General features: G+C 72.4%; 53 protein-coding genes and 2 pseudogenes (2 of these 55 cut by a window edge). 28 read left to right on the top strand and 27 right to left on the bottom strand.

Translation table 11 applies throughout. The features are described from left to right. The 3 genes in view from AB0924_RS12230 to AB0924_RS12220 are tightly spaced (each overlapping or abutting the next) and all read left to right on the top strand, a layout consistent with a single transcriptional unit that may run on beyond the window. On the top strand, positions 1-589 hold the 3' portion of the coding sequence (locus AB0924_RS12230; RefSeq protein WP_366911320.1) for a GvpL/GvpF family gas vesicle protein. Its footprint begins 170 nt before the window's first position; 589 of the gene's 759 nt are visible here — the last part of the coding sequence; the start codon falls outside the window, past its left edge; it ends in the stop codon at positions 587-589. Then, positions 586-774, top strand: a complete 189-nt coding sequence (locus AB0924_RS12225; protein ID WP_143638825.1) for a gas vesicle protein — start codon at positions 586-588, stop codon at positions 772-774. Before AB0924_RS12230 ends, AB0924_RS12225 begins: the two co-directional genes overlap by 4 nt. Beyond that, entirely contained in the window at positions 771-1,052 is a 282-nt protein-coding gene (locus tag AB0924_RS12220; RefSeq protein ID WP_358927828.1) for a gas vesicle protein K, read from the top strand. The genes AB0924_RS12225 and AB0924_RS12220 overlap by 4 nt, the downstream gene beginning before the upstream one ends. Before the next feature lie 47 nt (positions 1,053-1,099). Here AB0924_RS12220 and AB0924_RS12215 read toward each other — a convergent pair whose 3' ends face one another. Continuing rightward, a complete protein-coding gene (locus tag AB0924_RS12215) occupies positions 1,100-1,921 on the bottom strand; it encodes a class I SAM-dependent methyltransferase (protein WP_366911319.1) in 822 nt (273 codons plus the stop codon). Between the two features lie 174 nt (positions 1,922-2,095). Further along, on the bottom strand, positions 2,096-3,580 hold the full coding sequence (locus AB0924_RS12210; RefSeq protein ID WP_366911318.1) for a phosphatase PAP2 family protein: 1,485 nt from the start codon (positions 3,578-3,580) through the stop codon (positions 2,096-2,098). A gap of 104 nt (positions 3,581-3,684) precedes the next feature. Here AB0924_RS12210 and AB0924_RS12205 point away from each other — a divergent pair, with 104 nt between their 5' ends. The 3 genes from AB0924_RS12205 to AB0924_RS12195 all read left to right on the top strand — a co-directional run bounded on the left by AB0924_RS12205 (position 3,685) and on the right by AB0924_RS12195 (position 6,407). Beyond that, positions 3,685-4,338 (top strand): histidine phosphatase family protein, encoded by a 654-nt coding sequence (locus tag AB0924_RS12205; RefSeq protein ID WP_366911317.1) that lies wholly within the window; start codon positions 3,685-3,687, stop codon positions 4,336-4,338. A gap of 42 nt (positions 4,339-4,380) precedes the next feature. Then, the gene (locus tag AB0924_RS12200) at positions 4,381-6,000 is read left to right on the top strand and encodes an ATP-binding cassette domain-containing protein (protein WP_358927839.1); all 1,620 of its coding nucleotides are present in this window, start codon (positions 4,381-4,383) and stop codon (positions 5,998-6,000) included. Positions 6,001-6,149: 149 nt separating this feature from the next. After that, positions 6,150-6,407 (top strand): DUF6158 family protein, encoded by a 258-nt coding sequence (locus AB0924_RS12195; RefSeq protein ID WP_358927841.1) that lies wholly within the window; start codon positions 6,150-6,152, stop codon positions 6,405-6,407. Positions 6,408-6,471: 64 nt separating this feature from the next. Here AB0924_RS12195 and AB0924_RS12190 read toward each other — a convergent pair whose 3' ends face one another. From AB0924_RS12190 to AB0924_RS12180, 3 genes are all read right to left on the bottom strand, one after another. Further along, on the bottom strand, positions 6,472-7,014 hold the full coding sequence (locus AB0924_RS12190; protein ID WP_358927844.1) for a type 1 glutamine amidotransferase domain-containing protein: 543 nt from the start codon (positions 7,012-7,014) through the stop codon (positions 6,472-6,474). An 85-nt stretch (positions 7,015-7,099) separates the two neighbouring features. Next, positions 7,100-7,477, bottom strand: a complete 378-nt coding sequence (locus AB0924_RS12185) for a DUF2795 domain-containing protein (protein WP_358927846.1) — start codon at positions 7,475-7,477, stop codon at positions 7,100-7,102. Between the two features lie 93 nt (positions 7,478-7,570). Next, positions 7,571-9,364 carry a thiamine pyrophosphate-requiring protein gene (locus AB0924_RS12180; protein ID WP_366911316.1) on the bottom strand — a complete coding sequence of 598 codons (1,794 nt, stop codon included), beginning with the start codon at positions 9,362-9,364 and terminating at the stop codon, positions 7,571-7,573. Between the two features lie 254 nt (positions 9,365-9,618). Between AB0924_RS12180 and AB0924_RS12175 the strand changes: the two genes are divergently transcribed. From AB0924_RS12175 to AB0924_RS12165, 3 genes are all read left to right on the top strand, one after another. After that, a complete protein-coding gene (locus AB0924_RS12175) occupies positions 9,619-10,299 on the top strand; it encodes a hypothetical protein (RefSeq protein ID WP_358927850.1) in 681 nt (226 codons plus the stop codon). A 232-nt stretch (positions 10,300-10,531) separates the two neighbouring features. Next, complete coding sequence (locus AB0924_RS12170) at positions 10,532-11,788, top strand: aminotransferase class I/II-fold pyridoxal phosphate-dependent enzyme (protein WP_358928086.1); 1,257 nt, start codon at positions 10,532-10,534, stop codon at positions 11,786-11,788. Beyond that, positions 11,785-12,954 carry an MBL fold metallo-hydrolase gene (locus AB0924_RS12165; protein ID WP_366911315.1) on the top strand — a complete coding sequence of 390 codons (1,170 nt, stop codon included), beginning with the start codon at positions 11,785-11,787 and terminating at the stop codon, positions 12,952-12,954. The genes AB0924_RS12170 and AB0924_RS12165 overlap by 4 nt, the downstream gene beginning before the upstream one ends. Positions 12,955-12,993: 39 nt before the next feature. Here AB0924_RS12165 and AB0924_RS12160 read toward each other — a convergent pair whose 3' ends face one another. Together AB0924_RS12160 and AB0924_RS12155 are read right to left on the bottom strand one after the other, a co-directional pair. Further along, complete coding sequence (locus tag AB0924_RS12160; RefSeq protein WP_358927854.1) at positions 12,994-13,638, bottom strand: VTT domain-containing protein; 645 nt, start codon at positions 13,636-13,638, stop codon at positions 12,994-12,996. Next, on the bottom strand, positions 13,635-14,408 hold the full coding sequence (locus tag AB0924_RS12155; protein ID WP_366911377.1) for an MBL fold metallo-hydrolase: 774 nt from the start codon (positions 14,406-14,408) through the stop codon (positions 13,635-13,637). The genes AB0924_RS12160 and AB0924_RS12155 overlap by 4 nt, the downstream gene beginning before the upstream one ends. Before the next feature lie 84 nt (positions 14,409-14,492). On the opposite strand from AB0924_RS12155, the gene AB0924_RS12150 reads away from it, so the two are divergent. The 4 genes from AB0924_RS12150 (at position 14,493) to dnaK (ending at position 19,722) form a co-directional block, all read left to right on the top strand. Then, positions 14,493-14,924 (top strand): hypothetical protein, encoded by a 432-nt coding sequence (locus tag AB0924_RS12150; RefSeq protein ID WP_358927856.1) that lies wholly within the window; start codon positions 14,493-14,495, stop codon positions 14,922-14,924. Positions 14,925-15,043: 119 nt separating this feature from the next. Next, on the top strand, positions 15,044-17,167 hold the full coding sequence (locus AB0924_RS12145) for a phage holin family protein (RefSeq protein WP_358927858.1): 2,124 nt from the start codon (positions 15,044-15,046) through the stop codon (positions 17,165-17,167). Positions 17,168-17,256: 89 nt separating this feature from the next. Then, complete coding sequence (locus AB0924_RS12140; RefSeq protein ID WP_358927860.1) at positions 17,257-17,682, top strand: OsmC family protein; 426 nt, start codon at positions 17,257-17,259, stop codon at positions 17,680-17,682. A gap of 177 nt (positions 17,683-17,859) precedes the next feature. Further along, entirely contained in the window at positions 17,860-19,722 is a 1,863-nt protein-coding gene (gene dnaK / locus AB0924_RS12135) for a molecular chaperone DnaK (protein ID WP_366911314.1), read from the top strand. A 15-nt stretch (positions 19,723-19,737) separates the two neighbouring features. Here dnaK and AB0924_RS12130 read toward each other — a convergent pair whose 3' ends face one another. Both AB0924_RS12130 and AB0924_RS12125 read right to left on the bottom strand, forming a co-directional pair. Further along, positions 19,738-20,601, bottom strand: coding sequence for a helix-turn-helix transcriptional regulator (locus AB0924_RS12130; RefSeq protein ID WP_366911313.1), 864 nt, complete (start codon positions 20,599-20,601; stop codon positions 19,738-19,740). 97 nt (positions 20,602-20,698) lie between these two features. Next, entirely contained in the window at positions 20,699-21,532 is an 834-nt protein-coding gene (locus AB0924_RS12125; RefSeq protein WP_366911312.1) for a helix-turn-helix transcriptional regulator, read from the bottom strand. A 308-nt stretch (positions 21,533-21,840) separates the two neighbouring features. Here AB0924_RS12125 and AB0924_RS12120 point away from each other — a divergent pair, with 308 nt between their 5' ends. Together AB0924_RS12120 and AB0924_RS12115 are read left to right on the top strand one after the other, a co-directional pair. Then, positions 21,841-22,146: a 4a-hydroxytetrahydrobiopterin dehydratase gene (locus AB0924_RS12120; protein WP_366911311.1), complete on the top strand. Its 306-nt coding sequence runs from the start codon at positions 21,841-21,843 to the stop codon at positions 22,144-22,146. 4 nt (positions 22,147-22,150) lie between these two features. Beyond that, positions 22,151-22,900 carry a class I SAM-dependent methyltransferase gene (locus tag AB0924_RS12115; protein ID WP_366911310.1) on the top strand — a complete coding sequence of 250 codons (750 nt, stop codon included), beginning with the start codon at positions 22,151-22,153 and terminating at the stop codon, positions 22,898-22,900. A 103-nt stretch (positions 22,901-23,003) separates the two neighbouring features. Here the strand turns inward: AB0924_RS12115 and AB0924_RS12110 are convergent, their stop codons facing one another. From AB0924_RS12110 to AB0924_RS12085, 6 genes and pseudogenes are all read right to left on the bottom strand, one after another. Continuing rightward, the gene (locus AB0924_RS12110) at positions 23,004-23,666 is read right to left on the bottom strand and encodes a hypothetical protein (protein ID WP_366911309.1); all 663 of its coding nucleotides are present in this window, start codon (positions 23,664-23,666) and stop codon (positions 23,004-23,006) included. Next, positions 23,656-23,871, bottom strand: coding sequence for a hypothetical protein (locus AB0924_RS12105; protein WP_366911308.1), 216 nt, complete (start codon positions 23,869-23,871; stop codon positions 23,656-23,658). The genes AB0924_RS12110 and AB0924_RS12105 overlap by 11 nt, the downstream gene beginning before the upstream one ends. A gap of 212 nt (positions 23,872-24,083) precedes the next feature. Beyond that, entirely contained in the window at positions 24,084-24,818 is a 735-nt protein-coding gene (locus AB0924_RS12100) for a ferritin-like domain-containing protein (protein WP_366911307.1), read from the bottom strand. Positions 24,819-24,923: 105 nt separating this feature from the next. After that, the gene (locus AB0924_RS12095) at positions 24,924-25,151 is read right to left on the bottom strand and encodes a cellulose binding domain-containing protein (RefSeq protein ID WP_366911376.1); all 228 of its coding nucleotides are present in this window, start codon (positions 25,149-25,151) and stop codon (positions 24,924-24,926) included. Then, positions 25,149-25,418, bottom strand: a pseudogene (locus AB0924_RS12090) (xyloglucanase); the annotation flags it as partial. The gene AB0924_RS12095 and the pseudogene AB0924_RS12090, both read right to left, overlap by 3 nt. Positions 25,419-25,547: 129 nt before the next feature. Then, positions 25,548-28,463, bottom strand: coding sequence for a glycoside hydrolase family 48 protein (locus AB0924_RS12085; protein WP_366911306.1), 2,916 nt, complete (start codon positions 28,461-28,463; stop codon positions 25,548-25,550). 263 nt (positions 28,464-28,726) lie between these two features. Between AB0924_RS12085 and AB0924_RS12080 the strand changes: the two genes are divergently transcribed. The 4 genes from AB0924_RS12080 (at position 28,727) to AB0924_RS12065 (ending at position 33,864) form a co-directional block, all read left to right on the top strand. Continuing rightward, on the top strand, positions 28,727-30,217 hold the full coding sequence (locus AB0924_RS12080) for a cellulase family glycosylhydrolase (RefSeq protein ID WP_366911305.1): 1,491 nt from the start codon (positions 28,727-28,729) through the stop codon (positions 30,215-30,217). A gap of 29 nt (positions 30,218-30,246) precedes the next feature. Continuing rightward, complete coding sequence (locus AB0924_RS12075) at positions 30,247-32,028, top strand: glycoside hydrolase family 6 protein (protein WP_366911304.1); 1,782 nt, start codon at positions 30,247-30,249, stop codon at positions 32,026-32,028. Positions 32,029-32,175: 147 nt separating this feature from the next. Further along, positions 32,176-33,072 (top strand): class I SAM-dependent methyltransferase, encoded by an 897-nt coding sequence (locus tag AB0924_RS12070; RefSeq protein WP_366911303.1) that lies wholly within the window; start codon positions 32,176-32,178, stop codon positions 33,070-33,072. 90 nt (positions 33,073-33,162) lie between these two features. Further along, the gene (locus AB0924_RS12065) at positions 33,163-33,864 is read left to right on the top strand and encodes an SDR family oxidoreductase (protein WP_358927886.1); all 702 of its coding nucleotides are present in this window, start codon (positions 33,163-33,165) and stop codon (positions 33,862-33,864) included. A 27-nt stretch (positions 33,865-33,891) separates the two neighbouring features. Here AB0924_RS12065 and AB0924_RS12060 read toward each other — a convergent pair whose 3' ends face one another. Beyond that, positions 33,892-34,620, bottom strand: coding sequence for a glycoside hydrolase family 75 protein (locus tag AB0924_RS12060; RefSeq protein ID WP_366911302.1), 729 nt, complete (start codon positions 34,618-34,620; stop codon positions 33,892-33,894). A gap of 187 nt (positions 34,621-34,807) precedes the next feature. On the opposite strand from AB0924_RS12060, the gene AB0924_RS12055 reads away from it, so the two are divergent. Further along, positions 34,808-35,419: a hypothetical protein gene (locus tag AB0924_RS12055; protein WP_366911301.1), complete on the top strand. Its 612-nt coding sequence runs from the start codon at positions 34,808-34,810 to the stop codon at positions 35,417-35,419. A gap of 72 nt (positions 35,420-35,491) precedes the next feature. On the opposite strand, the gene AB0924_RS12050 is transcribed toward AB0924_RS12055, so the two are convergent. Together AB0924_RS12050 and AB0924_RS12045 are read right to left on the bottom strand one after the other, a co-directional pair. Continuing rightward, positions 35,492-36,328, bottom strand: a complete 837-nt coding sequence (locus AB0924_RS12050) for an aldo/keto reductase (RefSeq protein ID WP_358927892.1) — start codon at positions 36,326-36,328, stop codon at positions 35,492-35,494. A 129-nt stretch (positions 36,329-36,457) separates the two neighbouring features. Beyond that, positions 36,458-38,284: an AMP-binding protein gene (locus AB0924_RS12045; protein WP_366911300.1), complete on the bottom strand. Its 1,827-nt coding sequence runs from the start codon at positions 38,282-38,284 to the stop codon at positions 36,458-36,460. Positions 38,285-38,580: 296 nt separating this feature from the next. On the opposite strand from AB0924_RS12045, the pseudogene AB0924_RS12040 reads away from it, so the two are divergent. Next, positions 38,581-38,844 (top strand): annotated as a pseudogene (locus AB0924_RS12040) (hypothetical protein); the annotation flags it as partial. Here AB0924_RS12040 and AB0924_RS12035 read toward each other — a convergent pair. Beyond that, entirely contained in the window at positions 38,826-39,704 is an 879-nt protein-coding gene (locus AB0924_RS12035; RefSeq protein WP_366911299.1) for a LysR substrate-binding domain-containing protein, read from the bottom strand. The pseudogene AB0924_RS12040 and the gene AB0924_RS12035 sit on opposite strands and share 19 nt — an antisense overlap. Before the next feature lie 142 nt (positions 39,705-39,846). Here AB0924_RS12035 and AB0924_RS12030 point away from each other — a divergent pair, with 142 nt between their 5' ends. Beyond that, positions 39,847-40,881 carry a bile acid:sodium symporter family protein gene (locus tag AB0924_RS12030; protein WP_366911374.1) on the top strand — a complete coding sequence of 345 codons (1,035 nt, stop codon included), beginning with the start codon at positions 39,847-39,849 and terminating at the stop codon, positions 40,879-40,881. A gap of 91 nt (positions 40,882-40,972) precedes the next feature. On the opposite strand, the gene AB0924_RS12025 is transcribed toward AB0924_RS12030, so the two are convergent. Continuing rightward, positions 40,973-42,871: a sialidase family protein gene (locus tag AB0924_RS12025; RefSeq protein WP_366911298.1), complete on the bottom strand. Its 1,899-nt coding sequence runs from the start codon at positions 42,869-42,871 to the stop codon at positions 40,973-40,975. A gap of 141 nt (positions 42,872-43,012) precedes the next feature. Further along, complete coding sequence (locus tag AB0924_RS12020) at positions 43,013-43,930, bottom strand: zinc-binding dehydrogenase (RefSeq protein WP_366911373.1); 918 nt, start codon at positions 43,928-43,930, stop codon at positions 43,013-43,015. Positions 43,931-44,054: 124 nt separating this feature from the next. On the opposite strand from AB0924_RS12020, the gene AB0924_RS12015 reads away from it, so the two are divergent. Together AB0924_RS12015 and AB0924_RS12010 are read left to right on the top strand one after the other, a co-directional pair. Further along, on the top strand, positions 44,055-44,492 hold the full coding sequence (locus tag AB0924_RS12015; protein ID WP_358927900.1) for a MarR family transcriptional regulator: 438 nt from the start codon (positions 44,055-44,057) through the stop codon (positions 44,490-44,492). A gap of 19 nt (positions 44,493-44,511) precedes the next feature. Next, the gene (locus AB0924_RS12010) at positions 44,512-45,039 is read left to right on the top strand and encodes an isochorismatase family protein (protein WP_358927902.1); all 528 of its coding nucleotides are present in this window, start codon (positions 44,512-44,514) and stop codon (positions 45,037-45,039) included. A 184-nt stretch (positions 45,040-45,223) separates the two neighbouring features. Here the strand turns inward: AB0924_RS12010 and fdhD are convergent, their stop codons facing one another. From fdhD to AB0924_RS11985, 5 genes are read right to left on the bottom strand one after another with little or no spacing between them, the layout of a single operon-like run. Then, a complete protein-coding gene (gene fdhD / locus AB0924_RS12005; protein WP_366911297.1) occupies positions 45,224-46,072 on the bottom strand; it encodes a formate dehydrogenase accessory sulfurtransferase FdhD in 849 nt (282 codons plus the stop codon). A gap of 7 nt (positions 46,073-46,079) precedes the next feature. Further along, positions 46,080-46,940, bottom strand: a complete 861-nt coding sequence (locus AB0924_RS12000; RefSeq protein ID WP_358927906.1) for a 2Fe-2S iron-sulfur cluster-binding protein — start codon at positions 46,938-46,940, stop codon at positions 46,080-46,082. Beyond that, positions 46,937-48,760, bottom strand: coding sequence for an NADH-ubiquinone oxidoreductase-F iron-sulfur binding region domain-containing protein (locus AB0924_RS11995; protein ID WP_358927908.1), 1,824 nt, complete (start codon positions 48,758-48,760; stop codon positions 46,937-46,939). The genes AB0924_RS12000 and AB0924_RS11995 overlap by 4 nt, the downstream gene beginning before the upstream one ends. A 4-nt stretch (positions 48,761-48,764) precedes the next feature. Beyond that, positions 48,765-50,684, bottom strand: a complete 1,920-nt coding sequence (locus tag AB0924_RS11990; protein ID WP_358927910.1) for a molybdopterin-dependent oxidoreductase — start codon at positions 50,682-50,684, stop codon at positions 48,765-48,767. Beyond that, positions 50,681-51,652 (bottom strand): 2-dehydropantoate 2-reductase, encoded by a 972-nt coding sequence (locus AB0924_RS11985; RefSeq protein ID WP_366911296.1) that lies wholly within the window; start codon positions 51,650-51,652, stop codon positions 50,681-50,683. Before AB0924_RS11985 ends, AB0924_RS11990 begins: the two co-directional genes overlap by 4 nt. A 230-nt stretch (positions 51,653-51,882) precedes the next feature. Here AB0924_RS11985 and AB0924_RS11980 point away from each other — a divergent pair, with 230 nt between their 5' ends. The 4 genes from AB0924_RS11980 (at position 51,883) to AB0924_RS11965 (ending at position 55,221) form a co-directional block, all read left to right on the top strand. Next, positions 51,883-53,211, top strand: a complete 1,329-nt coding sequence (locus tag AB0924_RS11980) for an OFA family MFS transporter (RefSeq protein WP_358927915.1) — start codon at positions 51,883-51,885, stop codon at positions 53,209-53,211. Further along, entirely contained in the window at positions 53,186-53,314 is a 129-nt protein-coding gene (locus AB0924_RS11975) for a hypothetical protein (RefSeq protein WP_358927917.1), read from the top strand. Before AB0924_RS11980 ends, AB0924_RS11975 begins: the two co-directional genes overlap by 26 nt. A gap of 139 nt (positions 53,315-53,453) precedes the next feature. Then, positions 53,454-54,401, top strand: coding sequence for a beta-ketoacyl-ACP synthase III (locus AB0924_RS11970; RefSeq protein ID WP_358927919.1), 948 nt, complete (start codon positions 53,454-53,456; stop codon positions 54,399-54,401). A 142-nt stretch (positions 54,402-54,543) separates the two neighbouring features. Continuing rightward, positions 54,544-55,221, top strand: a complete 678-nt coding sequence (locus AB0924_RS11965) for a GntR family transcriptional regulator (protein ID WP_358928096.1) — start codon at positions 54,544-54,546, stop codon at positions 55,219-55,221. A 143-nt stretch (positions 55,222-55,364) separates the two neighbouring features. Here AB0924_RS11965 and AB0924_RS11960 read toward each other — a convergent pair whose 3' ends face one another. Next, positions 55,365-55,856: the 3' portion of an OFA family MFS transporter gene (locus AB0924_RS11960; protein ID WP_358927921.1), read on the bottom strand. It continues 927 nt past the right edge of the window; 492 of the gene's 1,419 nt are visible here — the last part of the coding sequence; the start codon falls outside the window, past its right edge; its stop codon occupies positions 55,365-55,367.

Below are 55,856 nucleotides of genomic sequence, written 5' to 3'. Positions count from 1 at the left end.
CCGTCTCGAGGATCTCGACTGGCTCAGTGCGACGGCCCGCGCCCACCAGGGCGTGATCGCCGCGCTCAGCACGGTCACCACCCCGCTGCCGCTGCGCCTCGCGACCGTCTTCCGGGACGACAGCGGCATCCGGGCGATGATCGAGGCCCGCGAGGACGACTTCCGGCGCGCCCTGGACCGGCTCGAGGGCCGGGTGGAGTGGGGCGTGAAGGTGTTCGTGGAGTCCGAGCCCGCCGAGCCCGCCGTCGCGCCGGCGGCGAAACCGGCCAGCGGCCGTGACTATCTGCGCAGCCGCCGGCGGCACAGCGAGGCGCACGAGGAGAGGTGGCAGCGGGCGGAGTCGTTCGCGCGCTCCCTGCACGAGCGGCTCAGCGAGCACGCCGAGGACTTCCGGATGCATCCCGCGCAGAACTCGGCGCTGTCCGGGGCGTCGGGGCAGAACGTGCTCAACGCGGCCTATCTGGTGCCGCGTGCGAGCTGCGAGGAGTTCGTGGAACTGGTGGACCGCACGAAGGACGAGACACCCGGCATCCGGGTGGAACTCACCGGGCCGTGGGCCGCGTACTCGTTCAGCGGGGAGGAAGCGTGACCGTCGTCGAGCGACGTGAGATCGCACTCGTGGACCTGCTGGACCGGCTGCTGGCCGGCGGGGTCGTCATCACCGGGGACCTGACGCTGCGGATCGCGGACGTCGACCTCGTCCGCATCGATCTCAACGCGCTGATCAGCTCCGTGAACGAGACGGTGCCCTCACCCTTCGAGGAGTTGCTGTGAGCACCCGCAACCGGCTCGACCTGGAGCCCGACACGGTCGAACGCGACCTGGTCAAACTGGTGCTGACCGTGGTGGAACTGCTGCGCCAGCTCATGGAGCGGCAGGCGGTGCGCCGCTTCGACACCGGTGAGCTGACCGAGGACCAGGAGGAGCGGATCGGGCTCACCCTGATGCTCCTGGAGGAGCGGATGGCCGAACTCCGGGACCGCTACGGGCTGCGGCCCGAGGACCTGAACCTGGACCTCGGGCCGCTGGGGCCGCTGCTGCCCCGCCAGTGAGCCGGGCGGCCCCGGGATTCTCCCGGGGCCTCCTCCCGGGGCCGCGGTCAGGCCGCCTTACGGCACAGGATCTCGCCGTGCAGGACACCGAACCAGGCGTCCTCCCGCCGGCCCCAGTCCCGCCAGGCCGCCGCCGCGGCCCGCAGCCGCTCCGGTGTGGCGTGCCCGCCCCGTACGGCCCGGTCGGCGTAGTCCGAATCCACCGTGCGGTCGGCCCACAGCCCGCTCCACCAGGCGCGCTCCTCGGGGGTGGCGAACGTCCAGGTGCTGGAGGTCGCCGTGACCTCCGTCAGGCCCGCGGCCAGCGCCCAGGCCCGCAGTCGTCGGCCCGCGTCCGGCTCACCGCCGTTGGCCCGGGCGACCGCCTCGTACAGGTCGAGCCAGTCGTCCAGGCCCGGCAGCACCGGGTACCAGGTCATCGCCGCGTAGTCGGCGTCGCGCACCGCGATGTACCCGCCGGGCTTCGTCACCCGGTGCATCTCGCGCAGCGCCGCCACCGGGTCGCCGACGTGCTGGAGCACCTGGTGGGCGTGGACCACGCAGAACGTGTCGTCGGGGAAGTCCAGGGCGTGGACGTCGGCGACCGTGAAGTCCACGTTCGTCAGGCCACGCGCCCCGGCGGTCGCCCGGGCCCGCTCAAGGATCGCGGGAGCCCGGTCGGCGCCGGTGACATGACCCTCGGGGACCAGCGCGGCCAGGTCGGCGGTGATGGTGCCGGGGCCGCAGCCGATGTCCAGGATCCGCATGTGGGGTTTCAGCACGCCGAGCAGATAGGCCGCGGAGTTGGCGGCGGTGCGCCAGGTGTGCGACCGCAGCACCGACTCGTGGTGCCCGTGCGTGTAGACGGCGGTGTCCCGCGTTTTCGGCATGGCTGTGCCCCTTCGCCCCTCGTCGACGTCGCTCGCGGCGGGGCCTTGCGACCCCGTCGCGCGGTACGCCGAACGGTACGCGCCCGTGCCGAATGATGAGACCCACGTTTCATCATGTGGACGAGCGCCACGGCCGCGAGGCGCGGGAGAGCGGCCGGGGGAAGCCGGCCGGGGTCAGGACAGCGGCCGGTACACCGTCAGCGCCTCGGGCAGCTTCTCCACCAGCACGTCCCCGCCCACCTCGACGACCTCGCCGTCGTACGCCAGGGGCGTCCCGGAGGCCAGACCGGTCAGCCGCAGCCGGTTCACCTGGACCGCCGCGTGGGCCGGGGACCGGGTGAGGGGGCCGGCCGCGGCGGCCGCCAGCAGCCGCAGCGCGGGCCTGCGGGTCCCGTGCACCACCCGCACGTCCAGCAGCCCGTCCGCCAGGTCGGTACGGCGTCCGGGCGCGAGACCCATGCGGTGGTAGGTGCCGTTGCCCACGAACAGCAGCCACAGGGGGTGGCGCTTGCCGCGCAGTTCCACCGTCAGCGGGTGCCGGTCGGCGCGCAGCACCTTCATCGCGCCGAGCATCCCCGCCGGCCAGCCGCCGATCCGGGACGACCAGCGCTCTCGCTCGCGCACCAGCTCCGGGTAGACACCCAGGCTGAAGGTGTTCAGGAACAGGCCCTCGTGACCGCCCGCCACGAACCGGCCGGCGTCCACCCGGACCGCCTCGCCCGCCCGGACGGCGTCGGCCAGGGTCCGCTCGTCCTCCACGCCCAGGTCGTAGGCGAAGTGGTTGAGCGTGCCCCCGGGCAGCACCGCCAGCGGCAGACCGCGCCGCAGGGCCACCCCGGCCGCCGTGTTCACCGTCCCGTCGCCCCCGCACACCCCGAGCACCCGCGCCCGCGCGGCGGCCTTCTCCAGCTCCGCCTTCACGTCCTCCGGGGCACACTCCACGATCTCCGCCCCGGGCAGTGCCTCGTGCAGCACCCGCACCCGCTCGGAGGTGCCGGAGGCGCGGTTGGCGACGAGCACCAGGCCCTCGCCGTCGGCCAGCGCGGGCGCCTCGGTCCGCGGCCGCGGGGGCGGCGCGACCTGGGTGCGGGTCGGGACCAGGCCCCGTACGGCGAACGCGGCGCCCACGCCCAGCGCCGCCCCCGCCAGCACGTCACTCGGATAGTGCACGCCCGTGTAGACACGCGACATGGCCACGGAGAACGCCACCGGTGCCACCGCCGCACCCCACCGCGGCGACTCCAGGGCGACCCCGGTGGCGAAGGCGGCGGCCGAGGCGGCGTGACCGGACGGGAACGAGGTGGTGATCGGCTGGCGCTTGAGCTGCCGCGACAGCGGCACCGAGTCCAGCACCGGCCGAGCGCGGCGCACCGACCGCTTGCCCAGGGTGTTGATGGCCAGCGACGCCACGCTCAGCGAGGCCACACCCCGGGTGGCGGCCCGCCGGGCACGCGGCGAACGGCTCGCCGCGATCGCGGCGGCCGTCGCGAACCACAGCACCCCGTGGTTGGCACTCCGGCTGAGCCGGGGCAGCACCCGCTCGCCGCCGGGCCAGTGCCGGCCGGCCGCCAGCTCGAACAGCCGGCAGTCGTACTCGAGCAGCTTGGACAGGACGCGGAGGCGGGGCCTCGGGACAGTGAGGTCGACGTCTGGGCTCATAGGGGTCCGGTTACCCTGAAGTGCCCGCTTCTTGTGCCCGGACACGCCGGTCACCGGCCCGCTCTCACCGGTCCGCCCGACGGGCGTGTGAGGAGACACCCCTGATGCGCCTGCTCCTGGTCCGCCACGGCCAGACCCCGTCCAACGTGGACCGGCTGCTGGACACCGCCGTACCCGGCCCGGGGCTCACCCCGCTCGGCGAGCGGCAGGCCGCCGAACTGCCCCGGGCGCTCGCGGACGAGGACATCGAGGCCGTCTACGTCTCCACCCTGCTGCGCACCCGGCTCACCGCCGCCCCGCTGGCCGCCGCCCGGGGCCTGGAGCCGATCGTCAGGGACGGCATCCGCGAGGTGACCGCGGGCGACCTGGAGATGCTGCCGGGGGACTCCCCGCGGGGCACCGTCTACCTGCGCACGGTGTTCGCCTGGGCCGCCGGTGACACCGCACCGCGCATCCCCGGCGGGGAGAACGGCGAGGAGACCCTCGCCCGGTACGACGCGGTGGTCGCCGAGGCCGCCGCGAGCGGCGCCGCGACCGTCGCCATGGTCAGCCACGGCGCCGCGATCCGCCTGTGGACCGCGGCCCGGGCCGGCAACGTCGACGTCGCGTTCGCCGCGGCCCGCCCGCTGCGCAACACCGGCGTCGTCGTCCTGGAGGGTTCGCCGTCCGACGGGTGGAAGGCCCTGGCCTGGGAGGGCGCGGCGGTGGAACCGGCGGGGGAGAGCGGCCCGGCGGGGGAACCGGTGGACGCCGGATAACGGTTTGCCCCTGCGCCGGGGCGGCCCACAGAATGCCTCCTCATGGGACATCTGGAAGCCGCGCACCTCGAGTACCACCTCCCCGACGGGAGGACGCTGCTCGGCGATGTCTCCTTCCGGGTCGGCGAGGGCGCGGCCGTCGCCCTGGTCGGCCCCAACGGCGCCGGCAAGACGACCCTGCTCCGGCTGATCTCCGGCGAGCTGAAACCGCACGGCGGCACGGTGACCGTCAGCGGCGGCCTCGGCGTGATGCGCCAGTTCGTCGGCTCCGTCCGGGACGAGACGACCGTCCGCGACCTGCTCGTGTCCGTCGCGCCGCCCCGTATCCGCGAGGCGGCGCGGGCCGTGGACCGGGCCGAGCACGCCATCATGACCGTCGACGACGAGGCCGCCCAGCTCGGCTACGCGCAGGCCCTCGCCGACTGGGCCGAGGTGCGCGGCTACGAGGCCGAGACCCTGTGGGACATGTGCACCACCGCCGCCCTCGGCATGCCGTACGAGCGGGCCCAGTGGCGGCAGGTGCGCACCCTCTCCGGCGGCGAGCAGAAACGCCTCGTCCTGGAGGCGCTGCTGCGCGGCACCGACGAGGTGCTGCTGCTCGACGAGCCGGACAACTACCTCGACGTGCCCGGCAAGCGCTGGCTGGAGGAGCAGCTCCGGGAGACCCGCAAGACGGTGCTGTTCGTCTCGCACGACCGCGAACTCCTCGCCCGCGCCGCCGAGCGGATCGTCTCCGTGGAGCCGGGCCCGGCCGGCGCCGACGCCTGGGTGCACGGCGGCGGCTTCGCCACCTACCACGAGGCGCGCCGCGAGCGCTTCGCCCGCTTCGAGGAGCTGCGCCGCCGCTGGGACGAGAAGCACGCCCAGCTCAAGAAGCTCGTGATCAACCTCCGCCAGGCCGCCTCCGTCAGCCACGAGCTGGCCTCGCGCTACCAGGCCGCCCAGACCAGGCTGCGCAAGTTCGAGGAGGCCGGACCGCCGCCCGAGCCGCCGCGCGAGCAGGACATCAGGATGCGGCTGAAGGGCGGCCGTACCGGGGTGCGCGCCGTCACCTGCGCGGGTCTCGAACTGACCGGCCTGATGAAGCCGTTCGACCTGGAGGTCTTCTACGGCGAACGGGTCGCCGTGCTCGGCTCCAACGGCTCGGGCAAGTCGCACTTCCTGCGGCTGCTGGCCGGTCAGGAGGTGGCGCACACGGGCGGGTGGAAGCTCGGCGCGCGGGTCGTGCCCGGCCACTTCGCGCAGACCCACGCCCACCCCGAACTCACGGGCCGTACCCTGCTGGACATCTTGTGGAAGGAGCACGCCCAGGACCGGGGCGCGGCCATGTCCCGGCTGCGCCGCTACGAGCTGACCGGCCAGGCCGAGCAGTCCTTCGACCGGCTCTCCGGCGGCCAGCAGGCGCGCTTCCAGATCCTGCTGCTGGAACTGGAGGGTGTCACCGCCCTGCTGCTGGACGAGCCCACCGACAACCTCGACCTGGAGTCCGCCGAGGCCCTCCAGGAGGGCCTGGAGGCCTTCGAGGGCACCGTCCTCGCGGTCACCCACGACCGCTGGTTCGCCCGCTCCTTCGACCGGTTCCTGGTCTTCGGCAGCGACGGCCGCGTCCGTGAGACGCCCGAGCCGGTCTGGGACGAGCGCCGGGTGGAACGCGCCCGCTGAGGACGTATGCGGAGGCCCGGAGACCGGGATGTTCGTACAGTGGAGACAGGAACGCGAGCTCCACGGCTTCCGTCCCGGGATCCCCGGGTGCGGTCCATCCGGGCGGGTACCCGGACCACGGACACGACCACGACGAGCGGGGCACCACCATGACCGGAGTCGAGCCCAGCCGACTGGACGACCAGCAGCTCATGAAGGAGCTGGAGACGATCCACCGCACGCGCCACGACACCCTGCTGTACGGCTCCAACGACGCGCTGCGGGCCCACAACGAGCGGATGGCGCAGCTGGAGGGCGAGTACCTGCGCCGCAACCCGCGCCGCCTGGTGAGCGCGGGCCGCACCCGTGAGGGCGCCCGAGAGCGCGGGTGCGGCGACGCGGTGACTCCGGGCACGTCCGGCACCTGATCCGGACGCCCACGCGGAAGGGCCGGCCCGTACGGGCCGGCCCTTCCGCGCGCACTGGACGGGATCAGCCCGCCTCGCCGGCGAACACGTGCAGGAACGCGTCGCAGAACGCCTTCAGATCGTCCGGCTTGCGGCTGGTCACCAGCTTGTTGGAACCGTGGTCGCAGATCTTGACCTGCTCGTCCACCCAGGTGCCGCCCGCGTTGCGGATGTCGGTCCGCAGGCTGGGCCACGACGTCAGCACCCGGCCCCGCACGACGTCCGCCTCGACCAGCGTCCACGGCGCGTGACAGATCGCGGCGACCGGCCGGCCCTGCTCGAAGAACTCCTTGACGAAAGCGACGGCCTTCTCGTCCATCCGCAGGAAGTCGGGATTGGCGACCCCGCCGGGCAGCACGAGCGCGCCGAACCCGGCGGCCGACGTCTCACCCACCACCTCGTCCACGGGGAAGGTGTCCGCCTTGTCCAGATGGTTGAACGCCTGGATCTTGCCGGACGCGGTCGACACCAGCACCGGTTCGTGCCCGCCGTCGGAGGCGGCCTTCCACGGCTCGGTCAGTTCGACCTGCTCGACACCCTCGGGGGCCACCAGAAACGCGATACGCATGCTTGCTCACTTTCCTTCCACAGCACGGACGACGGCCTTGCCGGCCCGGGCGCGCCGTTTCCCGCTCCGGCCGCCCGGGCCCGGCTCATGCCCGGCCCACCAGCGCCTCGGCCAGTTCGTGCACGGTCTCGTAGCGGCTCGAGCGGGTCAGTCCCGCCACCGCGTCGATCAGCGCGCCGGGGGCGTTGCCGCGGCGCAGTGCCCGGGCCAGCTCGCCCGCGTTGGCCGGGAAGGCGTGCCGCCCCAGGTGCCGGGCCAGCTCCAGCCGCACTGTCTCCAGCGACGCGCCCGCCTGCCCCGGTGCCACGGGTCCGGCCCACACCTCCGGGTCGTCGTCCGCAGTGGGCTCCGGGTCGTGCCACTCCTCGGTGCGCGTCGGGTGCCCGGACCTGAGCAGGCCCTGCAGCTCGTGTTTCATCTCGTCGTCCCGGTGGACGTTCAGCCGGTCACTGCCTCGCTGCATGTTCTCCCTCCAGAGGGTCGAAGGTCCGCACCGCGTACCCGCCGGCCGCCGGCCGACACGGGCTTCCCGGCATTCGCTTTCCGCTGCTCCCGGCTATTTCCTCTCGCCCGGCAGGAACTCCAGCACCTTTGCCTTCAGCCCCCGCTTGATCATCGATCCCCGGTCGGCGTCGCCCTTGAGGATCGACTTGGCCGTCGCCTCCATCTGCTCCCAGGAGGCGTGCGGAGGGATGGGCGGTACGGCGGGGTCGGTGACGAACTCGATCACGGCCGGGCCGTCGGCCTCCAGGGCCGCACGCCAGCCCGCCTCGACCTCCTCGGGCTTCTCCACCCGGACCCCGGTCAGGCCGAGGGTGCGGGCGAACGCCGCGTACTGCACGTCCGGGATCTCCTGCGACGGCAGGAACGACGGGGAGCCCTCCATCGCGCGCATCTCCCAGGTGACCTGGTTCAGATCGCGGTTGTTCCACACGCCCACCACCAGCCGGGGATCGGACCAGCGGTCCCGGTACTTGGCCGCGGTGATCATCTCCGTCAGCCCGTTCATCTGCATCGCGCCGTCGCCGACCAGGGCGACCACCGGCCGGTCCGGGTGCGCGAACTTCGCGCCGATCGCGTACGGCACGCCCGGGCCCATCGTCGCGAGCGTCCCGGACAGCGAGCCGCGCATGCCCGGCCGCATCGTGATGTGCCGCGCGTACCAGTTCGCCACCGAACCGGAGTCCGAGGTGAGGATCACGTCGTCCGGCAGCAGCGGGTCGAGCGCCCGGGCCACGTACTCGGGGTTGATCGGGTCGGCCGACAGACCGGCCCGCCGCTCCATGGTGTCGTGCCAGCGCTTGACGTTGGCGCACACGGTGTCGTGCCACTCGCGCCCGCCCCGGTCGGTGTCCAGCAGCGGGATCAGCCGCCGCAGCGTGGCCGCGGCGTCGCCGATCAGGTTCACCTCGTACGGGTAGCGCATGCCGACCATGTGCGGATCGATGTCGATCTGCACCCCGCGCGCCTTGCCGAACTCCGGCATGAACTGCGTGTACGGGAAGGAGGAGCCGATGGTCAGCAGTGTGTCGCAGTCCCGCATCAGCTCGTACGACGGCCTGCTGCCCAGCAGCCCGATCGGCCCGGTGACGTACGGCAGCTCGTCGCTGAGGACGTCCTTGCCGAGCAGCGCCTTGGCCACGCCCGCACCCAGCAGCTCGGCGATCTCCCGCACCTCGGCCACCGCACCGGCGGCGCCCTGCCCGATCAGGATCGCGGGCTTGTCACCCGCGTTCAGTACGTCCGCCGCCCGGCGCAGCGCCTCGTCCGTCGGGGTCGCGGTGTAGTCGCTCATCCCCAGGCTGGACGGCACCATCTTGAACTCGTGCGTCGGCGGTGAGTAGTCCAGCTCCTGCACGTCGCCCGGGATGATGACCGCGGTGGGGCAGCGCCGGGCGCAGGCGGTGCGGATCGCGCGGTCCGGCACGTTCGGAAGCTGCTCGGGCACCATCACCGTCTCGACGAACTCCGAGGCGACGTCCTTGTACAGCGTGTGCAGATCGACTTCCTGCTGGTAGGAGCCGCCGATCGCGGTCCGGTCGGTCTGGCCGACGATCGCCAGCACCGGGACGTGGTCCAGCTTGGCGTCGTACAGGCCGTTCAGCAGGTGGATCGCGCCGGGCCCCGAGGTGGCCGCGCACACCCCGATCCGGCCGCTGAACTTGGCGTATCCGACCGCTTCGAAGGCGGACATCTCCTCGTGCCGGGACTGGATGAAGCGCGGCTGGTCCTCCGCCCGGCCCCAGGCGGCGAGCAGCCCGTTGATGCCGTCTCCGGGGTAGCCGAAGACCTGTTCCACGCCCCAGGCTCGCAGCCGCTCGAGGATGTGGTCGGAGACCTTGCTGCTCATGGAGGGGTCCTCCCGGTGCGGTGGGTCGCGGACATCCGGTCAGTACCTGCCGAGTGACCTGCAGCGGGTGCGGAAAACCTGCCGGGCCGGGGGATCGGGGTGCGTCGGGGCGGTGTCACCCGCCCGGCGGTCCGTGTCCCGCGAATGGGGTCCGGCCGCGCGCGGTACGGCGCCTGGCGGGCTCTCATGGCAGTCGAGGGCACCAGCCGTGCCCCGCCGACCGTCGACCGCCGTTTCGCCGAGGAGCCTTTCTCATGCGACGCACCGCCCGTGCCCTGTCCGTCGCCGTCCTGGCCGGCGCCGCGCTCGTCATGCCCGGGCCCGTCGCGTCCGCGGACCCCGGCGCCGGGGAGAGCCCCGGCGCCGTGGTGCCCGAGTCCCCGGCCGCCGTGCCCGGTCCGGTGACGGTGCCCGTGCCCTGCGACGCCGGCACCGGCTCGGGTGCCGCCACCGGCGGCGTGTGCGCTTCGGGGCAGGCGCGGCAAACCCCGGCGCCGCAGCAGGGGTTGGGGCAGACGCAGGAACCGGGAGAGGGCGAGGAGCAGGGGGACGCCCAGGGGGAGGGACAGGAGCAGGGGGACCAGCAACTGGGGCAGGACGAGGGAGATGGGCTGTGGCAGGGACAGGAGCAGGGGGCGGGACAGGGGCAGAGCCAGGGGCCAAGCCAGAGCCCGGGGCAGAACCAGAGCCAAGGTCAGGGACAGGGATGTGAGGAGGGCGATTCCTGCGAGGGCGGCGGCGGTGACGGCTGCCGCGCGTCCGGCGGGGACGACGACTGCACGCCCGCGCCCGTGGAGCACGGGGTGGAGGCGGGACGGGGAGGCACCTTCGACGACTCGGTCCCGGCCCTGGTCGCCGGCGGTCTGCTGATCGCCGCGGCCTGCGCCGGAGCGGGCTACCGGCTCCTCGGCCGCCGACGGACCTCGGGCGGCTGACGCCGGTCCGGTCCGGCACGGTGCCGGACCGGCCGCGATCACCGGCCATGGCGGGCCGCCCGGCGGGTACACACCTACCCGAGGGCACCATCCGTGGGCACCGGACGCACCAGCCGCACAGCCCGCACCCCCGAAGCCGCGGGACCCGCCGGGAGACCAGTGGTGACGGCGTGCGGAGGGAAGCACCCACCTGGTGGGGCGGCGGACGGACCACGACAGCGCGGAGGCGGACATGCGGCGGACGGACCCGGAAGGACACGGCCCCGTCCGCTACGGGCCCCCGCTGCCCGGCGACGGTCTGCCCGTCCTGCCGGAACTCGCCGCCGTCCTCGCCGCCGCCGCGGGCCGGGCCGAGGCCCAGCCGGTCGGCGGTTCCCCCGCCCTGCTGGAGGCGGCCTGCGGTTACTGGACCCGGCGCGGGCTGTCCTGCGTCCCGGACCGGGTGGCCGCGGGCCCCGGCGCCCCCGCCCTGCTGCTCGCCGTGACCGCCGCGCTCGCCGGGGACGGCGGCGACGTGCTGGTGCCCCGCCCCTGCGCCGCCTGGTGGGCGCCCTATGCCCGGCTGCTCGGCAGGCCTGTGTTCCACGTGCCGACCCCGGCCGAGAGCGGCGGCGTCCCCGACCCGTACGCCCTGCTGGAGACTGTGCGCCGGGTCCGCGCCGAGGGCGGCGCCCCCCGGCTGCTGGTGCTGTCCGTGGCCGACGACCCCACCGCCACCGTCGCCCCGCCCGAACTGCTGCACGAGACCGTCGAGGCCGCCGTCGCCGAGGGACTGCACCTGGTCAGCGACGAGACCTGGCGCGACACCCTGCACGACCCGCACGGGACCGTCCTGCTCAGCCCCGCCGAGATGCTGCCCGACCGGGTCACCGTGGTCAGCGACCTGGCCGGCGCCCTGCTGCCGCCCGGCTGGCCCGCCGCCGTCGCCCGCGTGCCCTCCGGAGCGGCGGGGGAGCGGCTCCACGCGCGCGTGCTCGACATCCTCACCGCTCTCGACGCGCGGGTCGCCGCGCCCGTCGCCGCCGTCGCCGGATACGCCCTCGACGAGCCCACGCCCGTCGCCGAGCGCCGCGAGGCCGCCGTACGCCTGCACGCGCGCGTGGCCGCCGCCGCGCACTCCGCGGTCGTCGCGTCCGGCGCGCTCGCCCGGCCGCCGCAGGCCGGCCGCCACCTGTACGCCGACCTCGGGCCGCTGGGCGGGGCGCTCGCCCGCCAGGGCGTGACGGACGCGCAGGAACTCGAGGACTTCCTCACCGCCCGGCTCGGCATGCCCGCGCCCGGCGGCCACCGCTTCGGCGACGGCCTCGGGGAGCTGCGGGTACGGCTCGCCACGGGGCCCCTGCTGGGCGGCACGGACGAGGAACGCACGGAATCCCTCACGTCACCCTCACCGTTGGAACTGCCACACGTGCACCGCGCGTTGATCTCCTTGAGGTCGGCCTTCGACGGCCTCCGCGACGACGCTCAGCGACGGGAGCCTCCTCGATGACGCAGCAGACGCATGAGCCCGGGTCCACCGCCACGACGTCCCTGACGACCTCCTCGACCTCCTCGACCTCCTTGACCACCACGCCCACGCCGGCCTCCACGACCTCCACGCCCACGCCGGCCTCCACGACCGCGCCGGACCCGGAGGACGGCACGGCCGGCGTCCGCGCGCCCCGGGCCGCCCTCGCGCCCCCGTTCCCGCCGCTCGCCGAGCCCCGCCCGCTGGGCGAGCACCGGGTGTGGCCGCGTACCTTCCACGACCGGCTCACCGCCCCCCTGCCCGGCCTGAAGGCCCTCGCCCGCTTCGCCCGCGAGGGCGCCGTACGCCCGGGCCCGGCGGGCCTCGCCGGCATCCCGCGGGTCCCGTACGCCCCCGGCCCGCTGCCGAGCGTGGGCACCGACACCATCGCCGTCACCTGGGCGGGACACGCGAGCTGGATCCTCCGGGCCGGCGGACTGACCGTCCTCACCGACCCCGTCTGGTCCCGCCGCATCCTCGGCACCCCGGCCCGCATCACCCCCGTCGGCGTCCCCTGGGAGAGCCTGCGGGGCGTCGACGCGGTCGTCATCAGCCACAACCACTACGACCACCTGGACGCCCCCACCCTGAACCGGCTCCCGCGCGACACCCCGGTGTTCGCACCCGCCGGCCTCGGCCGCTGGTTCCAGCGACGCCGGTTCACCCGCGTCACCGAGCTGGACTGGTGGGAGGGCGCCGAACTGTCCGGCGTCCGCTTCGACTTCGTGCCCGCCCACCACTGGTCCAAGCGCACCCTCACCGACACCTGCCACAGCCTCTGGGGCGGCTGGGTCCTCACCGACCCGGACGGACAGCGCCTCTACTTCGCCGGGGACACCGGCTACGGCCACTGGTTCTCCCGCATAGGCCGCCGCTACCCGGGGATCGACCTCGCCCTCATGCCCATCGGCGCCTACGACCCCCGTTGGTGGCTCAGCGACGTCCACTGCGACCCGGAGGAGGCGGTACGGGCCACCCTGGATCTGGGGGCGCGCAGAATGGCCCCGATGCACTGGGGCACGTTCGTGCTGTCGGCCGAGCCGGTCCTGGAGCCGCTGACCCGGGTGCGCACGGCCTGGGAGAAGGCGGGCCTGGAGCGCGAGGACCTGTGGGACCTCCCGGTGGGAGGCTCGCGCGTGCTGGAGTGAACCGGGCCCTTCCCGCGGCCGCCGCCCACCCGCCCGTAGCTACCGCTCGATCCCCCGAAGGCGCCGCACGGCGCTCGGCATGGCGCTGACCAGCACGGTCAGCGCCACCGCCGCGGCCACCCCCTCCCAGGGCTCCGGGAACAGGGAGCCGCCCAGGATCCCGATCACCTGGTACGTCAGCGCCCACGCCAGACAGGCCGGCAGGTTGCCCCGGGAGAACCGCCGCAGCGGCCACTCGGCCAGCAGACAGGCCAGCATCACCGGTATGCGCCCCGCGGGCACGAGCCGGGACAGCACGAGCACCGCGACCCCGTGCCCGGCCAGCTTCTCCTGCGCCTGCTCCAGTCGCTCCTCCGGCGCCCGCGACCGGATCGCCTCCAGCCAGCGCGAGCCGTTCTTCGACCGCAGCCCGCGCCGCCCCAGCCAGTACAGCGTCGCGTCCCCCAGGAAGGCCGCCGCGGAGGCCGTGACGAACACCAGCAGCAGCGAGAACGGCGCCGTCTGATGGAACGCCACCACCGCCGCCGTGCTCACCAGGGCACCGGTCGGCACCACCGGGACCAGCGCCCCGATCAGCACGAGCAGGAACAGCGACGGATAGCCGAGCGCCTGCTGCGTCGACTCCGGCGGCACGGACCGTGCCGACGCGGCGGCCAGTGTCACCGCGTCCGGCAGCCATCTCACCGTGCGACCTCCAGCCGCACCCGCTCGCCGTGCCCCAGCTTGTGCACCGTCACCTCCGGCGCGGCCGCGGCCGCCAGGCGCACGAACTCGTCACCCGGCGCGTGGAATTCGTGCGGGCGCACGGCGTCCATGCCGATCGGCCAGTACGTCCCGTAGTGCACCGGCACCGCGGCACGGGGCGCCAGCCGGGCCAGCGCCTGCGCCGCCCGCCTCGCGTCCAGGTGCCCCGGCCCGAGGAAGGGACCCCAGCCGCCCACCGGCAGCAGCGCCGTGTCCACCGGCCCCACCTGCTCGGCCATGTCGTCGAACAGCCCGGTGTCCCCGGCGAAGTAGGTCCGTGCCTCGCCCGTGAGGACGTATCCGAGCGCCGACGAGCGGTGCGGGCCGACCGGCAGCCGGCGCCCGTCGTGCCGCGCCGGGACCACCCGGACCAGCAGGTCCCCGACCCGCACCTCGTCGCCGGGCGTCACCTCGGTGATCCGTAGCCCCCGCAGCCGGCGCAGTGCGGGTACCGCCCGTGGTGCGCCCCGGGGCACGAGCAGGCGCGTGCCCGGGGGGAGCGCGGCCAGCGAGGGCGGATGCAGGTGGTCGGCGTGCAGATGGGACACCAGCGCCAGGTCCGCGCGGCGGGCCTCGGCGGGCGGCACCGCGCCCCGGCGGCGGCGCAGATGCGCGAGCCGGGTGGCGAACAGCGGATCGGTGATCACACGTATGTTCGCGTCCTCGAGTGTGCAGGTGGCGTGCCCCCACCAGGTGATCTCCACCGGCACCTCCTTCGCCTCCTTCACGCGACTCCCCGAAGCCTACGGGCAGGAGTAGGGTCGCTGGCGAAACCCGGAGGTGAGGGGGACGCCATGGGACAGTTACGGGGTGCCTCCGGCGGGCTCGCGCCGGTGCGGGTCACCGCCATCGCGAGCCTGACGCCTCTGGAGGAACTGGAGGCCGACCCCTTCCTGGTGGACTCGCGCAGCCAGTACGCGATGTGCGCCCGCTGGGCCGCGGAGCGCGGCTACGTCGTCGCGCGGGAACTTCTCGTCGGCGGGCTGCGTTTCGACCATTGCGCACTGTGGGACGGAGTGCGGTCCGGGGTGGACGTGTTCGTCGCGCCCAGCCTGCGCGTACTGGAGCGCGCCCTGTCCTCCGTGGAGGAGTTCACCGCCGAGTGCGCGCGGCGCGGGGTGCGCGTGGAGACGGTGGGGCGGGCCGAGCCGTCGTACGACGCGCAGATGAAGGCACGGGTGCACCGCAGGCTGTCGATGCCGACGGCCGGCTACGACGGACGCTGACGGCACCGGCACCGGCACCGTTCTCGCGGTGCGGCGCCCCGTCCGGAAGCGCCCGGCCCGGTGTGACAAGGTGGGAGCCGGGGCCCGGTCGGTCGGTCGAGCGGGGCGGGACGTGAGGTGTGCGGGACGTGCGGTGGCGGAGGGCGGCCAGTCAGATCGGACGGAGCGCCACGGTGTGGGCGGTCTCCACGCTCACCATGCTCGTGCTCGCCGGACTGCTGCCCGACTTCAGGCTCCAGTCCCCCGACGGCGACAGCGCCACCCACATAGCCATCACCGCCGCCTGCGGCGCCGGCGCCTTCGGTCTGCTCTCCGTTCTGGTGTGGCCGCTCCTGGTACGGCTGCTGCTGCTCGTGCCCGCCCTCGTCCTCGGCCTGCTGGTCTTCTTCCTCAACGGCTCGCTGCTGCTGCTCGCCCTGCGCCTCAACCCCTCCGGCCGTCCCGAGGCCGCCCCGGAGACCGCCGTCGTGGTGGCCGCCGTGATGTCCGCCGTGGCCTCGGCCACCGGCGCGGCCCTCGCCGTACGCGACGACGACGCCTACCGCCGCCGTCTGCTGCGCCTCGCCGACCGCCGCCGAAGAGCCGGGCCGCCCTGCGCGGACACCCCCGGCCTGGTCTGCGTCCAGCTCGACGGCGTCGGCCACGACGTGCTCACCGACGCCGTCCGCAGGGGCCTGATGCCGACCGTCGCCGGCTGGCTGGCGACCGCCGACGGCATGCGGCCCACGCACCGGCTCACCCCCTGGCGCACCGACTGGTCCAGCCAGACCGGCGCCAGCCAGCTCGGCATCCTGCACGGCAGCACCTTCGACGTGCCCGCCTTCCGCTGGTACGAGAAGGAGCGCGGTGAGGTGATGGTGTGCAACCGCCCGACCAGCGCCGCAGAACTCCAGCGCCGTGCCGTGAAGCGCACGGGCGACGGGGGACTGCTCGCCGTGGACGGCGCCAGCCGCGGCAACCTGTTCAGCGGCGGCGCCGGCGAACAGGCCCTCGTCCTGTCCATCGCCATCCGCCGCCGGGGCCGGGAGAACCGTTCCCGCGCCGGCTATTTCGCCTACTTCTCCGACCCCGCCAACGCCGTGCGCACGGCCCTGTCCTTCGTCGCCGAGGTGGTCCGCGAGATCGTCCAGTCCACCCGGGCCCGCGTCCGCCGGCAGCGGCCCCGGGTCGGCCGCGGCGGCCTCTACCCCTTCGTGCGGGCCTTCGCCACCGTCGTCGAGCGCGACGTCGTGGTCGCCGCCGTGCTCGGCGACATGCTCGCCGGCCGCACCGCCGTCTACGCCGACCTCGTCGCCTACGACGAGGTCGCCCACCACTCCGGGCCGCGCGGCCGGGACGCCGAGAAGGTGCTGCAGCGGCTCGACCGGTCCCTCGCCCTCATCGCGAAGGCCGCCGAGCACGCGCCGCGCCCCTACCGCGTCGTCGTCCTGTCCGACCACGGCCAGAGCCCGGGCGAGACCTTCCGCTCCCGCTACGGCCTCACCCTCGGCGACCTGGTCCGGGCCGGCTGCGGACTGCCCGTGCCGCGCCACGCCGAGCGGACCCGCAGCGGCGCCGAGGCCCGCGCCGCGGTCCGGGCCGCCCTGGGCAGGCCCGAGGAGGCCGACGGCGACGGGCACCGCCCAGCCCGGGGCACCGAACCCGTCGTACTGGCCTCGGGAAACCTGGGCCTGGTGTCGTTCCCGGACGTGCCGCACCGCATGAGCCGGGAGGAGATCGACGCCCGCCACCCCGGCCTGCTCACCACCCTCGCCAACCACCCCGGCATCGGCTTCCTGCTGGTGCGCAGCGAGGAGCACGACGGTCTGGTGCTCGGCCCGTACGGCACCGAGATCCCGCTGGCCCGCCTGGACGAGGAGCCCGGCCCGCTGGCCGGCTTCGGCCCGGGCGCCGCGGATGCCGTACGCCGCACCCACTCCTTCCCGCACACCGCCGACATCATGGTCAACTCCTTCCACGACCCCGCCGACGGCGAAGTCCTCGCCTTCGAGGAGCAGATCGGCTCCCACGGCGGCCTCGGCGGCGCCCAGTCCCGGCCCTTCCTGCTCTCCCCGCTCACCCTGTCCGCGCCCGCCGCCGACGGCGAGGAGCCGGCCGGAGCCGAGCACGTGCACCGCGTACTGCGGCGCTGGCTGCTGGAGGTGGACGGCCCGCAGGTGCCGCTCACCACGCGCGCCGGGGAGGAGCGCACCGGAGAGGAGCGGGCAGAGGAGGAGCGCACGGGAGAGGAGCGGGCCGCCTAGGGGCCCGTCGACAGGGTGCGGCGCCCCCGAGTGTGATCGGATGGGACGCGGTACCCGAACAACTCGGACCCCCATGGAAAGGAAGAGCCGTGGCAACCACGCGCACCGCACACACCGTCTGGGAAGGCAACCTGCTCGAGGGCAACGGCGTCGTCACCTTCGACTCCTCCGGCATCGGCCAGCAGCCGGTGTCGTGGCCGTCGCGCGCCGAGCAGGCGAACGGCAGGACCAGCCCCGAGGAGCTGATCGCCGCCGCCCACTCCAGCTGCTTCTCCATGGCCCTCTCGCACGGCCTGGCCGGCGCCGGTACTCCGCCCACCCGCCTGGAGACCAAGGCCGACGTCACCTTCCAGCCCGGCGAGGGCATCACCGGCATCCACCTCACCGTCCGCGGCGAGGTGCCGGGCGTGGACGAGGACGGCTTCCGCTCCGCGGCCGAGGACGCCAAGAAGAACTGCCCGGTCAGCCAGGCCCTGACCGGTACGACCATCACCCTGACGGCCGAGCTGGCCTGACGCCGTACGCCCCGTCGATGCCGCGTGCCCACCGGGTGCGCGGCATCGCCGTTTCCTGGGCACCCGTGCATTGACAAGCGCGCACCCGCGTTCTGTGCTGGGAGGGCGGCAGGCGTCCTCGCGGATGCGTCCCGGCGGAACCTCCTGGCGGAACCACCTGGCGGAAGGGGACGGACCATGACACGTGCGGTCGGGATCGATCTCGGGACGACGAACTCGGTGGTGGCCGTCCTGGAGGGCGGCGAGCCGGCCGTCGTCGCCAACGCGGAGGGCGCGCGCACCACCCCGTCGGTGGTGGCGTTCGCGAAGAACGGCGACGTACTGGTCGGCGAGGTGGCCAAGCGGCAGGCCGTCACCAACGTGGAGCGCACCGCCCGCTCGGTGAAGCGGCACATGGGGGACGCGCACTGGCGCTTCCCGGAGCAGGGCTCCATCGACGGCAGCCGGCTGCGCGCGCAGGAACTGTCCGCGCGGGTGCTGCAGAAGCTGAAGCGGGACGCCGAGGCCTACCTCGGCGAGGACGTCACGGACGCGGTGATCACCGTCCCCGCCTACTTCGACGACACCCAGCGCCAGGCGACCAAGGAGGCCGGGGAGATCGCCGGCCTGAAGGTGCTGCGGATCATCAACGAGCCGACGGCCGCCGCCCTCGCCTACGGCCTGGACCGCGGCGAGGAGCAGACCGTGCTCGTCTTCGACCTCGGCGGCGGCACCTTCGACGTGTCCCTGCTGGACATCGGCGACGGCGTCATCGAGGTGAAGGCCACCAACGGCGACACCCACCTCGGCGGCGACGACTGGGACCAGCGGATCGTCGAGTACCTCGTCAAACGGTTCAAGGGGCAGAACGGCATCGACCTCGGGGCCGACAAGATGGCCGTGCAGCGGCTGCGGGAGGCCGCGGAGAAGGCCAAGATCGAACTGTCCTCGTCCTCCGAGACCTCGATCAACCTGCCCTACATCACCGCCTCCGCCGAGGGCCCGCTGCACCTGGAGGAGAAGCTGACGCGCGCCCAGTTCCAGGAGCTGACCGAGGATCTGCTGGACCGCTGCAAGAAGCCCTTCCACCAGGCGGTCGCGGACGCGGGCGTGCAACTGTCCGCGATCGACCACGTCATCCTGGTCGGCGGCTCCACTCGGATGCCCGCCGTCACCGGCCTGGTGAAGGAACTCACCGGCAAGGAGCCGCACAAGGGGGTCAACCCCGACGAGGTCGTCGCGGTCGGCGCAGCGCTCCAGGCGGGCGTCCTGCGCGGCGACGTCAAGGACGTCCTGCTGCTGGACGTCACCCCGCTGTCCCTGGGCATCGAGACCAAGGGCGGCATCATGACGAAGATGATCGAGCGCAACACCACGATCCCGACCCGCCGTTCGGAGATCTTCACCACCGCCACCGATAACCAGCCCTCGGTCGGCATCCAGGTCTACCAGGGTGAGCGCGAGATCGCCGCGTACAACAAGAAGCTGGGCGTCTTCGACCTCACCGGGCTGCCGCCCGCGCCGCGCGGGGTCCCGCAGGTGGAGGTCGCGTTCGACATCGACGCCAACGGGATCATGCACGTCTCCGCGAAGGACCTCGCCACCGGCCGGGAGCAGAAGATGACCGTCACCGGCGGTTCGGCCCTGCCCAAGGACGACATCGACCGCATGATGCGGGAGGCCGAGCAGTACGCCGAGGAGGACCGCAAACGCCGCGAGACCGCCGAGACCCGCAACCAGGCCGAGCAACTCGTCTACCAGACCGAGCGGTTCCTTCGGGACAACACGGACCGCGTGCCCGCCGAGACCCGCACCGAGGTCGAGGAGGCGGTGACCGGGCTGAAGACCCTGCTCGCCGAGAACGCCGAGACGGCGGCCCTGCGCGCGGGAGTCGAGAAACTCGCCACGGTCAGCCAGCGGATGGGCCAGGCCATGTATGCCGACGCCTCCGCCGGTTCGGCAGGTCCCGCCGGTGAGCGGAGCGCGTCGGAGGAGGATGACGGTGTGGTGGACGCGGAGATCGTCGACGACGAGCGGGACACGAAGGGCGGCGCGGCCTGAGCCGGCGGCCGGGCGTCACAGGGCCTCGCGGGACTCCCGCAGCAGCTGCCGGGTGCGCCGCGCGGAGGAGGCCCGCGCGGTCATGTGGTCCAGCACCTCCAGGTGCGTGGAGACCTCCTGGCGGGAGTCCAGATACAGGGCGCCGGTCAGGTACTCGGTGAACACCATGTCGGGCAGCTCCGGTTCGGCGAACCGGAACAGTGTGAACGGCGCGTAGGTCCCCGGGTGCGGGCCGGCCGCGAACTCGGCGAGCTGGAGGGTGACCCGGTCCCGGCCGGCGTACTCCAGCAGCCGGTCGAGCTGGTCGCGCATCACCGCGGCGTCGACGCTCACCGGGCGCCGCAGCACCGTCTCGTCCATGATCACCCACAGGTGGGGCGGGTCCTCCCGCTCCAGCAGCCGCTGCCGCGCCATGCGCAGCGAGACATGCCGTTCTATCGCCTCCGGCCCGGTCTGCCCGATCGTCCCGGCCTCCAGCACCGCGCGCGCGTACCCCTCGGTCTGCAACAGGCCGGGCACGAAGTGCGGCTCGTAGGAGCGGACGATCCGGGCGGCGCCCTCCAGGCTCACGTACAGGCTGAACCAGTCCGGCAGCACGTCGTGGAACCGCTGCCACCAGCCCGGCTGGTTGGCCTCCTCGGCCAGCCGGACGAACGCGGCCTGCTCCTCCCCGGCCGCCCCGTAGGTGGCCAGCAGCACCTGCACGTAAGGGATCTTCAGCGCGACCTCGGCCATCTCCATCCGCCGTACGGTCGCCGACGCCACCCGGAGCACCCGGGCGGCCTCCTCGCGGCTGAGCCCGGCCGCCTCCCGCAGTTCCTGCAACCGCTTGCCAAGCACCACCTGACCCACGGTGGGAGCCGCCCGCCGCTCGCTCACAGCCCGCCCTCCCCCCAGGTCCGAAGTACGGCGGCAGTCTGCCACGCGTGCCCTCGTCGCACAGGCGGTCGAGCGGATCCGGCGCCGGGCGGAGGCGTCAACCGGCCAGTGTGTGCAGGTACTTGCTCGTCGCCGGGTCGGCGGGCAGGAAGGTCTCGATGGCGAGTTCGGCGACCGTGACGTCCATGGGCGTGTTGAAGGTGGAGATCGACGACACGAACGACAGGATCCGCCCGTCGTGCTCGATGCGCAGCGGCAGCGCGAAGTACGGCACCGGCCCGGCCGGTTCGTCACCGGGCGCGTCCTCGGGCACCGGGTACCCGGCGACCTCCTCGTACAGGGCCCGTAGCTGGTCCGAGCGGTCCAGGGCGATCTGCCGCTCCATCTGCGCCAGCAGATGCCCGCGCCACTCGCGCAGATTGCGGATGCGCGGCGCGAGGCCGTCGGGGTGCAGGGTCAGCCTCATCGCGTTCGGCGCCGGCGTCATCAGCTCCTCGGCAACTCCCTCCAGCAGCAGGGCGATGCCCCGGTTGGCGGCGACCACCGTGTACCCGGCGTCGACCACCAGGGCCGGGTAGGGCTCGTAACCCTGGATGAGCCGTTCCATGCCGTCGCGCAGCGCGTCGAGCGCCGGGTCGTCCAGCGGGGTCTCCGGGTAGCGCGGGGCGTAACCGGCCGCCAGCAGCAGCGCGTTGCGCTCCCGCACCGGCACCTGGAGGTGCTCCGCCAGCCGCAGCACCATCTCCTCGCTGGGCCGGGACCGGCCGGTCTCGATGAAACTGATGTGCCGGGCGGAGGAGTCGGCGCGCAGCGCCAGCTCGAGCTGGGACATCCGGCGCCGCTCCCGCCAGGAGCGCAGCAGCCGGCCTGCCTGGCCCTTGTCGGCGTTCGTGGCGGCGGAGGCGGTGGGGCCGGTCGCGACGATGGTCATGCCGTCGACCGTATCCGAGCGGCGCGCCCGATGACGCGTCCCGCCAGGAAGCCGGCCTCACCCGGCCAGGGGGAGGGGCAGCGCCAGAAGGTGGGGCAGCGCCAGAGGGTGGGGCAGCGCCAGAGGGTGGGGCAGCGTCAGAAGGAGGGGCAGCGTCAGAAGGAGGGGCCGGGCCAGAAGGAGGTGCAGGGAGCCGAACGGAGTGCCCGCGCGGCCGAACGGAGTGCGCGGCGCACCGGCCCGGGTGCACGGACGGGCGGACGTGGCAGGCTGAACGCGTACCCGCACACTCCGGAGGGAGACCGTCCATGGCCGTGGAACCGCTGTCGCAGAAGGAGATCGAGGACCGGCTGGCCGAGCTGCCCGGCTGGTCGCTGGACGGCGACCGGCTCACCCGCTCCTACCGGCTCGGTTCGCACTTCGCGGCGACGGCACTGGTCGTGCACATCGCCGGGATCCAGGACGAGCTCGACCACCACTCCGACCTCACCCTCGGCTACAACTCCGTCCACCTGAGCGTGAACACGCACAGCGCCGGCGGCGTCGTCACCGAGAAGGACTTCGACCTCGCCCGCAGGGTGGAGGACATCGCCCCCGGCCACGGAACACACTGACGATGTGCTCGACTACGACGAGGAAGCGGAGGCCTACGACGCTTCGCGCGGCGGCGAACCGCGCGCCGAGGCGGCGGCCGGGGCCGTCCTCGGCCTGATACCCGACCCGCCGGGCCGGCTCCTGGACCTCGCCTGCGGCACCGGCATCGTCACCCGGCGCCTCGCCGCCGCCCGGCCCGGGCTGCGGGTGACGGGCGCCGACCTCTCCACCGCCATGGCCCGCCGGGCGGCCCACCGCCTGCCCGGCACCGTCGTGCGGGCCGACTGCCGCCGCCTGCCCTTCGCCGACGCCGCCTTCGACGCGGTGACCTGCGTCTGGCTGCTGCACCTGCTGTCCGGCCCCGCCGACGTGCGCGCCGTCATCGCCGAGTGCGCGCGGGTCCTCACGCCCGGCGGGGTCTGGGTCACCACCGTCGACAAGGCCGAGGCGCACGACGTCGGCAGCGACATCGACGCCGTCCTCGTCACCCGCCCCCGCCGCCCCGCCCAGGACGCCGCGGACGCCGTCACCGGGTACGCCGCCGCCGAGGGACTCGTCCCGGCCGGGCGGGCCGCCTTCCCCGGCCTCGGCCAGGGCCGCAGCCCGCGGACCACCGTGATGGACCTCAGGCGCGGCTGGTTCACCCTGCTGCCCCCGGAAGGCCCCCGTGCCGAGGAGTTCGCCGCCCGGCTCGCCCGCCTGCCGGACCAGGACCGCCGTCGCCCGGACCCGGTGTTCTCGCTGCGCGCCTTCCGCAAGCCGCCCGCCGCCTGACTCCGGGCGGCAACTCCCGAGCGGCGCAGCTCTCGCCGAACTTCACCGCGTCCAGGATGACCGGCTGCCCGTTCAGTTTCGCTCCTGCGGCCCGCGGCCCTCCCTACTCCTCGGCGTCGAGGCTCTCGAGGTACTCCTTGACGACGTCCGGGTTGCGCCTCATGGTCGCCAGCAGCTGGCCGCGACGATAGTGGTTGCGGCCCTCCTCTACGCGCTTCTCCCAGCCTTCCCGGCCGTCGGCCAACCGCTCGGTGATCAGAAACTCGATGACGTCCTCGACACAGGGCCGGAACCGCTTGCCACCCACGGGAATGTGCAGCTTGTCCAGCGAACGCTTCTGGTCGTTGTTCCGGTTGAGTGCCTCCAGCGCGGGAGACGTGCCGTACACCTGTACATGGGCGCTCGTGTACCTGTCCTTCTCCCGTTCGTAGTCCCAATGGAGCAGGCACGTCTCCAAGGCCTCGTCCGTGAAGATCCCGCAGTATGACGAATGCACCGTCAGGAAATCGTCCTCGTCGTCCAGACGAACCTGGTACGAGAGGTTCATCCAAGCGCGGGGCTTCTTGTTGTCGATGCGCAGCGGGAACGCGATCGGCTGGGTCGGGTTGGCGGCGGACAGGCCGTTGCCGAGAGTGAAGACAGGGCCGACCACGGAACGTGGGCGCAGCACTGCGGCGATGCGCACGTGCTGGCACACGGTTCCGTTGAGGGTTGCCTGCAACTCTTTGGCGAACTTGTAGACCTGCCTGGACAGGTCAGAGGTCAACCGTGCCGCCGATCGACACCCACAGCGCGTGCGCCTGCGACGAGGTGAAGTCGCCCTCGCGCGCCTGTTCCCGCAGTTCGGCATAAGTGAGACCGAGGTCGTCCAGGGCCCGCTGCGCGGCATCCCGGTAGTCGGCGTCGGACACGACGATCACGATGTCGTCCTCGTGATCCGTGAGTGCCTTCTCGTCGATCGTCACACTCATCGTCTACCCCCCAGACGGTTGTGCTGTGCTGCGCGACACTCACAGCATTGCGTACTCAACCGGTTGCTCACAGTCATATGCCCCGGATGGCTGATCCTTTACCACCGAAGTGGCTAACGGTCGCACGCCCGTCTGAAACAGGACTGATATCACGCGAAGGTGACGGCCAGTCAAACGCACGTCGGCCGGTACCGCCGCCACCCCGCCGGCCGTCAGACCCCGTGGCCCGACCAGGCGTCGGGCCGCGGGGTCAGGATCGTGCCGACCACCGGGCCGGACAAGGCCATGACGTCGGCCAGGAAGCGCCGGCGTGTGACGCCGAGCCGGCGCAGGGCCCGGCCGTGGTCGACGGCGACGACGGCGCAGACCGCGAGCAGCAGCAGCCGCCACCCGGCCAGCACCGGGCGGCGTGCGACGCGGGGCAGCTCCAGGAAGGAGGCGTGCAGCCGGGCGCAGTGGAAGGGCACATGGCGTTCCTCGTCGGCGAGGACGCGGCCCGCCACCTCCGAGGTCAGCGGGTCCCCGGCGCCGTCGCGCAGCGCGCGGTAGTACCTCAGGGCCACCACCTCGGCGATCATCAGCACCAGCAGTTCGAGGCGCAGGCCCATCAGCCGCCGCAGCCGTACGAAGACCGTGTCGCTCCAGTGGCCGCTCAGCAGCGGCATCCCGCCCGCGGCCAGCAGGCGGGCGAGCATCCTGGCGTGGTTCTGCTCCTCGGCGACGAACAGCCGGACCGCACGCGCGTAGTCGGCGTCGCCCGCCTGGTCCGCCTTCGCCACGAGGTTGGCGCCGTCGCCGTCCTCCCCGACCTGGAAGCGCTGGATACCGGCCCACACAGCGGGATGCAGTGCCGCGCCCCGCCCCCAGTCGGGGTCACCCTGGGCGGCCCGGCGCTCCCGCTCGTCCTCGAAGTCCCGCACCCACTTGGCGAACTCGTCCCCTCGCACCCGGTCTCCCCTCCCCGGACACGACCGTCGTGCCCTGGACAGGGACGACGCCCGGGGACGGCGAAACGTTGCATCGCCGTCCCCGGGCGTGTGGCGCCGGTCCCGTCAGGTCACCGTGCAAGTCCGGTCACCCAGCTTGAACGACACCGGTTCCGTGTTGGTCCCCGACCGGCTTCCGGTGAAGCCGAAGCTCACCGACGAGCCCGCCGCAACCGTGCCGTTCCAGCTCAGGTTCTTCGCGGTCACCGAGGTGCCCGATACTGCACGCCGGCGCCCTTCGGGCTCCACACGAGCCGGCTGCCGTCGGCGGCCGCCGCCACCGCTCACGCCCATCATCCGGGACGAGTCGAACGGGTCGATCTCCGGACTCTCCGTCATCCAGCGCAGCTTCGGCGTCTGTTCGGGCGAGGAGGGGTGTGCGCCGAAGGGCAGCCAGGGGGTGCTGGAGACGTCGATGGTGTAGCGGCTCGACCGGTCGGGGTACGAGGTGAAGTCCCAGGCCCTGGTCCAGTTCGCGCCGCTGTCCGTGGAGCGGAGGATCTGGGTGTCCGGCCACCAGGAGCTGTAGGCGGTGGCCATGACGGTGCCGGGGTGCTGCCGGCCAGCGCCGGCAGTGCAGGACCTGGGAATGTGCCGGCCGGGCGGCCCCCTTTCGCGGATGGGCACCGCCCGGCCCGGTGACCCCGTCGTCCTGTGACGGGGCCGTGCACGCGGAGCATCAGCGGGGACCTATTCGAGCAGCTCCGCGTACGAGCCCATGGCCAGGGCGATGTCCGCCTCGGCCCAGAAACGGTGGTACGTGAAGACGGGTGCGGCGCCGCCCTTGAGGTAGGCCTCGATCTTCGACCAGGCCGGGTCGTTCTTGTAGAAGGACCGGATCGAGGAGAAGGTCGAGGACGAGTTGACGGTGTCGCCGTTCGGCATCTTGCCGCTCCAGCCGCTCGGCACGTACAGGCTGTCGCTGAACCGGCTGTAGTCGCTGCGGGTCTCGGGGACGGCGATGCCGAGGCCGTCCTGGTAGTTGCCCCACATGCCGTCCAGCAGCGCCTTCGCCGTCGACTTCGCCGCCGTGTCACCGGACTTGGCGGCGTAGTAGGTGAGCGTCTTGGCGTACGCGGCCGCCACGCCGACGTCGTCGGTGTAGTCGGCGACGGTCACATGGAGTCCGCTGTTGGTGCCGGGGCTCGACGCGTTCCACGTGTCGGGCTGACCGGTCCACTGGAGGGTGGAGGGGATCCGGTAGGTGCCGTCCGGGTTGACCGTGGTCTTGGACAGCGCCCACTTGACCCACTTGTCGAGGACCGCCTTGGCCTTCGCGTCGCCGGTCTGCTGGTAGTACTCGGCGACCCGTTCCATCGACCACGCCTGGAAACCGAACCACTGGTTGGACGGCGGGTCGTGGTAGACCGGCTGCCAGTCGTAGTACATGCCGTAGAACGTCGGCGTGCCCGCCGGCGGGGCGGCGTACCGGCCCTGCCAGCTGTTGGTCGCGCCGCCCGCGATCGCGCCCTCGGACGACTGCAGCCACTGGTAGAACTCGAGCTGCCGGGTGAGCGACTTGCCCCAGTCGGCCGCGCCCGTCGCCGACTTGGGCTTCAGGTCGGCGTAGTTGCTCAGGGCGTACGCGGCGAGTGGGTTCTGGTAGCCGCCGTGCACATGGCTGGAGCCGATCCGCCAGGCCCAGCCGGCGCTGGTGTCGGCGGCGCCGCCCCAGGCGTAGTACCAGGACAGCAGGTAGTGCGAGGCGTCCTTGCCGGTGCCGGCCGCGCAGGCGGACGGACCGACGCAGTTGCCGATCTTCTTGAAGTACTTGTCGTACATCGCGTACCGCAGATAGTCGCCCATCTTCGCGGCCTTGGCGACGGTCGCGGAGACGTCACCGCCCTTGCCCTGCGCCTTCGCCCACACGTCGGCCCAGTAGGCGGCCTGCACCGCGCGCGCGTCCGCGTCCGGGGCGTCCGTGTACTTCCACTGCTTGGCGTAGGAGGAGTCGCCGGTGAACAGGTCCAGATAGCCGTTGGCGCCGCCGTACTTGAAGGCGTCGCAGGTCGGCTGCGGGACCGTCTCCCAGACGGACTCCTGCGGACCGCGCTGGAAGGTGTTGATGTACGACGGCCCGGTGGCCGTCGGTCCGGCCTCGCACTTGCCGGGCTCGTCGCCGTAGCCGTAGACGTTGTCGACGTCCTGGATCCAGTGCATGCCGTAGACGTCGTCCGTGCCGTACGCGCTCTTCAGCTCACCGGCGATCGGGTCCGGGCCCACCGACACGCCCGTGTCGAGCTTCGCCGGGTACTCGTTCGGGGTGTCCTGCTCGGGCGCGTACGTGGCCGGCTTCGAGGCGTTGTAGAAGGAGTTCGTCGGCTGGTCGGCGTGCGTGGGGATCATGTACTTCTCCATGATCTCCCAGGCACCGTTGAACTTGGACCAGTCGCCGGTCACCTTCCCGTACATGGCCTGCAGCCAGAGAAGGTAGCCGTAGGCCTCGGACGTGGTCTCGTGACCGTAGTCGGGTGCCTCGACGATCAGCGTCTCCACCGAGTGGTACGGGATGCCCTCGGGGGAGAAGTAGCCGTTCGCCGGGTTGGTGATCTTCCCGTACAGGTCCAGGAACCGGGCGTCGTACGCCTTCGACGCGGCCAGCTCCGTCACCGTGACCGTCGCCTTGGTGTGGCCGGTCGCCGAGGCGGTGAAGGTGGCGCTGCCGGTGCCGGACGAGTCGGCGGTGACGGTCACCTTCTGCGCCGTGTTCCAGTTGGCCGGCGTGAAGGTCAGCGAGGAGCCGCCGGTGACCGACAGACCCGTGTTGCCGTCCGTGCGGGCGACGCCCACCGTCACGTTCGCGCTCGGCTGCGTGGAGAGCTTCACGTCGAAGGTGCCCGTCTTGCCCTGCTGGACGCCGAGTTGCGTGGGCGAGGCGACGACGGCCGGCCCCGAGGAGACCGTGATGCCGACCGGTGTGGACTCGGCGGACGCGCCGAGGCTGTCGTACGCCTTCGCCACCAGTGAATGACTGCCCACGGTCAAGCTTGAGGCCGAGAGCGAGTACGGCGCGCTGGTGTCCGTGCCCAGCAGCGTGGTGTCGTCGTAGAACTCCACCTTGGCGATCGTCGCGTTGTCGGCCGCCGCGGCGGTCGCGGCGAGCGGCACCGCGGTCCCCTGCGAGTAGGTCGCGCCCGCGGTGGGACTGGTCAGCACGGTGACCGGCGGCTGGTGCGCGCCGGCGCAGGTGGTGCCGTTGACCGCGAAGGAGGCGGGCGCCGTGTTGGTCCCGCTGTACGTGAACTGGGCGCCCGTGGAGACCGCGGCCCCGGCGGCGATGGTGCCGTTGTACGAGGCGTTCTTCACGGTGACCGTCTGGCCGGACTGGGACCAGCTGCCGTTCCAGCCGTTGCTCAGCTTCTGGTTGCCGGAGTAGCCGTAGGTCAGGGTCCAGCCGTCGATCGCGGACGTGCCGCGGTTGGTGAGGGTGAGGTCGGCGGTGAAACCGGAGCCCCAGTCGTTGGTCTTGTAGTCGACACTGCACTGGACGCCCGCCGCGTGCGCGGCTGTGGTGCCGGTGGCGAGCATCGTCAGGGGCAGGGCCAGCGCTGCGAGGGCGGCGGTCCACCATCGCCGCGCGGCTCTGCGTCTGCGTCCGGGATCCATGGTGCTGGTTCCTCCTTGCGCTTGCGGCTCGAGGGGGGATGTCAAGGCTTGAACCAGTGGGAGCGCTCCCATAGTGAGGATGACCCCGGGAGCGGTCAAGGTGCTTGAAGAGTCGAAATGATTCGACAGGTCCACTCCCGAAAAAATTCCTCAACTCCCCTGTGCAGGCACGTCACTTGCCGCTACCTTCCAACGCACCAGTGGGAGCGATTCCGTTCAGTCGACGCGTCCGTCACGGCGCGCCAAGCTGCAAGGAGTCGCTCATGCGACACCCCCCGCGTTCAGTACTTTTAGCCGTCGCCGGCGCGACCGCGCTGCTCGGCGGCGTGCTCGTCCCGGTGGTCACGGCCGAGGGAGCCACACCCGCGTGCACGGCGGAGTACGCCGTCACCGGGCAGTGGGACAACGGCTTCCAGGGCTCCGTGAAGATCACGAACAATCAGGCCGCGATGAGCAGTTGGAAGCTCACCTTCGACTTCGCGGCCGGCCAGCAGGTCACCCAGGGCTGGAACGCCAAGTGGTCCCAGTCCGGCACCACCGTGACCGCGTCCAACGAGAGCTGGAACGGCGGTCTCGGCTCCGGCGCGAGCGTCAGCGCCGGGTTCCTCGCCTCCTGGTCCGGCGGCAACGCCGTGCCTACGGCGTTCAAGCTCAACGGCACCACCTGCAACGTGACTTCCGAACCGAGCACACCCCCGCCGACCGATCCGCCCCCGACCGATCCACCGCCGTCCGACGGCACCGCGCCCGCCCTGCACGTCTCGGGCAACAAACTGGTGGACGCGGCCGGCAGGACCCGCAGGCTGCTCGGCGTGAACCGCTCCGGCGGCGAGTTCATGTGCGTGCAGGGCTACGGCATCTGGGACGGCCCGGTGGACGACGCGGCGATCAAGGCGATCGCCGACTGGAAGGCCAACTCGGTCCGCATCCCGCTCAACGAGGAGTGCTGGCTGGGCCTTTCCAACGTCAAGCCCGAGTACGGCGGCGCCAACTACATCAACGCCGTCAAGGACCTGGTGGCCCGCGTCGAGGCGCACGGCATGACGCCGATCGTCGAGATGCACTGGTCCTACGGCCGGTACACCGGCAACTCGGCGGGCTGCTCCGACGTGCACGCCACCTGCCAGAAGCCGATGCCCGACAAGAGTTACGCACCGTCTTTCTGGGCCTCGGTCGCCAGTACCTTCAAGGACGACAAGGCGGCCGTTTTCGACCTGTTCAACGAGCCGTACCCGGACCGGGCGACCTCCAGCACCACGGACGCCTGGAAGTGCTGGCGGGACGGCGGCACCTGCCCCGGCATCTCCTACGAGGTGGCCGGAATGCAGGACATGGTGGACAGCATCCGGGGCGCCGGCGCGACGAACGTCATCCTGGCCGGCGGGCTCGCCTACTCCAACGACCTCAGCCAGTGGCTGACGTACCGGCCCGACGACCCGGCGGGCAATCTCGCCGCCGCGTACCACGTGTACAACTTCAACACCTGTGCGGGCGAGAGCTGCTGGAACTCCACCCTCGCCCCGGTCGCGGCCCAGGTGCCGCTGATCGCCGGTGAGATCGGGGAGAACAACTGCTCGCACGGGTTCACCGACCAGGTCATGAAGTGGTTCGACGACCGGAACCTGTCCTACCTCGGCTGGACCTGGAACACCTGGGACTGCTCCTCCGGACCGTCCCTGATCTCCGGCTACGACGGCACACCCACCGCGTACGGCGCCGGCCTGCGCGACCACCTGCGCGCCCTCAACCCGTAACGGCACCACGGAAGAAGGAACCCGCACTCATGAGTCCTACCAGAACTTCGCTGCTCGCCGCCCTGGTGCTGGTCGCCGGCGCCTCCGGGACGGCGCTCGTCGCCGGACCGGCCGGCGCCGCGGCCACCTCCGTCCCGTGCACCGTCGCCTACCAGATACAGAACCAGTGGGAGACCGGCTTCACCGCCAACGTCACCGTCACCAACAACGCCGCCGCCAAGTCGGGCTGGTCGGTGAAGTGGTCGTACGCCGGCAACCAGAAGGTCACCAGCGCCTGGAACGCGAAGGTCACCCAGAGCGGCGCCGCCGTCACCGCCGCAAACGAGAGCTACAACGGCGCGCTGGCCAACGGCGGTTCCGTCAGCTTCGGCTTCCAGGGCACCTACAGCGGCACCAACGCCGTGCCCGCCACCTTCACCCTCGACGGGGTCACCTGCAACGTCGACGACGGCGGCAGCTCGGGCGGCGGCACCGGCGGCACCGGCGGCGACACGGGCGGCGGCACCGGCGGTGACACAGGAGGTGGCACCGGCGGCGACACGGGCGGTGGCACCGGCAGCCGCGTCGACAACCCCTACACCGGGGCCAAGGTGTACGTGAACCCCGAGTGGTCGGCCCTCGCCGCCGCCGAACCCGGCGGCAGCCGCATCTCCAACCAGCCCACCGCCGTCTGGCTGGACCGGATCGCCGCCATCAACGGGGTGAACGGCGGCATGGGCCTGCGCGCCCACCTGGACGCGGCCCTGAAGCAGAAGGGCTCCGGCGACCTCGTCGTGCAGCTGGTCATCTACGACCTCCCGGGCCGTGACTGCTCCGCCCTGGCCTCCAACGGTGAACTCGGGCCGAACGACCTCGACAAGTACAAGAGCCAGTACATCGACCCGATCGCCTCCATCCTGTCCGACTCGAAGTACGCGGGCCTGCGGATCGCCACGGTCATCGAGCCCGACTCGCTGCCCAACCTGGTCACCAACGCAGGTGGTACCGCGGGCAGCACCGACGCCTGCGCGACCATGAAGGCCAACGGCAACTACGAGAAGGGCGTCAGCTACGCCCTCGGCAAGCTGGGCGCCATCGCGAACGTCTACAACTACATCGATGCCGGCCACCACGCATGGCTCGGCTGGGACTCCAACCTCGGTCCCACGGTCCAGGAGTTCTACAAGGTCGCCACCAGCAACGGCGCCGGCGTGAACGACGTGGCCGGGTTCATCGTCAACACCGCCAACTACAGCGCCACCAAGGAGCCGTACTTCAAGGTCACCGACTCGGTGAACGGCCAGACCGTGCGCCAGTCGAAGTGGGTGGACTGGAACCAGTACGTCGACGAGCAGTCGTTCGCGCAGGCGCTGCGGGACAAACTGGTCGCGTCCGGGTTCAACTCCGGCCTCGGCATGCTGATCGACACCTCCCGCAACGGCTGGGGCGGCACCGCCCGGCCCACCAAGTCCGGCCCGCTGACCTCCGTGGACGACTACGTCAACGGCAGCCGGATCGACCGGCGCATCCACGCCGGCAACTGGTGCAACCAGAGCGGGGCAGGACTCGGCGAGCGGCCCACCGCGGCGCCTGCCGCCGGCATCGACGCCTACGTCTGGGTCAAGCCCCCGGGTGAGTCGGACGGCTCCAGTTCCGCCGTCAGCAACGACGAGGGCAAGGGCTTCGACCGGATGTGCGACCCCACCTACGGCGGCAACGCACGCAACGGCAACAACCCCACGGGCGCCCTGGGGAACGCGCCGCTGGCCGGGCACTGGTTCTCCGGCCAGTTCCAGCAGCTGATGCAGAACGCATACCCGCCGCTCTCCTGACCGGCTGAGCGTCCGCCGGGGCGGGGCCCTCACCGGCCGCGACCCGGCGGATCCCTTTTTGCGGCACCGGCAACACAACTGGCCCCGGCCCCGCGTCCCGGCGCAGGCTGTCCGCATCCGGACGAGAGCGCCCAGGAGGCCGAACCCATGGCACACGAACACCACAGCCACCACCACCCGCACCAGGACCACCACCACGGCGGCGACGTCGACTGGGGTGCGATGGCCGCGATGCTGGAGACGGAGGCCGAGGTGTCCACACCGGCGTACTCCCGGGCCCTGGCCTGGCTGAGCAAGGAGGTGACCGAACCCGGCCTGGTCGTCGACGCGGGCAGCGGGCCCGGGGTGCTCTCCGGCCTCTTCGCGGAGACCTTCCCCGGCGCCCGGGTGATCGCCGCCGACAGCTCCGAGCCGCTGCTGGAGCACGCCCGGGCCCGCGCCGCCCGTCTCGGCTACGGCGACCGCTTCGGCACCCTCGCCGGTGAGCTGCCCGGCGCGCTGCGGGACCTGGAGTACCCGGCGGACCTGCTGTGGGCGAGCCGCAGCGTGCACCACCTCGGCGACCAGCGGGCCGCGCTCACCGCGTTCGCGGAACGGCTCGCGCCCGGCGGCACCCTGGCCATCCTCGAGGGCGGCCTGGCCCCCCGCTACCTGCCCCGCGACATCGGCTTCGGCCGCCCCGGACTGCAGGCACGTCTCGACGTCGTGCAGCAGAACCGGTTCGCCACGATGCGGGCCGAGCTGCCGGGCGCCGTCGCCGAGACCGAGGACTGGCCCGCCCTGCTGGCCGCCGCCGGCCTGAAGCACACCGGCACCCGCACCTTCCTGCTCGACCTGCCCGCCCCGGTCCCGGACCGGGTCCGCGCCCACGTCGTCGACGTCCTGAGCAGGAGCCGTGACATCTACGCGGACGCCCTCGACGCCGACGACCGGGCCACCCTCGACCGCCTCCTCGACCCGGCCGACGAGCGCAGCGTCCACCACCGCCCGGACGTGTTCGTCCTGGCGGCCCACACGGTGCACCGCGCGGTCCGGCCCGTGTAGCCCCGGCGCGTTCCGCGGTGACGGGGCTTGACCTGGAGAGCGCTCCAAGTGATGGACTCCCCTCGTTCACCGACATCCCAGGGGGAAACCATGTACGACTCTCCGGTCGCGCTCATCACCGGCGGTGGCAGCGGCATCGGCGCCGCGGTGGCCCGGCAGTTGCTGGACGCCGGGCACCGGGTCACCGTCACCGGGCGGGGCGAGCGGAAGCTGCGGGACTTCGCCGAAGGCCTGGGCGACCCCGCCGGGCTGCTGACGGTCGCCGGCGACGCGGCCTCCTACGACGACGTGCGCAGCGCGGTGGACCGCACGGTCGAGGAATTCGGCCGGCTGGACACGGTCGTCTCCAACGCGGGCTTCGCCACCCACGACTCCGTCGCCGACGGCGACCCGGCCGGCTGGACCGAGATGGTCCTCACCAACGTCCTCGGCCCCGCTCTCCTCATCCGCGCCTCCGTCGACGCGCTGAAGGAGACCGGCGGCCGGATCGTCCTCGTCGGCAGCGTCGCCGGTTTCGTGCCCACGCCCGGCAACCTCTACGGCGCCACCAAGTGGGCGGTCACCGGGCTCGCCGAGAACACCCGGCGCCAGGTCACGGAGTTCGGCATCGGGGTCACGCTGGTCGCCCCCGGCCGGGTCGAGACGCCCTTCTGGGACAGCTACGGCAGCCTGCCCCCGGGTCGGCTGCTGACCGCGGAGCAGATCGCCGGCTCCATCGTCTGGGCGATCCGACAGCCGGCCGGGGTCGACGTCAACACCGTCGTCGTACGTCCGCTGGGACAGCCCAACTGACCTGCTCCGAAGGTGATGTGATGACGGTCAGTTGCTCTGGAGGAACTGCCTGGCCAACTGGTCCCCGAGGGAGACGGCCGCGCTGTGGCTCTCGATGGGGGAGACCTTGGAGTTCTTGAACAGGATGTACGTCACGCCGGAGTCGACCCCGCCGGTGGCCGGGTCGGGGTCGATGCCGAGCGCCTTGGCGGTGGCGTACGAGGCCTCGCCGATGATCGCCGTGGGGCCGGTGTCCCCGACGACGGCGTACTCGACCTTGCCGTTGTAGATGACGGCGACCACGCCGCCCCCCTTGATGCCGGCGCCGGAGTAGTTCCACACGCTGCTGGAGCTGGGGACGACCACGTAGGGCAGGGACTCGGCCTTCAGGGGCTTGCCGTCGGACTGGTGGAACGCGGTGTCGTCCTGGTACCAGGGGTCGCGGTCCTCGTTGCAGTTGGTGGTCCGCTGCCCGTCGCAGTCGATGTCCATGTCGGCCTTCCAGAACACCGCGCCGTTCTTGCCGCACACGGGGACCGTCGCCGAGCTCTCCTCGTCGGTCCGGTACTTGCCGTTCGAGATCTGGGAACAGGACGTCACCTTCGCGAGCAGGTCGGACGCACTGACGCTGCCCTCCTGGACGGATGCCGGCGGGGCGCCGGGGCCGGTGCCGTCCGGGTCGACAGGGGTGGGGCCGGAGGCGTGGGCGGGAAGCACTCCGGCGGCGAGGAGAGCGGCCCCGGAGGCCGCGACGAGGGTCAGTGAACGCAGGCGCACTGTGGGGGGACCCTTCTGTTAGGAAAGTTTCCTTACCGGGTGCGATACAAGGTGGCGCATGCGCATGCCCTCGTCAAGTCTCTGTGCGAGAGTCGGCGTTGTGTTCGGTTTTGCGGCGTTTTGCCTCACACGGAAGACTGGTTCATGTCGAAGCTTGAGGCCACAGGGCACGCGGAGGCGAGATGTCATGTTCGTGCGCACCGTCTACGTGACCGGCGACCCGGCGAAGATCGACACGGCGGTCCGGGCCCTGAACACCGAGGGACGGGAACTGCTCGAGGAGCGCCCCGGCTACCTCGGGGCCGGCGTCTTCACCGACCACGAACTGGGCAAGCTGCTGGCGGTGAGCTGGTGGTCCTCCGAGGAGGCGCGCGACAACAGCGACACCGTGATGCGGCAGCACAGGGAATCGCTCCTGGAGCCGTTCGCGGGCACCCTGGCGGTGGAGAACCTCGAGGCGGCCGTCCACCGCTCGCTGCAGGTGCCGCGCATGGGCGGCGGGCTGCGCGTCTCCCGGGTGGAATTCGATCCGGCGGACGCCGGCCAGTTCGTGGACACCTTCCGCGCGACCGTCCTCCCGCGCCTGGAGACCCTGCCGGGCCTCGCCCGGGCCGCCCTGCTCATCGACCGGGAGCGGGGCCGGGGCCAGGTCGGCACCCTCTTCGTCGACCGCGCCTCGATGGCCGCCTCCCGGGCCGGCCAGGCGGCGGCCCGCCATGAGGGCGTGGCGAAGGCGCGAGTGAGCGTCGTGAGCCTGGAGGAGTTCGAGGTCGTACACGCGGACGTGCGCCTCGGCTGAATACGCGGGTCCGGGAAACGGCCGTCCGCCCCGCCCACGCGGCGGTGCGGACGGCCGTTCACCGTGCGAGGGTCAGCCCAGGTCGAACGTGGCCGGGTCCGGGCCGAGACGCCGGTCCTCGTTCAGCGCGCCGATGGCCGCGAGGTCCTCGTCGTCCAGGCTGAAGTCGAACACCTGGATGTTCTCCTTGATCCGCGACGGCGTCACGGACTTCGGGATCACGACGTTGCCGAGCTGGATGTGCCAGCGCAGCACGACCTGGGCCGGAGTACGGCCGTGCTTCTGTGCGATGGCGACGATCGCCGGCACCTCCAGCAGGCCCTTGCCCTGGCCGAGCGGCGACCAGGCCTCGGTGGCGATGCCCTGCTCCGCGTGGAGTTCGCGGAGCTGGTGCTGCTGCAGGTGCGGGTGCAGCTCGATCTGGTTGACGGCCGGCACGACCGAGGTCTCGGCGATGAGCCGGCGCAGGTGTTCGGGAAGGAAGTTGGAGACGCCGATCGCCTTCACCCGGCCGTCGGCGTACAGCTTCTCGAACGCCTTGTAGGTGTCGACGTAGGTGTCCCGGGACGGCAGCGGCCAGTGGATGAGGTACAGGTCCAGATAGTCGAGACCCAGCTTCTCCAGCGACGCGTCGAACGCGCGCAGCGTGGAGTCGTACCCCTGGTCGCTGTTCCAGAGCTTGGTGGTGACGAAGATGTCCTCACGCGGCAGGCCGGAGGCGGCGATGGCCTTGCCGGTGCCCTCTTCGTTCCCGTAGATCGCCGCTGTGTCGATGCTGCGGTACCCGGCCTCGAGGGCCGTGGCGACGGCCCGCTCGGCCTCGTCGTCCGGCACCTGCCAGACGCCGAAGCCCAGCTGGGGCATCTCGACGCCGTTGTTGAGGATGATCGGGGGGACCTTGCTGCTCACGAGCTCGTTGATCCTTCGGTTGTCGACAGGTGTTACACCATCGTCAACGATCACGTGCCCCGATGCATTCCTGACGGCGCTATTGGCGCCCGGGAAATCCTGCCGGTGCCGCCGGCCCGCGGCGTCCCCTCAGGCCTGGTACAGCGCCTCGACCTCGCCCACGTACGCCTTCTCGATGGCCTTGCGCTTCAGTTTCAGCGACGGGGTCAGCAGGCCGTGCTCCTCGGTGAACGGCTGCGCCAGGATGCGGAAGGTGCGGATCGACTCGGCCTGGGAGACCAGGGTGTTGGCGGCGACCACGGCCCGCCGCACCTCCGTCTCCAGATCCGGGTCGCGCACCAGCTGCGCGGGACTGAGCCGGGGCTTGCCGCGCATCTGGAGCCAGTGCTCGACGGCCTCCTGGTCGAGGGTGACCAGGGCGGCGATGTACGGCCGGTCGTTGCCGACGACGATGCACTGGTTGATCAGCGGATGCTCGCGCACCCGCTCCTCCAGTACCCCCGGGGAGACGCTCTTGCCGCCGGAGGTCACCAGGATCTCCTTCTTGCGGCCGGTGATCGTCAGATAGCCGTCCTCGTCCAGCGCGCCGAGGTCACCGGTGGCGAGCCAGCCGTCGTGCAGGGTCCCGTCGGTGGCCTTCTGGTTGTTGAGGTAGCCCTGGAACACGTTGCCGCCGTGCAGCCAGACCTCGCCGTCGTCGGCGATGTGCACGGTGACACCCGGAATGGGCTGCCCCACGGTGCCGTAGCGGGTGCGCTCGGGCGGGTTGGCCGTGGCGGCGGCCGAGGACTCGGTCAGACCGTAGCCCTCGTAGATCTGCACCCCGGCGCCGGCGAAGAACAGGCCGAGCCGCCGGTCCATGGCGGAGCCGCCGGACATGGCGTTGCGGATGCGGCCGCCCATCGCCGCACGCACCTTGGAGTACACGAGCTTGTCGAAGAGCTGGTGCTGCATCCGCAGACCGGCCGACGGGCCGGGGCCGGTGCCCCATGCCTTGGCCTCGACGGCGTCCGCGTACTTCACCGCGATGTCGACGGCCTTCTCGAAGGGCCCGTCCCGGCCCTCCTTCTCCGCCTTGCGCCGGGCCGAGTTGAACACCTTCTCGAAGATGTACGGCACCGCGAGGATGAACGTCGGACGGAAAGCCTGCAGGTCGGGCAGCAGGGCGGCCGCGTGCAGCTGCGGCTGGTGGCCGAGACGGACCCCGCCGCGGATCGTGGCGACCTCGACCATCCGGCCGAAGACGTGCGCGAGCGGCAGGAACAGCAGGGTGGAGGCCTCGTCGCCCTTCTTGGTGTGGAACACCGGATCCCAGCGCCGGATGACCGTGTCCGCCTCGTAGATGAGGTTGCCGTGGGACAGCACACAGCCCTTGGGGCGGCCGGTCGTGCCCGAGGTGTAGATGATCGTCGCGACCGACTCCGGGGTGATCGCCTGCCGGTGCCGGTGCACCACCTCGTCGTCCAGGTAGGCGCCGGCGTCGTACAGCTCCTGCACGCAGCCCGAGTCGAGCTGCCACAGCTCACGCAGTTGCGGCAGCCGGTCGATCACGGTGGCGATGGTCATCGCGTGGTCCTCGTGCTCCACGATCGCCGCCGTCACCTCGGCGTCGTACAGCATCCAGAAGCACTGCTCCGCCGAGGACGTCGGATAGACGGGGACCACCTGCGCGCCGATCGTCCACAGCGCGAAGTCGAACAGAGTCCACTCGTAGCGGGTGCGGGACATGACGGCGACCCGGTCGCCGAACCGGATGCCCCGGGCGAGCAGGCCCTTGGCCAGGGCGAGGACCTCGTCCCGGAACTCGGCGGAGGTCACGTCCCGCCACTGCCCGGACTCGTCCTTGCGGCCCAGCGCCACGTGCAGGGGGTCGGTCCGGGCACGCTCGAAGACGGCGTCGGCCAGTCCGCCCACGGGCGGCGCCGACGTCAATGGAGGGGTGGTGAACTCGTGCAATCCCTCGCTCCCCGTCCTTACTTTTCGGTCACGCGCGCGATGCTCCGCACAGCGCCGTGAAAGCTACCCCACCCGTCAGCCCGGTGGGAGGGGCGCGGAAAACGAGCAAACCTCGCAGTCCTACCCGCCGACGACCGGAAAATACCCTCACATGGGTAAGGGCCGGACACAATACTGACGAGTCAGTAACTTACGGGGCCGTAATCTCCACCGAATCTGTACGACGCGATTACCGCTTGCGGACCTGGCCGGACGGCCGCGAGGGCGGTCCCCCGGGCAACGGGGACCGCCCTCCCCCGAGCGTGGTGGAGATCCCCGCCCAGCAGATCCTGCACCGCTATTACGGCGGCCCCATCGGCTGGGTGAGCAAGTTCGCCGCGCTCAGCGACGAGCAGATCGACGCCCTGCGTCCCGCGCTCCCGGCTCCCGCCGGACCGGCTCGCGGCCTGTACGCCTACCTCAGCGGCTCACTCGGCCGGCCGGCGGGAGTCCAGCACGTGGAGACCACGCCGTTCCCGCGGCGGGTGAAGCAGCTCACCTATCAGCGCCCGGCACGCTGACGTCCGTGCAGCCGGTCGCCACCCGTCAGGATCGCCGCCGCCAGCGCGTTCGCGGCGGCGTCCGCGGCGCCCCGGCGCCTGCCGTGCACCAGGACGAAGTCGACCTTGCCCAGTTCCGGCAGCGACGGACGCTCCGGCAGCCGGAACAGGCCCGGCGGGATCAGGCGCCTGGAGTGGGCCATGACACCCAGCCCGGCGCGGGCCGCGGCGACGAGGCCGTTGAGGCTGCCGCTGGTGCACACGATCCGCCACTCGCGGCCCTGGGCCTCCAGCGCCTCCAGGGCGCGGGCCCGGGTGATGCCCGGCGGGGGATACACGATGAGCGGGACCGGGCGGTCGGGGTCCAGGCGCAGGTTCTCGGAGCCGATCCACACCAGGTCGTCGCGCCACACCAGCTCGCCGCGCGGATCCTCGGGCCGCCGCTTGGCCAGTACCAGGTCCAGCCTGCCCGCCGCGAGACGCTCGTGCAGGGTGCCGGACAGCTCGACGGTCAGCTCCAGGTCGACCTCGGGATGGTCCTGGCGGAAGCGCTCCAGGATCTCCGGCAGCCGGGTGAGGACGAAGTCCTCCGAGGCGCCGAAGCGCAGCCGCCCGCGCACCCGGGTGCCGGTGAAGAACGCCGTCGCCTGCTCGTGCACGTCCAGCAGCCGGCGCGCGAAGCCCAGCATGGCCTCGCCGTCCTCGGTCAGCTCCACCGAGTGGGTGTCCCGGGCGAAGAGCTGGCGGCCGGTGGCGTCCTCCAGCCGCCGCACGTGCTGGCTGACCGTCGACTGGCGCAGCCCAAGACGCCGGGCGGCCTGCGTGAAGCTCAGCGTCTGGGCGACCGCCAGGAAGGTGCGCAGCTGGGTGGGGTCGTACACACCGGCAGCCTAGCGTGGTCATCGCAGATTGCGATGACAGTCAGAGTGGTATGCCGGATTCCCGATCGGCGCGGGGAGGAGGACGATGGAGAGGGCCCCTCCGGGCCCGTGGACGTACCCGACGAACAGCGAGTGGAGCACCGTGAAACGCCCGCACTGGCCGAGCTGGATGCCGATAGACCCGTACATCGTGCTGCTGATCGGCACGGTGGGGCTCGCGGCGCTCCTCCCGGCCCACGGCACGGGCGCGGACGTGGCCTCCGGGGCGTCCACGGCGGCGATCGCCTTCCTGTTCTTCCTCTACGGTGCCCGGCTCTCCACCCGCGAGGCGCTGGACGGCCTGCGCCACTGGCGTCTGCACGGCACCGTGCTGGCCTGCACCTTCGTGGTCTTCCCGGTGCTCGGCCTGGCCACCCGCGGACTGGTCCCGGTGCTGCTGACCCAGCCGCTGTACCAGGGGCTGCTGTTCCTGACGCTGGTGCCGTCCACGATCCAGTCGTCGATCGCGTTCACCTCGATCGCCCGCGGCAACGTGCCCGCCGCCATCTGCGCCGGCTCGTTCTCCTCCCTGGTCGGCATCGTCGCGACCCCGCTGCTGGCGGCCGCTCTGCTGGGCAGCAGCGGCGGCGGGTTCTCCGCCGACTCGCTGGTGAAGATCGTGCTGCAGCTGCTGGTGCCGTTCGTCGCGGGGCAGGTACTGCGCCGGTGGATCGGCGGTTTCGTCGCCCGGCACAGGAAGGTGCTCGGCCTGGTCGACCGCGGCTCGATCCTGCTGGTCGTCTACACGGCGTTCAGCGAGGGCATGACCCAGGGCATCTGGCGCCAGGTCAGCGCTGTCCGGCTGGGCGCGCTGCTCGCCGTCGAGGGCGTGCTCCTGACCGTGATGCTGCTGCTGACGTGGTACGGCGCCCGGGCGCTCGGGTTCGGCCGGGCGGACCGGATCGCGATCCAGTTCGCCGGTTCGAAGAAGTCCCTCGCCTCCGGGCTGCCCATGGCGAGCGTCCTGTTCGGCGCCCACGCCTCTCTGGCCGTGCTGCCGCTGATGCTCTTCCACCAGATGCAGCTCATGGTGTGCGCGGTCATCGCCAAGCGGCGCGCCCACGACCCGGAGGCCGCCGAGGCGCCGGCCGGGCCGGCCGCGGCTTCACGCACCACGGTCGGCACCGGCTCCCGCTGAGGCCCGCCCGGTCGACCGCCGGCCGCCGATCCGGGTCCGTCGCCGGCAGCGGCCCCGGTGCCCGCCACAGCCGTGGCCCCGGTGCCCGCCGTCAGCCGCCGACCCGGTCCAGCGGCAGCCACAGCACGGTGTCCTTCGGGGACCGCGGCACCTTCGGGTCGGACAGCTCCGGATCGGACAGGGCGCGGTCCCAGACGCGCACCTCGTCGATCGCTCCGGTGAAGTGGGCGCGGCTGTCCATGCGCTCGCCGATGTGCACCCCGAAGGGGGAGTTGCGGCTGACCGAGCCCGGCACGTCGGCGGCGGCCGCCTCGGTACCGTCGACGGACAGCGACAGCCTGCCGCCGCCCCGGCGCAGCACCGCGTGGTGCCACTCGCCGTCGTTGTACGCGGCCGCGGTGCGCACGTACGCGGTACGCGGCGCGGCCGCGCCGTCCCGCACCGTGATGAGGCCCTGCACCCTGCCGTTCGCCGGTTCGCCGCGCAGCCACACCTGGGGCTGGCTGGTGCCGATGCCGCCCATCCACAGCAGCGGCTGCTCCCCGGCGGCCGCCGTGTAGCGGAACCACAGCGACGCGGTGAAGTCCCCGGCGCCGAGCGGAAGCCCGGTGCGGAAGGGCAGGCGTACGGCGTCGTCGGTGCCGTCGAACCGGAGCGCGCCGCCGGACACGCCGTCCGTACGCGCGGCGCCACCGAGCACCGCGGCGGGGCGCCCGTGCGGGGCCAGGTCGGCGGTGTGCGGGTCGGGGCCGCGGCGCGGGGCGAGCCAGTCCTCGGTGAAGCGGGCGAAGCGGATCTCGTCGCGCGCGTCGGCCGTCCCGCCCTCGTAGAGCAGACCCACGGTGTCGCGGCCGGCCCGCACCAGGTCCGAGTAGCCGGACCAGTCCGTGGTGACGACGGTGCCGCGGTCCACGCTGTCCCAGGTCCGGCCACCGTCGTAGGAGGAACGAATCATCATCGTGCGGCGGCGGTCGGGGTCGGCGGGGCAGGAGAGCAGGAGGCGGTCGCCCAGGCGCAGCACGGCGCCCTGGACCTGCGGCGTGTAGAGGTCCGGCAGGCCGTGGAAGGGCGCGGCGAAGCTGCCGCCGCCGTCCCGGCTGACGGTCTGGGTGCGGTGGCCGAGGTCGGTGCCGTCCTGTTCCCGGCCGCTGACCAGCACGGAGCCGTCCGTGCGCTCGGTGAGGGTGAGCTCGGAGGGCTTCTGCCGGAAGGTGGCGTCGGCGGCGATCGGCCAGGTGTCGGTGGCGCCGACGCGCCAGTGGCCGCCGTGGTCGTCGCTGACGACGAGCGCCGCGTGGTTGGCGGTGACCCGGCTGCCGTCCCAGGTCTCGGTGTTGACGCCGAACACCAGCCGGCCCGCGTACCGGCCGCGGGTCAGCTGGACACCGTGCACCGGCCCGGTCGCGTACCAGGAGTTCCAGTCGGCGGGCAGGATCTCGGGGCTCAGGTCACGCGGCTCGGACCAGGTGCGGCCGTCGTCGTCGCTGTACTGCAGGTGGGGGGTGCGGTCGCAGGGCACGGCACACCCGGCGCTGTCGGTACGGCCGGTGTTGTACGTCTCCGCCAGCCAGACCCGGCCGGTGTCCCGGTCCACGACCGGCGCCGGGTTGCCGTGGGTGTCGCCGGCGCCCTCGTTGACCACCGTCAGCGGGCCCCAGGTGCGACCGCCGTCGGTGGAGCGCTTGAGCACGATGTCGATGTCGGCCGCGTCCCCGCAGTTGAGGACGCGGCCCTCGGCGAAGGCCAGCAGCGAGCCGTCGGCCGTCCGCACGACCGCCGGGATGCGGAAGCAGGCGTAACCGGGGTCCTGGGCGGCCTTGAAGAGGATCCGCTGCTCGAACGCGGCCGCCCGGCCGACGGGCTGGGCGTGGGCCGGGTGGGGCCGGGCCGGCACCACGAGCAGCGCGGCCGTGGCGACGGTGAGGATCAGCGCACCTCGGAAGCGGGCGCGAAGCAACGATCTGAGACGGGCGCGGGGACCTGACGGCATCGGTGGGGCCTGCCCTTCCTCGGCCGGACATCCGGACATGCGGATATCCGGACATCCCATGTCCAACGTGCGCCTTATCGAAGGTAGTTGGGGCCCCCGCGCCCCACAAGAAGCGTGCGGCACCGGAAGTCCGCCGCGCCGCTACGGCCGCAGGACGACCTTGCCGAGATTGGCCCGTGCGGCGATCGCCTCGTGCGCCTTCGCGGCGTCCTCCAGCGCGAACGCGCCGTGCACGGCCGGCTTCAGGGTGCCGTCGGCGAACAGCCGCCACAGCTCCCGCCGCCACCGGTCGTACAGCTCCGGCCGGCCGCGGGCGATCAGCGCCATCTGGAAGCCGATCACCGACTTGGCGCCGACCAGCAGGTCGTACGCCCGGATCGTGCCGCCGCCGGAGCTGTAGGCGACCAGCCGGCCGTGCGGCGCGAGCGCGGCGAGAGCGGGGGTGAGCAGATCGCCGCCGACCGCGTCCAGTACGCAGTCGTACGGCTCTCCCCACCCTTCGTCGCCGTACCGGACGCAGTCGTCCGCGCCGAGCGAGCGGACGAAGCCCGCTTTCGCCGGGTCGGAGACGGCGCCCACCACCCGCCGCGCACCCCGCACCCGCGCCAGCCGCACCGCGAGCTGCCCGACCCCGCTCGCCGCGGCCGTGACGAGCACCGTCTCACCGCGCACCGGACCCGCCGCGTGCAGCGCGCCGAGGGCCACCAGCCCGCTGCGCACCAGCGTGACCGCGTCGACACAGGTCGCGCCGTCGGGGACGGGGGAGGCCATCGCCTCGTGCAGCAGGGCGAAGTCGGCGTAGCCGTGGCCGAAGCACAGCCCGGTCACCCGGTCGCCGGCCCGGAAGCGGGTCACGCCCTCGCCGGCGGCCACCACCACGCCGGCGATCTCACCGCCGAGCGGCACCGGCCCGGCGGACTCGGTCACCTTGCGGACGACGGGCAGCGTGACGCCGACCGCCTCGCAGCGCACCAGCAGCTCACCGGCGCCGGGCTCGGGAACGGCGGTCTCCTCCACGAACAGCGGACCGCCGGTGGACTCATAGCGGACACGGCGCATCGCAGCCTCCAGGCGCCGGACCCCGCCCGGCGAGTCGTTGGGGACACCCATGAATTCGTGGGTGGCCCCAACGGTACTGGAAGATTCGTTGGGGAGTCCAAGGATTTCTGGCTAGGCTGCGCTCATGGCCGAAGCACCCCTCCCCGCCATCCGCGCCCTGCCCAGCTGGGTCCTCGGCCGGGCCGCCGCGCGTGGCCGCGCCCTGGTCACCGACGCCCTCGCCGCCGAGGGCATGAAGATGTGGCACCACGTGGTCCTGTCCGCCGTCCGCGACCTGGCGCCGGTCGCCCAGGCCGACCTCGGCCGCGGGGTCGGCCTCGACGCCAAGGACCTGGTCGGCGTCCTGAACGACCTGCAGTCGGCCGGCTTCGTCCTGCGCGCCCCCGACCCGAAGGACCGGCGCAAGAACGCCGTGTCCCTCACCGAGGACGGCGCCCGCCTGCTCGTCCGCTGCGAGAAGGCGGCCCGCGAGGCCAACGACGAACTGCTCGCCCCGCTGTCGACGACTGAACGCGATCAGTTCATGGGCCTGTTGATCCGGATTTCCGGCACCGTCGGCTGACGGCGGTTAACGTTCCGTCATGACCGCAGCCCCCGCGCTCGACCCCCGGCGCACCGCCCTCGTCCTCGTCGACCTGATGGACCGCGTCGTCGCGCTGCCCCTGGAACCCCGCAAGGGCACCGAGGTGCTCACCACCGCCGAGGAGTTGGCCACCGCGTTCCGCGCGGCCGGGGCGCTCGTCGTGCTGATCCGGGTCGAACGCCCCGCGGTCGCCGAACAGCCGCCCGGCAGCGGTCTTGTGGCCGGGTTGCGCCGGGACGGCGACGTGGAGGTGGTCAAGCGCACCATCGGCGGCTTCCAGGGCACCGGCCTCGACGAGCGGCTGCGCGAAAGCGGCGTCCGCACGCTGGTGTTCGGCGGCATCGCCACCAACCTCGGTGTCGAGTCCACCGCCCGCGCCGCCGCCGACCTCGGCTACGACCTGGTCTTCGTCGAGGACGCCATGGCCGCGCTCACCGCCCCCGAGCACGAGGCGTCGGTCCGGCTCGACTTCCCGCGGCTGGGCACGGTGGTCAAGGCGCGGGACCTGCGCCTGACGCGCGGCTGAGCTGGCGATCGACCGCGTCTCACGTGGGGTGGAGAGGCCGGTCGACCGCGTCTCACGTGGGGTGGAGTGCCTGACCGACCGCGCGGCACGCGCGGCTGACCGGCCGGTCGATCAGCGGGACCCCCGCGGCGCAGGGGGCGCTCCCCGCCGGCAGGGGCCCCGCCGCCGTGCCGCGGGGAACCGGTCAGCCCTGCGCGGCCGTGGCCGGCAGGGCGACGCGGTCCTCGCCCGCGTACACGTTCATCGAGCTGCCCCGCAGGAAGCCCACCAGGGTCAGACCCGTCTCGGCGGCCAGGTCGACCGCCAGCGACGAGGGCGCCGACACGGCCGCGAGCACCGGAATGCCCGCCATCACGGCCTTCTGCGCCAGCTCGAACGAGGCACGGCCCGAGACCAGCAGGATCGTGCGGGACAACGGCAGGTCGCCGTGCTGCAGCGCACGTCCGACCAGTTTGTCGACCGCGTTGTGCCGGCCCACGTCCTCCCGTACGTCCAGCAGCTCCCCGTCCTCGCCGAACAGGGCCGCCGCGTGCAGACCCCCGGTGCGGTCGAAGACCCGCTGAGCGGCCCGCAGCCGGTCGGGCAGGCCCGCCAGCAGCTCGGGCGTGACCCGGACCGGGGGAGTGTCGGCGATCGGCCAGCGCGTGGTGGTGCGGACGGCGTCCAGGCTGGCCTTGCCGCACAGACCGCACGAGGAGGACGTGTACACGTTCCGCTCCAGGCTGAAGTCGGGCAGCGCCACGCCCGGCGCGGTCTTCACATCGACCACGTTGTACGTGTTCGAGCCGTCCGCGGTCGCCCCCGCGCAGTACACGATGTTCAGCAGGTCGGACGCCGTGCCCAGCACGCCCTCGCTCACCAGGAACCCGGCCGCCAGCGCGAAGTCGTCGCCCGGTGTGCGCATGGTGATCGCGAGGGGCTTGCCGTTCAGCCGGATCTCCAGCGGTTCCTCGGCGACTAGCGTGTCCGGCCGGGTGGAGACCGCCCCGTCCCGGATGCGGAGGACCTTGCGGCGTTCCGTGACTCGTCCCATGTTCTGATCAGCCCCGGTTCTGTACGTGCTGGTAGCCGAAACGGCCCTTGATGCAGAGGTTGCCGTGGGTCACCGGGTTGTCGTGCGGTGAGGTGACCTTGACGATCTCATTGTCCTGCACATGGAGTGTGAGGTTGCAGCCCACTCCGCAGTACGCGCAGACCGTCGTCGTCTCCGTCTGCCCGGACTCGTCCCAGGTACCCGCCGCCCGCATGTCGAACTCCGACTTGAAGGACAGCGCACCCGTCGGGCACACCTCGACGCAGTTCCCGCAGTACACACAGGCCGAATCGGTCAGCGGTCCGTCGTGCTCGACGGCGATCCGAGCGTCGAAGCCCCGGCCGGCGACCGCGATGGCGAAGGTGTTCTGCCACTGCTCCCCGCAGGCGTCGACGCACTTGTAGCACAGCACGCATTTGGCGTAGTCGCGCACGTACAGCTCGTTGTCGATTCTCGGCTCCTCGTTCAGCCGCGCGGCGTCCGGGCCGAACCGGTCCGGCTTCGCCTCGTACTCCTTGATCCACCCGGCCGCTCCGGCGGTCGTCGACAGGTCGACCGAGGACGCGAGCAGCTCCAGGACGATCTTGCGGCTGTGCCGGGCCCGCTCCGTGCCGGTCCGCACCTCCATCCCGGGCTCGGCCCGGCGGGAGCAGGCCGGGACCAGCGTCCGCGACCCCTCCAGCTCCACCACGCACACCCGGCAGGCGTTCCTCGGCCGCAGCGTGTCGCCCTGGCACAGGGTCGGGACGTCCTTGCCCGCCGCCCGGCACCCGTCCAGGACGGTGGAGCCCTCCGGCACCCGCACCGGCTCGCCGTCGACGGTGAACTCCAGCAGCCGGCGCGGGATCCCCAGCGGTGTGACGGTCATTCGTACGCCCCCAGACGGTCGATCGCGGATTCCACGGCGTTCCAGGCGGTCTGGCCGAGACCGCAGATCGAGGCGTCCCGCATCGCCCGGCCCACCTCGCGCAACAGGGCGATGTCGTCGGCCGCCCCGGCCCCGGTGCGGTCCACGATCCGGCGCAGCGCCTCCTCCTGCCGTACCGTCCCCACCCGGCACGGCACACACTGCCCGCAGGACTCGTCACGGAAGAACTCGGCGATGCGCAGCAGCAGCCGGGGCAGCGGGACGGTGCCGTCGAAGGCCATCACCACACCGGAACCGAGCGTGGTCCCGGCCTCCCGGGTGCCCTCGAAGGTGAGCGGGAGGCCGAGTTCGTCCGGCCGTACGAAACCGCCGGCCGCGCCGCCCAGCAGCACCGCCCGCAGCCCCTCCCGCACCCCGGCGCGCCGCAGCAGCTCGCCGAGGGTCGCGCCGAACGGCAGCTCGTACACGCCCGGCCGCTCCACGCTGCCCGAGACGCAGAACAGCTTGGGTCCGGTGGAGGCGCCGGTGCCGATCGCGGCGTACGCCGGTGCCCCCAGCTCCAGCACCGGAAGCACGTTGACCAGCGTCTCCACGTTGTTCTCGACCGTCGGCCTGCCGAACAGGCCCTGCTCCACCGGGAACGGCGGCTTGGAGCGGGGCTCGCCCCGGTGGCCCTCGATCGAGTTGAACAGCGCCGTCTCCTCGCCGCAGATGTAGGCGCCGGCACCGCGCCGGATCTCGATGTCCAGGGCGTAGCCCTGGCCGAGGATGTCGTCGCCGAGCAGCCCGCGGGCCCGAGCCTGCCCGATCGCGTGCCGAAGCCGGCGCAGGGCCCGCGGGTACTCGCCGCGGACGTAGACGAAGGCCCGGTGCGCGGAGATCGCGTACGACGCGACCGTGATCGCCTCCACCAGCGCGTACGGGTCGCCCTCGATCAGCACCCGGTCCTTGAAGGTGCCCGGCTCGGACTCGTCGGCGTTGCACACCAGGTAGTGCGGATGCCCCGGCTGCGACGCCGTGGCCTGCCACTTGCGGCCGGTGGGGAACGCGGCGCCGCCCCGCCCCACCAGACCCGAGTCCGTGACCTCCCGGATCACCCCGGCGGGGCCCAGTTCGAAAGCCCGGCGCAGGGCCGTGTAGCCGCCGTGCGCCCGGTAGTCGTCCAGCGAGGAGGGGTCGACGACGCCGACCCGGCGCAGCAGGAGCAGGTCCTCCTGTCCGGCCTGCGGCACGGCCCGGACGGCCGGCGGCTCCCCGGGCGCCGAGTCGGGCCCGACCGCCGCGTCCATGGCCGCCCCGACGGTGGCCGGTGCCGCCACGGCGGTGCGCACCGGGTCGCCCGCCCGGATCGCGAGCGCCGCCGGGGCGCGCTCGCACAGGCCGAGGCACGGGGAGCGCTCGACGCTCACCCCGCTGCCGGGGCCGAGCAGCGCCTCCACCCCCGCGTACAGCTCGCCCGCCCCGGCGGCCGTGCAGGCCAGGTCGGTGCAGACGTGCAGCACGGTCGCCGGGCGCGGCCGCAGCGAGAACATGGCGTAGAAGGTGGCCACGCCGTACGCCTCCGCCGGCGGTACGGTCAGCCGCCGGCACAGGTAGCCGAGCGCGCCCTCGCTGATCCAGCCGATCCGGTCGTTGATCGCGTGCAGCCCCGGCAGCAGCAGATCGCGCCGGTCCCGGGCCGCCCGGCCGCCGCGCGCCCACCGCAGATCGGCGTCGGTACGGTCGGCCCCCTCCCAGGAGGACTCCGGCGGACCCAGCAGCGCGTCGACCGCCGCGCGTTCCTCGTCCGTCGGCTTGCTGTCACCGAAGTGCAGATCCACGCCCTCACCTCATGTACGTCGTGGCCGGGAGCTTCTCGATCCGGATCGCCGACGCCTTGAACTCCGCCGTCCCCGCGATCGGGCAGTTCGCCTCGATCGTCAGCCGGTTGGTGTCCACCTCGTCGGGAAAGTGCATGGTCATGAAGGCGAGGCCGGGCCGCAGCGCGGTGTCGATCCACACCGGCGCCAGCACCGACCCGCGTCGCGAGGCCACCCGCACCTGCTCGCCGACCACGACGCCGTACCGCTCGGCGTCCTCCGGGCACAGCTCGACGTACTCGCCGCGCCGCAGCGGAGAGGCGAAACCCCCGCTCTGCACACCGGTGTTGTACGAGTCCAGGCGCCGTCCGGTGGTGAGCCGGATCGGGTACTCCTCGTCCGTGAGGTCCACCGGCGGATCGTGCTGGACCAGTCCGAAAGGCGCCGCAAGGCCGCGCCTTTCGGGGTCCGTCTCCCACAACCGGCCGTGCAGGTAGACCGGTTCGATCCGCTCGGTGCTTGGGCACGGCCACTGGATGCCTTGGTGCTCGGCCAGCCGCTCGTACGTCATCCCGTAGTGGTCCGGTGAGACCGACCGCAGCTCGTTCCAGACGGCCTCCGCGTCGGCGTACTTCCAGTCGTGGCCGAGCCGGGAGGCCAGCTCGCAGATGATGTCGATGTCCTCGCGGGCCTCGCCGGGCGGGGTCACCGCCCTGCGCACCCGCTGCACCCGGCGCTCGCTGTTGGTGGTGGTGCCCTCCGTCTCCGCCCACCCGGCGGTCGCCGGCAGCACCACGTCCGCCAACTCGGCCGTCCTCGTGAGGAAGATGTCCTGCACCACCAGGAAGTCCAGCCCGGACAGCCGCCGTACGGCCTGTTCGCTGTCGGCCTCCGACTGCGCCGGGTTCTCCCCGACGCAGTACACCGCCCGCAGCGAGCCCCGCTCCATCGCCTCGAACATCTCCGTCAGGTTCAGCCCGTGCCGCGGCTCGATGACGGTGCCCCAGGCGGACTCGAACTTCCGCCGCACGTCCGGGTCGAGGATGTCCTGGAAGCCCGGCAGCCGGTTGGGGATCGCCCCCATGTCGCCGCCGCCCTGCACGTTGTTCTGCCCGCGCAGCGGCTGCAGCCCCGAGCCGTAGCGGCCGACGTGGCCGGTGAGCAGGGACAGGTTGATCAGCGCGCGCACGTTGTCGGTGCCGTTGTGGTGCTCGGTGATGCCGAGCGTCCAGCACAACTGGGCCCGTTCGGCGCGGGCGTAGGCGTGCGCCAGCTCCCTGATGGCGGGGGCCGGCACGCCCGTCACCTTCTCCGCGAGCGACAGCGTCCACGGCTCGACCAGCCTCGCGTACTCCTCGAAGCCGGAGGTGGCCCGCTCGATGAACGTCTCGTTGGCCAGGCCGGCGTGGATGATCTCCCGGCCGATCGCGTGCGCCATCGGGATGTCGGTGCCCACGTTCAGCCCCAGCCAGCTCTCCGCCCACTCGGCGGTGGACGTCCGCCGCGGGTCGACCGCGTACATCCGGGCGCCGTTGCGGATCCCCTTCAGCACGTGCTGGAAGAAGATCGGGTGCGCGAAACGGGCGTTGGAGCCCCACATCACGACGACGTCGGTGTGTTCGACCTCCTCGTACGACGAGGTGCCGCCGCCGGATCCGAACGCGGCCGACAGCCCGGCGACGCTGGGCGCGTGACAGGTCCGGTTGCAGGAGTCGACGTTGTGGGTGCCCATCACCACCCGGGCGAACTTCTGGGCCACGTAGTTCATCTCGTTGGTGGCGCGCGAACAGGAGAACATCCCGAACGCGCCCCGGTTGCGTTCGAGGCCCCGGGCGGCGCGGTCCAGTGCCTCCTCCCAGCTCGCGCGCCTCAGCGGTTCGTCGCGCGAGTCGCGCACCAGCGGATGGGTGAGCCGGGTGTACGTCCTGGGCTGCCGGTTCCTCATGCGGCGCTCCTCAGCGCGAGCAGGTCCGAGATGGCGTGCACGGTGCGCAGGGTGGGCACGGGCACACCGGTGATCTCCGCGAGTTCGACGACGGCCGCGAGCAGCACGTCGAGCTCCAGCGGTCTGCCGCGCTCCAGGTCCTGGAGCGTGGAGGTGCGGTGGTCGCCGACGCGTTCCGCGCCCGCGAGCCGCCGTTCGACGGAGACGCCGACCTCGCAGCCCAGTGCCTCGGCGACGGCCAGGGTCTCGCGCATCATGGTCTCGATGACCCGGCGGGTGCCGCCGTGCAGGCACATCTGCCGCATCGTGGCCCGGGACAGGGCGCTGATCGGGTTGAAGGAGATGTTGCCGAGCAGCTTGACCCAGATGTCACCGCGCAGGTCCCGCTCCACCGGGCACTTCAGGCCGCCGGCCCGCATCGCCTCGCTGAAGTCCAGGCAGCGGGCGGAGAGGCCGCGGCCGGGCTCGCCGATGGCGAACCGGGTGCCCTCCAGGTGGCGTACGACGCCGGGCGCCTGGAGTTCGGTCGCCGCGTAGACGACGCAGCCCACGGCCCGTTCGGGCGCGAGGACGGCGCTGACCGCGCCGCCCGGGTCGACGCTCTCGATCCGCCGGCCGTCGTACGGGCCGCCGTGCCGGTGGAAGTACCACCAGGGGATGCCGTTCTGGGCGGCCACCACCGCGGTGCGCTCGTGCAGCAGCGGCTCGATCAGCGGCCCGCACGCCGCGTACGCGTTGGCCTTCAGGCCCAGGAACACCACGTCGGCCGGGCCCACTTCGGCGGGGTCGTCGGTGGCGCCGGGGTGCGCGGTGAAGTCACCGCGCGGACTGAACACCCTTACTCCGTACCGCCTCATGGCCGCGAGATGCGGTCCACGGGCTATGAGGTGCACATCGGCGCCGGCGCGGTGGAGCGCGGCACCGACGTAGGCGCCGATCGCACCGGCGCCGAGGACTGCGACTTTCACAGGGAGCACTCCGTTCGGTCGAGGGATACCGCGGAGGTGGGGGCTTGAGGGCCTTCGGCCCGCGACTCGGGTCAGGCCGAATCCTGTCGACGAAATATTGTCTACAGTATGGAGGAGGGTCCGGCAAGGGTTCGCGCGGCGACCGTTGAGCGCGGTCCGCATACCGTTCACCGCATACGGTCGACGGCGCGTCTTCTCAACTTCCGGAACCAGTCCTACCGTTCGGCGTCATGAGCAGCCCCCCTGTCGCACCCCCGGGCTGGAGCCGCTGGCTGGTCCCGCCCGCCGCCCTGTCCGTCCACCTGTCCATCGGCCAGGCCTACGCCTGGAGCGTGTTCAAGCCGCCGCTCGAGTCCGCACTCCATCTCGACGGCACCCGCAGCGCGCTGCCCTTCCAGCTCGCGATCGTGATGCTCGGCCTGTCGGCCGCGTTCGGCGGCACGCTGGTCGAGCGCAACGGCCCGCGCTGGGCGATGACCGTGGCCCTCGTCTGCTTCTCCTCCGGCTTCCTGCTCTCCGCGCTCGGCGCCGAGACACGGCAGTACTGGCTGATCGTCCTCGGCTACGGCTTCGTCGGCGGGATCGGCCTCGGCATCGGCTACATCTCGCCCGTGTCCACCCTGATCAAGTGGTTCCCGGACCGGCCCGGCATGGCCACCGGCATCGCCATCATGGGCTTCGGCGGCGGCGCGCTGATCGCCTCGCCCTGGTCGGCGCAGATGCTGGAGTCCTTCGGCACCGGCCACTCCGGGATCGCGCTCGCCTTCCTCGTGCACGGACTGACGTACGCCGTCTTCATGACGCTCGGCGTGCTGCTCGTGCGCGTGCCGCGCGCCGAGAGGCCGGCCGAGGGCGGACCGGCCGCCGACACCGGCGTACGCGTCTCCGCCCGCGGCGCCGTGCGCACCCCGCAGTTCTGGTGCCTGTGGGTGGTGCTGTGCATGAACGTGACCGCGGGCATCGGCATCCTGGAGAAGGCCGCGCCGATGATCACGGACTTCTTCGCCGACAGCTCCACCCCGGTGTCGGCATCGGCGGCCGCCGGGTTCGTCGCGCTGCTGTCGGCCGCCAACATGGCCGGCCGGATCGGCTGGTCCTCCGCCTCCGACCGGATCGGCCGCAAGAACATCTACCGCGTCTACCTCGGTGCCGGTGCCGTGATGTACCTGCTGATCGCGCTGTTCGGGGACGCCTCGAAGCCGCTGTTCGTGCTGTGCGCGCTGGTGATCCTCTCCTTCTACGGCGGCGGCTTCGCGACGATCCCCGCCTATCTGAAGGACCTCTTCGGCACCTACCAGGTCGGCGCCATCCACGGCCGGCTGCTCACCGCCTGGTCCACGGCCGGGGTGCTCGGACCCCTCATCGTCAACTGGATCGCCGACCGGCAGGAGGAGGCCGGGAAGCACGGAGCGTCGCTGTACGGCCTGTCCTTCGGCATCATGATCGGCCTGCTGGTCGTCGGATTCGTCGCCAACGAGTTCGTCCGTCCCGTGCACGTACGCCACCACGTCCCCGCCCCGAGGGAGGCAGCAGATGCCCAGCGACAGCAGCCCGCCTAGCCGGCCGGGCCTGATCCTCCTCGCCTGGCTGTGGGTGGGCGCACCGCTCGCCTACGGGTTGTACGAGCTGGTACGGAAGGCCACGCAGTTGTTCACAGGGTGAATGTTCGGGCGTCCGAGGGTGTGACGGAAGCCGACAACTCGGATGCCCGATTCCTGTGCCCTCGCCTGCCGCCGTACTCGCGAGTCACTGGCCAGACTGGGGGATCCCGCTACCCACGGCAACGAGGGGGACCCCCGACATGCACGGCTCGCGCATCGCGGCCATCGGCCACTACCAGCCCGCCAGGGTGCTCACCAACGACGACCTGGCCGGCATGGTCGACACCAGCGACGAGTGGATCCGCGGCCGGGTGGGCATCCGGACCCGGCACATCGCGGGCCCCGACGAGCCGGTCGACGAACTCGCCGCGCACGCGGCCGCCAAGGCACTCGCCGCCGCCGGGCTCACGCCCGCTGACATCGATCTGGTGCTGGTGGCCACCTCCACCGCCATCGACCGCTCCCCGAACACCGCGGCCCGGGTCGCCGCCCGCCTCGGCATCCCGCGCCCCGCCGCGATGGACGTCAACGTCGTCTGCGCCGGGTTCACCCACGCCCTCGCCACCGCCGACCACACGGTACGGGCGGGCGCCGCGACCCGGGCGCTGGTCATCGGCGCCGACAAGATGTCCGAGGTCACCGACTGGAGCGACCGCAGCACCTGCGTCCTGGTCGGCGACGGGGCCGGGGCCGCCGTGGTCGAGGCGTGCGCGCCGGGCCAGGAGCCCGGGATCGGTCCGGTGCTGTGGGGATCGGTGCCGGAGATGGGCAACGCGGTCCGCATCGAGGGCACCCCGCCCCGGTTCGCGCAGGAGGGGCAGAGCGTCTACCGCTGGGCCACCACCCAGCTCCCGCCCATCGCCCGGCGCGCCTGCGAGAGAGCCGGACTCGACCCCGCCGACCTCGCCGCGGTCGTCCTGCACCAGGCCAACCTGCGCATCATCGAGCCCCTCGCGCGGAAGCTGGGCGCCGTGAACGCCGTCGTCGCGCGCGATGTCACCGAGTCCGGCAACACCTCGGCGGCCAGCATCCCGCTCGCCCTGTCCAAGCTGCTCGAACAGGGCGCGGTCCGCAGCGGCGACGCCGCCCTGCTGTTCGGCTTCGGCGGCAACCTGTCGTACGCGGGACAGGTCGTCCGCTGCCCCTGACGCCGGCGCGCACCGGCGTGTGACGCGTTCGACGCCCCCTGCCCCTGGCCTTTTGTGCGCAGTAGACTGTAGACGATAGACAATTGATACTGGCTCCATGGGCGCACGGCTGTGCACCGGCCTGCCGAGGAGGGGGACCGTGATGTTGTCGACCGGACTGCCGCAGGGAGCCGTACCCAGACTCGAACGACCCGGACCGCTGCGCGACCGCGTCTACGAGGCCCTGCTGGAACTCATCACCACCCGCGCCCTGCGGCCCGGCCAGCACCTGGTGGAGAGCGAACTCGCCGGGCACCTGGGCGTCTCCCGCCAGCCGGTGCGCGAGGCGCTGCAACGGCTGAACACCGAGGGCTGGGTCGATCTGCGGCCCGCCCAGGGCGCGTTCGTGCACGAGCCGACCGAGGAGGAGGCCGACCAGCTCCTGACGGTCCGTACGCTCCTGGAGGCGGAGGCGGCCCGGCTCGCCGCCCTGAACGCCGACCGGAAGGGCACCGAAGCCCTGGAGGAGCTGTGCGCCCAGGGCGAGCGGGCGGTCGCCGACGACGACGTGGACCGCGCGGTCGCCCTGAACGCCGCCTTCCACGCCAAGATCATGGACCTGGCCGGCAACGCGGTCCTCGCCGAACTCGCCGCCCAGGTCGACCGCCGGGTGCGCTGGTACTACACCCCGGTGGCCCGCCGGCGCGGCAGCCAGTCCTGGATCGAGCACCGTGAGCTGATCACCGCCATCACGGCCCACGACGCCCCGCGAGCCGCCGACCTGATGCGGGAACACACCGAACACACCCGCCGCTCCTACCACGAGCGCGAGACGGGCTGACCGGGCCGGGTCCGGCGCCGGAAGCCTCGGCGTACGGCTTCCGGCGTCCGGGGCCGGCGGCAGGCCCTGGCCGGAGCGCGTGACACCGGTGCGGGCGACGGCCTCGTGGACCGTCACCCGCACCCGGCTCCGCGGCCCGGCCGTCAGGCGGCCGGCCGCGGCTCCGGCTCCGGCTCCGGTGCCGGTGCCGGCCCGCCGTCCCGGCCCGGCTGCCGCAGCAACAGGGCGATCGCGGCGGCCACCATCGACACGCCGCCGGCCAGCGCGTAGGCGCCGTTGTAGCCCCAGGCGCCCACCACCATCGAGCCGAGTCCGCCGCCGAACAGGCCGCTGATCAGCTTGCCGCTGTAGACGAGGCCGTAGTTGGTGGCGTTGTAGTTCTCGCCGAAGTAGTCCGGGGTCAGCGCGGCGAACATCGGGTAGAAGGCACCGCCGCCGAAGCCGGAGAGGAAGGCGAAGAACAGGAACAGCCACTCGTTCTTGATGTCACCGGCCCAGATGACGCCGAACTGGGCGAGGCCCAGCACGACGATGACGAAGATCAGGGCTGTCTTGCGGCCCCACAGGTCCGACAGCCAGCCGACCACGGCACGTCCGACACCGTTGATGACGGCCATGACACCCATCGAGGAGGC

This window comes from Streptomyces sp. NPDC047869 (assembly GCF_040704065.1).
Classification (GTDB): Bacteria; Actinomycetota; Actinomycetes; order Streptomycetales; family Streptomycetaceae; genus Streptomyces.
This window is presented reverse-complemented; position numbering and strand designations above follow the sequence as displayed.

Coding starts and splice junctions, on each gene's coding strand:
- AB0924_RS12185 (WP_358927846.1), bottom strand. CDS start 7,477: ATGCAGCGAGGCAGTGACCGGCTGAACGTCCACCGGGACGACGAGATG.
- AB0924_RS11980 (WP_358927915.1), top strand. CDS start 51,883: ATGAGCAGCCCCCCTGTCGCACCCCCGGGCTGGAGCCGCTGGCTGGTC.
- AB0924_RS12120 (WP_366911311.1), top strand. CDS start 21,841: ATGGCCGTGGAACCGCTGTCGCAGAAGGAGATCGAGGACCGGCTGGCC.
- AB0924_RS12065 (WP_358927886.1), top strand. CDS start 33,163: ATGTACGACTCTCCGGTCGCGCTCATCACCGGCGGTGGCAGCGGCATC.
- AB0924_RS12215 (WP_366911319.1), bottom strand. CDS start 1,921: ATGCCGAAAACGCGGGACACCGCCGTCTACACGCACGGGCACCACGAG.
- AB0924_RS12210 (WP_366911318.1), bottom strand. CDS start 3,580: ATGAGCCCAGACGTCGACCTCACTGTCCCGAGGCCCCGCCTCCGCGTC.
- AB0924_RS12150 (WP_358927856.1), top strand. CDS start 14,493: ATGGGACAGTTACGGGGTGCCTCCGGCGGGCTCGCGCCGGTGCGGGTC.
- AB0924_RS11965 (WP_358928096.1), top strand. CDS start 54,544: ATGTTGTCGACCGGACTGCCGCAGGGAGCCGTACCCAGACTCGAACGA.
- AB0924_RS12105 (WP_366911308.1), bottom strand. CDS start 23,871: ATGAGTGTGACGATCGACGAGAAGGCACTCACGGATCACGAGGACGAC.
- AB0924_RS12195 (WP_358927841.1), top strand. CDS start 6,150: ATGACCGGAGTCGAGCCCAGCCGACTGGACGACCAGCAGCTCATGAAG.
- AB0924_RS12095 (WP_366911376.1), bottom strand. CDS start 25,151: ATGGGCGTGAGCGGTGGCGGCGGCCGCCGACGGCAGCCGGCTCGTGTG.
- AB0924_RS12020 (WP_366911373.1), bottom strand. CDS start 43,930: ATGCGCCGTGTCCGCTATGAGTCCACCGGCGGTCCGCTGTTCGTGGAG.
- AB0924_RS12080 (WP_366911305.1), top strand. CDS start 28,727: ATGCGACACCCCCCGCGTTCAGTACTTTTAGCCGTCGCCGGCGCGACC.
- AB0924_RS12170 (WP_358928086.1), top strand. CDS start 10,532: ATGCGGCGGACGGACCCGGAAGGACACGGCCCCGTCCGCTACGGGCCC.
- AB0924_RS12010 (WP_358927902.1), top strand. CDS start 44,512: ATGACCGCAGCCCCCGCGCTCGACCCCCGGCGCACCGCCCTCGTCCTC.
- AB0924_RS12085 (WP_366911306.1), bottom strand. CDS start 28,463: ATGGATCCCGGACGCAGACGCAGAGCCGCGCGGCGATGGTGGACCGCC.
- AB0924_RS11975 (WP_358927917.1), top strand. CDS start 53,186: ATGCCCAGCGACAGCAGCCCGCCTAGCCGGCCGGGCCTGATCCTCCTC.
- AB0924_RS12025 (WP_366911298.1), bottom strand. CDS start 42,871: ATGCCGTCAGGTCCCCGCGCCCGTCTCAGATCGTTGCTTCGCGCCCGC.
- AB0924_RS12165 (WP_366911315.1), top strand. CDS start 11,785: ATGACGCAGCAGACGCATGAGCCCGGGTCCACCGCCACGACGTCCCTG.
- AB0924_RS12015 (WP_358927900.1), top strand. CDS start 44,055: ATGGCCGAAGCACCCCTCCCCGCCATCCGCGCCCTGCCCAGCTGGGTC.
- fdhD (WP_366911297.1), bottom strand. CDS start 46,072: ATGGGACGAGTCACGGAACGCCGCAAGGTCCTCCGCATCCGGGACGGG.
- AB0924_RS12125 (WP_366911312.1), bottom strand. CDS start 21,532: ATGACCATCGTCGCGACCGGCCCCACCGCCTCCGCCGCCACGAACGCC.
- AB0924_RS12175 (WP_358927850.1), top strand. CDS start 9,619: ATGCGACGCACCGCCCGTGCCCTGTCCGTCGCCGTCCTGGCCGGCGCC.
- dnaK (WP_366911314.1), top strand. CDS start 17,860: ATGACACGTGCGGTCGGGATCGATCTCGGGACGACGAACTCGGTGGTG.
- AB0924_RS12070 (WP_366911303.1), top strand. CDS start 32,176: ATGGCACACGAACACCACAGCCACCACCACCCGCACCAGGACCACCAC.
- AB0924_RS12205 (WP_366911317.1), top strand. CDS start 3,685: ATGCGCCTGCTCCTGGTCCGCCACGGCCAGACCCCGTCCAACGTGGAC.
- AB0924_RS12075 (WP_366911304.1), top strand. CDS start 30,247: ATGAGTCCTACCAGAACTTCGCTGCTCGCCGCCCTGGTGCTGGTCGCC.
- AB0924_RS12000 (WP_358927906.1), bottom strand. CDS start 46,940: ATGACCGTCACACCGCTGGGGATCCCGCGCCGGCTGCTGGAGTTCACC.
- AB0924_RS12200 (WP_358927839.1), top strand. CDS start 4,381: ATGGGACATCTGGAAGCCGCGCACCTCGAGTACCACCTCCCCGACGGG.
- AB0924_RS12180 (WP_366911316.1), bottom strand. CDS start 9,364: ATGAGCAGCAAGGTCTCCGACCACATCCTCGAGCGGCTGCGAGCCTGG.
- AB0924_RS11970 (WP_358927919.1), top strand. CDS start 53,454: ATGCACGGCTCGCGCATCGCGGCCATCGGCCACTACCAGCCCGCCAGG.
- AB0924_RS11990 (WP_358927910.1), bottom strand. CDS start 50,684: ATGAGGAACCGGCAGCCCAGGACGTACACCCGGCTCACCCATCCGCTG.
- AB0924_RS12055 (WP_366911301.1), top strand. CDS start 34,808: ATGTTCGTGCGCACCGTCTACGTGACCGGCGACCCGGCGAAGATCGAC.
- AB0924_RS12190 (WP_358927844.1), bottom strand. CDS start 7,014: ATGCGTATCGCGTTTCTGGTGGCCCCCGAGGGTGTCGAGCAGGTCGAA.